A 52,536-nucleotide genomic window follows, 5' to 3' on the forward strand; every position below is an offset into this window, starting at 1 on the left:
ATGAAGCCCGGCTTCAGCACATAGCCGACCCCCGCCTCCCCCTCGATCGTCGCGCCTTGCGCCTGCAGGCTGGCGATGTCGCGATAAAGGGTGCGCAGGCTGACGCCCATCTCATCCGCCAACACCTGCCCGCTCACCGGCCGACGATGCCGCCGCAGGACGTTCAGCAGATCGAGAAGGCGTTCGGACCGGGACACCGCACGATCCTAGCAGACCTCCTGCCAGAAAGCGGCAGCAGGCTGAGGCTTACGCCGCTTCCTTCGGCATCACGTCCCCGACCGTGGGCCGGTTCTCGGCGCGGGTCAGCAGGATGTCCCGGGGTTTGACGATCTCGTTGCAGCAGCCGCAGGCGATGCGCGGCGTCAGGGTCGAGCCGCAGGTCTTGTGGATCATGTCGATGCCGCTGTCGGCGTCGCCATAGACGTGCTTGGCGCCCCAGCCGTGCAGGGTCACCAGCACCCCGTACAAATCCTTGCCCTTGGCGGTCAGGACATATTCGTTGCGCGGCGGTCGTTCGGAATAAAGCTGGGGCTCCAGCACGCCGTGCTGAACCAGGCTCTTCAGGCGCGCGGCCAGGACGTTGCGCGCCACGCCCAGATTGTCCTGCCACTGTTCGAACCGGCTGACGCCGTTGAAGGCGTCGCGGATGACCAACAGGGTCCAAGGGTCGCCTATCACTTCAAGCGTGGCGGCGATGGAGCAGCTTTGGCGGCTGTAGTCGGCGGTGCGTCCCATGCGGCGAAAGTGACCCCGCGTCAGGCGTTTGGCAAGGGTTGCAAATCCGAACGGTCCAGGTCAGTCTTGTTTGGCAACGGACGTGCGACCCCTTTGGTTCGCCGCCTTGTTCCTTTGACTTCGGCGGGAGATCTCCATCAGGTCTTCCGCCGCCTCTTCGCCTGACGCAGGATTGCGGAATGACGCTGCCGATCTCCCTCGACGACGCCCTGGCCTTTCAGACCCTTGACGACGGTGGCCTGTCCGCCCCGGTGCCAGGCCATTTCTCCAATGGCCCCTGGGGCATGGCGCCGGAAAAGGGCTTTCCGTTCGGCGGCCTGCTGGCGGCCCTGTGCGCCCAGTCGATGCGCCAGGGTCTGGCCCTGACCGCGCCGTTGCGCACCCTGTCGGTGCAATACCTGTCGGCGGCCAAGTTCGGCGAGCAGGTCGCTTTTCGCCCACGCCTGCTGCGCGGCGGCCGCAACGTCGTCTATGCGGCGGTCGAGGCCGAACAGGACGGCCGCCTGACCCACCACGCCACGGGCACCTATGGGCTGGACGGCGCCACGCCGCCGGTCACGCCCCTGCACCTGCCGCCGCCGCTGCTGGACAGCCTGAACCCCAAAGCCACCATCCACGGCCCGATGGCCCCGCATTTCTCGCAGCACGTCGAATATCGGTTCGACGGCGGCCCCAACATCCTGGGCGGCAACGAGGGCCGGCCCGCGGTCGAGCGCACCTGGATGCGGATGGCGGACGGCCGGCCGCTGGACGAGGTCGGGCTGTGCTACCTGCTGGACGCCCTCTATCCGCCGGCCTGGACCCTGTCGAAGACGCCGGCGGCGATGACGACCGTGGACCTGCGCATCGATATCCTGACCGATCCGACGCCGCAGACGGCACCCGACGGCTGGGCCTTCTTCGAGTTCAGAATGCTGGACCTGGGCTTGGGCTGGACGGTGGACGAGGCCGCCGCATGGGGCGCCGACGGAACCCCGCTGGCCCTGTCGCGCCAGCGCCGAAAACTGCTGCCGCAACGCACGGCCTGAAGTCAGCCCTCATTCATGATTATCAGCGACTATTCCAAATCTCTGGAGTCGTCCTCATGCGTCGTCGAAATCGCCTCGTTTCCGCATCTCAAATCGCCGTCGTTCTGGGGATCTGCCTGATGCTCCAGGGCTGCCTGGTCGGCGCCGTTGTCGGAGGCACTGCGGCGGTCGTGGGCGGCACGGCAAAAGCCACCGGAGCTGTCGTGGGCGCCGGCTTCGACGCCGTCACCACCTCGGACGAGGAAACCAGACTGCGCCGTGAGCGCGAACAGCGCGACTACGACCGCCAGCAACGCCGCTGCGAAGAGCGCCAACGCCAGGGCAAGCGCTGCTGATTAGAGGCTCAGCACGCACCGCTCGTTGATGGTCGGCCGCGCCACCTGAACCCGGCACAGGCCGGGCCACTCGGGTTTCAACGTCTTGACGAACCACAGGCACAGGTTCTCCAGGCTGGGCAATTCCAGCCCTTCGTGTTCGTTCAGCATGCCGTGGTCCAGCGTCTCCGCCGCCGCCTTCAGCGCCCGGTCCAGCGCGCCCAGGTCGGCGACCCACCCGTGCTCCGCGTCCAGCACCTCGGACCGCACCGTCGCCTCGACCGTGAAGGAATGGCCGTGGACGCGACGATAGATGCTGCCTTCGGGCTCGTTGGGGAAATGGTGAGCGGCGTCGAAGGTCGCCTGTTTGGTGATCTCGAAGACGGGCATTAGCGGACGCCGATATATTTGTGGGTCTGGACGCTCAGGCGCCACTGGGGATGGGTCAGGCAGTATTCGATGGCGGCGGCGGTGTTCGCCGCTTGGTCGGGGCCGTCCATCGGCTGGAGCCAGAACCGTTCGAAGTCCAGATGTTCGAACCGGTCAGGCAGGGCCTTGGCCTGGGGATAGACCAGCTTCAGCTCCTGGCCCGTGATCTGGACGACATCCGCATCGGCCTTGGGGCTGATGCAGACCCAGTCGATGCCGCCGGGCGCCGCCAGGGTGCCGTTGCTTTCTATGGCGATCTCGAAACCGCGCGCATGCAGGGCCTCGACCAGCGGTGCATCCAGTTGCAGCAAGGGCTCGCCGCCGGTGCAGACCACCAGTTTCGGATCGCCTTCGCGCCCCCGCCACATAGAGGCGACATGGTCAGCCATCAGGTCCGGTGTCCTGAATTTGCCGCCCCCGCCGCCGTCGGTCCCGACGAAGTCCGTGTCGCAGAAGCTGCAGACGGCCGTCGCGCGATCCTGTTCGCGCCCGCTCCACAGATTGCAGCCGGCGAAACGCAGGAAGACCGCAGGCCGTCCCGCCTGTCCGCCCTCGCCCTGCACCGTCAGAAAGACTTCCTTGGCCGAATAGGTCATCGGCTCGCGACCCATTCCGCATGGCCCGCCGCCCGCAACTCGCACGCCGGGCAATCGCCGCAGCCATAGCCCCAAGCATGCCGATGCGTCCGGTCGCCCCGATAACAGGTATGGCTATCCTCGATAATCAGCTCGACCAGTTTGGCCCCGCCCAGCGTATCGGCCAGCTCCCAGGTCTGGGCCTTGGTCAGCCACATCAGCGGCGTGTCGATCACCACCGGCTTGTCCAGCCCCAGCGACAACGCCCGCGCCATCGCCTCGATCGTCTCGTGGCGGCAATCCGGGTAGCCCGAGAAATCCGTCTCGCACATGCCGCCGACCAGCACCTCAAGCCCACGCCGGTCCGCCAGAGCCGCCGCCGCGACCAGAAAGATCAGGTTGCGCCCAGGCACGAAGGTCGTGGGCAGGCCACGCGCATCCATCTCGATCATGCGGTCAGCGGTCAGGGCGCTCTCGGCGATCCGACCATATCCGGTCAGGTCCACCACATGGTCGTCGCCCAGCCGGTCGGCGTACTGCGGCAAGGCTGCGCCCATGCCGTCGCGCACAGCCTGGCGCGCCTCCATCTCGACCAGATGGCGCTGGCCATAGTCGAAGCCGACCGTCTCCACCCGCTCGAACCGCTCCAGAGCCCAGGCGAGGCAGGTCGCGCTGTCCTGCCCGCCGGAGAACAGGACCAAGGCGGATGTTGGGGTCTTTTCCAGGATGACGCTCATGACGAATCTGCGGTCGGCCGTTCGGCCGCGCGCATGCACAAAGGGATGAGGACCCAGATGGGTCAGGCGGGCCTCATACACCAGACCCGGATGCGGCGCAAAATCACCGTTTGCATCGATTTGCATCAAGCTGCGCCAGCTTAACCAATCCGCAAGCGATTTTGGGCTTTAGTCCCAACGAGTAGGAGTTCCGGGCAGTATGCCGACCATCGAGACCCTTTCCGAGCGTCCCAAGCCGGTGGCTCCGACGACGCTCGGGTGCGAGGTGCTGGCGCGTTTCGAACGCGAGCCGGACACGCTCGTCATCCCCGTGGTCGATGGCAATCGCCCGGTCGGGCTGGTTGAACGCACCGCCTTCCTCCAGAAGATCGCCGCCCGTTTCGGCCACGCCCTCTACGATCTGCGCCCCATCACCTTCGCCATGGACCCCGAGCCGGCTGTGGTCGAGGCCGGCGTCCGCATCGACGCCTTCTGCGACATCATGCTGAAAGGCGGCCCGGCCGCCCTGCTGCGCGGCTTCATCGTCACGCACAACGGCGCCTATCTTGGCGTCGGCACGGCCGCGACCCTGCTTCAAGCGGTCAATACGCGCCAGCGCGAACAGAACGAAGAGCTGGCCGAACAGGCCGCGATCCTCAGCGATACCCGCGCCCAGGCCATCGCGGCCGCCCGCGCCAAGAGCCAGTTCCTGGCCATCATGAGCCACGAGTTGCGCACGCCGATGAACGGCGTACTGGCGGTCGCAGAACTGCTGCGTCGTCAGCCGCTGAACGCGGCGGCCCAGGCGCATGTCCAGACGATAATGGACTCGTCCGAAACCCTGTTGCGCATTCTTCAGGACGCCGTCGATCTGTCCAAGGCCGAAGCGGGCGAACTGGAACTCAACAGCACGCCAACCGCCCTTCGCGCCGTGATGGACGACATCCAGTCGATGTGGGAGCCGCGCGCCTCTCAGGACGGCGTCACGCTATTGGTCGGTTACGAAGGCGACACCGAGCTGGCCGCCGTCATCGACGGCACGCGCCTGAAACAGGTGTTCAACAACCTGGTCGGCAATGCCCTCAAGTTCGCCCGCAACGGCGTCGTCGAAGCGGGCCTGAAAGCCTGGGTGGAAGGCGAGAGCATCCACATGGAGGCCCGCATCCGCGACGACGGGCCCGGCATCGACACCGACCGCGTCGACTCGATCTTCGAACCCTTTGTCCACGGCTCCGGCCCTGACGGCGCAGGCCTGGGCCTGTCGATCTGCCGCCAGGTGATCGACCGCATGGGCGGCCGGATCTGGGCCGAGAACAACAAGGGCCGCGGCGCCACCTTCGCCTTCGATCTGATTGCACCGCGTGCGGCCGTGGAGGTCGAGGTCCAGTCGAATGTGTCCGACCTGTCCGGGCTGGACCTGAAGTCGGCGCCGCACATCCTGATCGTCGACGACAACGCCACCAACCGCGTCGTGGCCCAGGCCCTGTGCGAGATGTTCGGTTGCAGCTCCGAACTGGCCGAGGACGGCCTTGAGGCGCTTCAGGCCGTTCAGGAAAGCCGCTACGACCTTGTCCTGATGGATATCAAGATGCCGCGCATGGACGGCGTTCAGGCGACGCAGGCGATCCGCGCCCTGCCCGGCGCCGTCGGTCGTGTACCCATCGTGGCCCTGACCGCCAACGCCGACCCGGAAGACGCCAAACACTATCTCTCCATCGGCATGGCCGCCGTGGTCGAAAAACCGATCAAGCCCGAGCGTCTGCGAATGGCGATGAACGCCGCCCTGTCAGCGGCACAGGAAGAGGCCGGCGACGCCGACCGGCTCTCTGAAGACGAAGGCGACCGGTCAGCCGCCTGATCCTCAGTCCGGGCGGACGTCCAGCGCCTCCTCATCCTCTTCGTCATAACCGACCAGACGCAGAGCCCGCGCCTTCTGGCCATTGATCTCGGCCCACCGAAGCAGGCCCTCCTCCCGGCCGTGGGTGATCCAGACTTCCTCTGGCTTCAGCTCGGTGAAGGTCGCCGTCAGCTCGTTCCAGTCGGCATGATCCGAGACGACAAGCGGCAGTTCCACCCCCCTCTGACGCGCCCGCGCCTTCACCCCCATCCAGCCCGAGGCGAAGGCTGTGACCGGATCGGCGAAACGACGCGCCCAGCGATCCTGAATGGCGGACGGCGGGGCGATGGCGACCTCTCCGCCCAACGCATTCTTGGGCAGGTCGCGCGTCGGCGCCAACGGCCCCAGATCGACGCCCTCGCGCTGATACAGGGCGTTCAGCCGCTCCATCGCGCCGTGGACATAGATGGTGCGGTCCCAGCCTGCCTCGCGCAACAGCCGGATGATCCGCTGCGCCTTGCCCAGCGCATAGGCCCCGACCAGATGCGCCCGCTCGGGAAACTGGCCCAGCGATCGCACCAGCCGTCCGACCTCCTCCTCGGCTGGAGGATGACTGAAGACGGGCAGGCCGAATGTCGCCTCGGAGATGAAGACGTGACACGGCACGGGTTCGAACGGCGCACAGGTCGGGTCGCGGCGACGCTTGTAGTCGCCCGAGACCACCATGGTCAGTCCCTTCCACCGCACCTCAACCTGGGCAGACCCCAGGACGTGACCCGCCGGGACCAGCCGCAGATCGACGCCGTTGATCGCAGTCGCCTCGCTATAGTCCACAGATTGCGGCTTCTCGGTGAAGTCGGCGCCGTAACGTTCAGCCATGATCGCCAACGTCTGGCGCGTCGCCAGCACAGCGCCATGCCCTGCGCGGGCATGATCGGCATGGCCATGCGTGATGACGGCGCGATCCACCGGCCTCACTGGATCGACGTAGAAATCTCCCGGCGGGCAATAGAGGCCGGCAGGCGTCGGGTGTAGCAGGTCTTCGGGGCGGATCATGTTGCGGTAACGCTCTCGACGCCGTCAGGTCGCCGCCTCATACAAGATGATCGGAAAATCGGCTCAAAAGGTCCAGTCCGCACGATGCAAGAGAGCTTCCTGACCACCATCCTGCCGCAACTGGCCGCGGGCGCCGCCCACACCGGCGCGCTGGGTTTCGCCTTCGATGGATTGCATGACGGCGAGCCGCGCATCCGCGTGCCGTGGCGCGAGGATCTGGTGGGCGATCCCGACAGCGGCGTCTTCGCCGGCGGCCTCGTCACCACCCTGCTCGACCACATCGGCGGCCTGGCGGTCTGGACGGCGCTCGACACCTTCCAGCCCATCGCTACCTTGGACTTGCGGGTCGATTACATGCGCGCCGCGCGGCCGCGTCAGGATCTGCTGGCCCAGGGGCTCTGCTACCGCCTGACGCCGACTATCGCCTTCGTGCGCGCCTGGGCATTCGAGGACGATCCGTCCGATCCCGTCGCGGCGGCGCAGTCCGCCTATATCCTCAACCAGACCCGCGAGCGTTCGACGCGAGCCGCCGTATGACCGACATCCTGGACCGCATGCCCTATGCCCGCTTCCTGGGCCTTCAGACCTTGGTCAGCGGCGACGAGATCACGGTGATCATGCCGTTTGCCGACAGGCTGATCGGCAATCCCATGCTGCCAGCCCTGCACGGCGGATCGACCGCCGCCCTGCTGGAAATGACCGCCATGGCCCAGGTGGCGATCCTCTTCCCCAGCCCTCGCCTGCCCCGCCCGATCAATGTGACGGTCGCCTATCTGCGCACCGGCCGGCCCATCAACGCCTACGCCCGCGCCCGCATCAGCCGCGCCGGCCGCCGCGTCGCCCATGTTCAGGCCGAGGCCTGGCAGGAAGAACGTGCACAGCCAATCGCGTCCCTGACGGCCCACTTCCTGCTGGACAACCAGAGCTAGGCACAGGCGGGGCCAGCGCCGATTCGGCCAAGATCCCCACAGATGCTGAACTTCACCGTCATCCTTATGGCGGCGCTTCAACGCGCGATTGCCGCACTTATGAAGATACCTCTACCAAGCATGGTTAAGACGTGATAACCATAAGCCTCTCGTAACCTTATCTGAGGGGCTTTCATGGACCGCACTGAAGTCGTCACCAGCGTTGCTGGCGATCTGCATGCTACCGAACTCGCGATCGACGCCGCGATCACCCAGGCGACGACGCTGGTTCAATCCTTCATCGGCGCCCGCGCCGCGCTTTCGCTGTCGCCCGTCAGCGGCACGGTCGCCCAGGCCAAGGCCATGGAAACGATTGCCGCCCTGTCGGCCGCGCGCGAGTCCATCGTCGCCTGTCACGCCGAACTGCAAAAAGACCACCGTCGCCTCGGCTACGGCACCTACGCCGCTGGCCCGCTCGCCAAGCCCAACGATTGGCTTGATCCTAAGGCGGCGCTCACTCCGACGCATCTCCACCGCGTCGCATGAATTCTTGGTAAGCTTGGCTTATCGAGATTTCAGTCTGAGTTGAATTCGGTCATGATCGCCCCTGCGCAGTGATGCGCGGGGGCGATTTGTCATGTTCAACATCATTTACGCGATCGTTGGCGCCGTCTTTATGGTCGGCATGGCTTTGTTTGCGTTCCTGAAGGGGAACAAAGCCGAGAAATTCGGGGCTGGCGCCTATTTGTTCGCCTGGTTCGCATCGCTCGTTTTGCAGGAAAATGACGGCTTTCAAGGTGTCCCTGTTGGGTTGCTGCTCATAGACACGGGCGTTCTGGTCGCATTCTGCGCCATAGCTTGGCGCTACCGACAATCTTGGCCCGTGTGGGCTGCCGGACTTCAGTTGATCACGGTGATGTCTCAGTTCATGAGATTGACAGGTCAGAACGTATTGGTGGCGTCATTGTATACGGTCACTAACCTGACCAGTTACCTCATCATCATCTCCATCATCGTAGGCACATTCTACGCTTGGCAAGAGCGACGAGCCGCGTCGGCCAACCTAGGTAGAAATTCCTAATCACGCATCGTATCCTGAGGGCGAATCGGTCGCCGGGACGCCATGCCGCTATCGCACGCCAAACTGTGGAAGGCCGTCGACACATTAGCGCGACGCGAGGGCCTGACGCCGTCGGGCTTAGCCCGCCGCGCCGGTCTGGACGCCACCAGCTTCAACCCCTCCAAACGCTTTGGTCCAGGCGATCCGCCGCGTCCGCGCTGGCCATCGACCGAGAGCATGACCTTGGTGCTTCAGGCAACTGGGGTGTCGCTGTCCGACTTCGCAGTCCTGGCCGATGATGCACCGGATAGACCCACCACCGTGCCGCTTCTCGGATTGGCCAAGGCGGGACAGGACGGGTTTTTCGACGATGCCGGCCTGCCGATAGGCGAAGGCTGGGATCAAACCGACCTGCCCCGCGCCAAGGACACTCTGTTCAGTCTGAAGATCACCGGCGATTCCATGTCGCCGCTCTATCGCGAGGGCGACCGGGTCATCGTCGATCAGGAGGCGACGCGCGTGCGGCGCGGCGACCGGGTCGTGGCCCGGCTGACGACCGGCGAGACCGTCGCCAAGGAGGTGACCAGCCTGACCAGCCGCACGGTCACCCTGTCCTCTATCAATCCAGAATATCCGCCCCGCCTCGTGCCGCGTCGCGAAATCGAATGGATGGCCCGCGTTCTGTGGGTCAGCCAGTAAGCGCCAGCAGAAAGCCCCGCCCGGCGAACCGGACAGGGCTTTCGATGGTCTTGGGTAAAGACTTAGTTGGCCGAGACGTAGTGGGCGTTCACCCAACCGCCACCGGCGATCTGGACCCATTCACCTTGCGAACCGATGGCGGTGAAGGGCTGGCCTGCCGACAGGGTGCCGGCCTGGCGATAGTTGGTGCCGGGGCCGCTGCGGATACGCAGGTTGGACGAGGCGCGATATTGCGAGCCGTTCGACGTGGTCGCGGCACGCGTCCGCTGCTGGTTGCAGCCGATGTACGACCCGGCCGCGGCGCCAGCGCCTGCGCCGACGATGGTGCCGGCGGTGCGCTCGTTACGCGCCAGGTTGGAACCCACCACGCCGCCGACGACGGCGCCGATCAGGGCGCCCGCGCGCTGGCGACCACCGGGGGCGTCGCAGTTGGTCACGCCATTGGCTTGAGCCTGGGCGGCCATCGGTGCGGCCGTCACCATGGCGGCCAGAGCAGCAGCCGTGGCCAGACCGGTCTTGAAAATCTTGTTCGACATAACTCTTCTCCTGTCAGCGCGTTTGCCGATGAGGGGAGAATGCCTGGACGAACCTGAAGGCTCCCGGAGCTTCGCCGTTATTTTCGGTTCATGTTTGCGGCGGCTACCGCGCTTCGCGCTACTTGAGGCGCGAAGCGCGAGATGTCGTGTCTAGGCAGCAAGCTCCCCGCTCGCACCCGCCTCGGTCAGTGCGATGGTCTGCGGCAGGCCATAAATCGCCGCGAACGAGCCAAAACGCGGGCCTTGGCTGGCGCCCAGCAGCACCTCGTACAACGCTCCAAACCAGGCCCGCAGCGGCTCGAACTCATGCGCCTTACCCACGGCATAGACTTCGCCCTGGATCAGCTCGCCGTCGGTCGTGTCCGCAGGCAAAGCCTTCAACCGCTCCGCCAGGTCCAGCAGCGCCGCCTTCTCCTTGTCGTCCGGCAGGCGGTACGACTTCGAGGGCTTCACGAAGTCCTCGTAATAGTTCAGCGCCGACCCCATCAGCCGATCCAGCAGCGGCTCGTTCTGCGGCGTCGCCTCGGGCAGATATTTGGCGAAATAGGCCCACAGCTGATCCTTGGTCGAGGCGTTGGCCACGCCGACCAGGTTCAGCAGCAGGGCGAAGGACACCGGCGACGTGTGGGTCGGCGGATCGCCCGCATGGATCGACCAGACGGCGTTGTCGATCCGCTTGGCAGGCTCCTGGGTCTTGTAGCTTTCGATGAAGGCCAGATAGTCGTCGATCGCGCGGGGAATTACATTGAAGTGCAGGCTCTTGGCCGACTTCGGCGACTGGAACATGTACCATGACAGCGACTCCGGCGTGCCGTAGCGCAGCCACTCGTCCATCGTCAGGCCATTGCCCTTGGACTTGGAGATCTTCTTGCCCTCGATGTCGAGGAAGAGTTCGTAGTTGAAGCCTTCCGGCGGCGTGCCGCCCAGGGCGCGGCACAGCTTGGAGCTTTCGCGCACGCTCTCGATCAGGTCCTTGCCCGACATCTCGTAATCGACGTCCAGCGCGACCCAGCGCATGGCCCAGTCGGGCTTCCATTGCAGCTTCACATGGCCGCCGGTGACAGGAACTTCGGTGCGGTTGCCCGGCTCGCCGGCCGGATCCTCGAAGGTGATGGTTCCCTTCTCGACGTCGCGCGCCAGGGTCGGGACCTGCAGCACATGGCCGGTGATCGGGCTGACCGGCAGGAAGGGCGAATAGGTGGCGCGCCGCTCCTCGCCCAGGGTCGGCAGCATAATGGCCATGACCGCGTCGAACCGTTCCAGCAGCGTCAGCAGCGTCGCGTCGAACCGGCCGGACTTGTAGGTCTCGGTCGAGCTCATGAACTCGTAGTCGAAGCCGAACGAATCCAGGAAAGCCTGCAGCCGCGCATTGTTGTGCGCCCCGAAACTGTCGTGCGTGCCGAAGGGGTCGCGCACACGCGTCAGGGACAGGTGCAGGTCTTCGCGCAGCATTTCCGGGTTCGGGATGCCCTCGGGCACCTTGCGCAGCCCATCCATGTCGTCGCTGAAGGCGATCAGGCGCGTCGGCCAATGATCGCCGGTCAGGGCGCGGAAGGCGTTGCGCACCATGGTCGTGCGCGCCACCTCCCCGAAGGTGCCCATGTGCGGCAGGCCCGACGGGCCATAACCGGTCTCAAGGACCACCGGCTTTTGCAGCGCCGGGAAGGTCGCCAACGCCTCGTCCGCCTTGCCCGCGTCGATCAACAGTTTCGCCGCGTCCCGCTCGGCGTCGGTCAGGCGCTTCTTCAGCACATGGGCCAGCAGATTGCGGGCTTGTTCGAACGGCCAGGACTTGGCCTCGCGGGCGAGGGTTTCGAGGTTCTGCAACATGTCGGCGGTTTGCAGTCTGCATACCGCCCGGTCAACCGCTTAGCCGCCGCGATCAGCCCTTGGCGGCCCCAGTGGCAGCAATGACGATGACTTCCACCAGATATTCCGGCGATGCCAGTCGGCTCTCACCGGTGGCGCGGGCGGGCGGATTGGCGGTGTCCACCCAGCCGTCCCAGACGCTGTTCATCGCGTCGAAATCGCCGATGTCGGCCAGCCAGATCTGGGCCATCAGGATCTTCGACTTGTCGCTGCCCGCCTCGGCCAGCAACGCCTCGACCTCGGCCAAGGCCGTTTTCGTCTGGGCGATGACGTCGTCGCCGGGCTCTCCGACCTGACCGGCCAGATAGATGGTGTCGCCGTAGATGACGGCTTCGCTCATGCGGGCGCCGGGCTGGATGCGGGTGATCATGACGGGTTCCTCTGAACGTGCAGTCGCACCTATCGCCGCCCGCCTCTCGCCTGTCGAGCGCTTAGCGGCGGCTGAACCGCGCAACGGTCAAGCCGACGACCAGCGCGCCCGCACCGACGATCAGGGCGTCCTCGATCAGACCGCTGCGCGTCTGGCCGATGCGAGCCATGGCCTTCTTGCGACCGGCCAGGGTCAGATAGGCCAGCGGCACGGCGGTCGCGACGGCGACTCCGGCGCCCAGTTTCTCCTTGCCGCGCGGCGCCAGGGCCGATCCCGCGATCCCGGCGCTCATCACCCGCGCTAACAGCCCCAGGAAGACCGTGCGGTCGGGCGCCGACTTCATCTTGTCGCCCAGCAGTTCGCCGATACCCATGGCCAGGGAGCCGAACTTGAACAGCGGCTGGTTCAACAGGAAGACCCGCCCCGGCGTCGGCTTGTGCGCCAACTCGGCCGCGGCGATCGCCGCCATCGGGGTCATGGAACGGGCGCTGGCGACAGCGCCGATGAGAGCGGAGGGCAAGAGTTCGGTGATCTTCATGCCGTCTGAACACCGCAAGACGACGAGGGTTCAGCCGCGCGCCGCCAGAACGTTTCGGATCGCCAGGCTGGAGTGGATGCGCGACACCCCCGGCAGACGCGACAACACGTCCTTGTGGATCACCTCATAGGCGGCGATATCGGGCGCCACGGCCCGCACGATATAGTCGGCCTCGCCCGCCATCAGATAGCAGTCGCGGATTTCAGGGTGGTTGCGCACCGCCGCCTCGAACCGGCGCATATGGTCGTCGGTCTGTTTCTCCAGCGTGATCTCGACATAGGCCACCACCCCGTCGTCGGCGTCATTGGCCAGGACGGCGGCATAGCCCCGGATTACGCCGCGCTCCTCAAGCCGTCGCACCCGACGTAGGCAGGCCGACGGCGAAAGGCCGACCGCAGAGGCGAGGTCCGCGTTGCTGACGCGGCCATCAGCGCGAAGCCGTTGAAGAATGCGCTGGTCGATTGGATCAAGCAGGGTCACAAGTTTCCGCCTTTCGACCGCAGATTATTGCGCCTCACATCTATCAGCCGCAGATCATTGCGCAAACAGGCAGGATCATCGAACGATGCGAGGGTAACTTCGCCGACAATCAACACGGTTCGGAAGCGTCACATGCAGGTTCTGGTTCTGGGTTCCGGCGTCATCGGCGTCACCACCGCCTGGTATCTCAATCAGGCGGGGCATGAGGTGACGGTGGTGGATCGCCAGAGCGGCCCTGCGCTGGAAACCAGCTTCGCCAACGCAGCCCAGATTTCCCCCGGTTATTCCGCGCCCTGGGCCGCTCCATCGATCCCGGTCAAGGCGATGAAGTGGCTGCTGATGCGCCACGCCCCGCTGATCGTGCGTCCGCGTCTGGACATGGCCATGGTGCGCTGGACGCTGGCCATGCTGCGCAACTGCACCCACGACCGCTATGCGCTGAACAAGAGCCGGATGGTGCGCTTGGCCGAATACAGCCGCGACCAGCTGGACCTGCTGCGCCGCGACACCGGCATCGCCTATGAAGGCCGCCAGCAGGGCACGCTGCAGTTGTTCCGCACCGAAAAACAGCTGGCCGACGTGCACAAGGACGTGGACGTGCTGAAGGCCGCCGGCGTCCCTTGCGAGGTGCTGGATCGCGCCGGCTGCATCGCCGCCGAACCGGGTCTGGCCGCCTCCGATGTCGACTTCGTCGGGGGTCTGCGCCTGCCGCACGACGAAACGGGCGACTGTTTCCTGTTCACCAACGCCCTGGCGAAGCTGGCGGCGGAGCGGGGCGTGGTCTTCCATCACGAGACCGAAATCCACGCCATCACGACCACGGACGGCCGCGCGACCGGCGCCCTGACCAGCAAGGGGGCGATGTCCGCCGATCTGGTCGTCCTGGCGCTGGGCTCCTATTCGCCGATGATGGCCAAGCCCCTGGGCCTCGACCTGCCGGTCTATCCGGTGAAGGGCTATTCGATCACGGCCCGGATCCTGGACGCCGACCGCGCGCCGGTCTCCACAGTAATGGACGAAAGCTACAAGGTGGCGATCACTCGCCTGGGCGACCGCATCCGCGTCGGCGGTATGGCCGAGCTGTCAGGCTACAACAACACCCTGCCCGCCCTGCGCCGTGAGACACTGGCCCATTCTGTCGGCAGCCTGTTCCCCGGCGGCGGCGATCTGGCGGGCGCCAGCTACTGGTCCGGCCTGCGTCCCATGACGCCGGACGGCACGCCGGTCATCGGCGCGACGAAGATCCCCGGCCTCTATCTGAACACCGGCCATGGCACCCTGGGCTGGACCATGTCGTGCGGCTCGGCCCGCGTGCTGGCCGACATGATCGACGGCCGGTCGCCCGAGATCGACGCCCACGACCTGTCCCTGAACCGCTACGGCGCCTGGGCGGGGGCGTTCGCGCCCGGCTACAACTGACATCAGACGCTGACCGGCGATTTTTACCGTCTGAAGTGTCTAATTCGTCTGAACTCCCGATGTCAGCAACCTGAGACACGAGCGAGAATTTACCGTCTAAAGTGTCTGAATCGTCTGAACTCACGCTGTCAAAGATCGGCACCCATCCTAACACGCGGATAGGGCGCGTTAGGGTAAAAGCCGTTCGGGCGGCAAATCCCTTTGGCAATCAAGAACCCGTGCGACCGAAATGCGCTGGCAGCGCGTCCCGGCGTGGCGTGGGTCGCCCGACAGCCTTATAGAGCGCGCGATGAAGACCGCCGATTTCGATTTCGACCTGCCTGACGACCGGATTGCGCTGCGTCCGGCCGATCCGCGAGACTCTGCGCGACTGCTGGTCGTGAAGGGCGGCGCGCTGGACGACCGAGTCATCCGCGACCTGCCCGACTTCCTGAGACCCGGCGACGCCCTGGTGTTCAACGACACACGTGTCATCCCCGCCCGTCTGTCAGGCGTGCGCCAGCGCATAGGCGCCGAGGGTGAAACCCTGACGGTGGAGGTGGAGGCCACGCTGCATCACCGCGACGCTCCTGATGTCTGGTCCGCCTTCATGAAGCCGGGCAAGCGCATCAAACCGGGCGACCGGATAAGGTTCGGCCTCGCCTCAGATGCCGCCTGCGACCTGGGCCGTCTGGACGCCACCGTCACGGCGAAGGGCGACGACGGTCTGATCACCCTGACGTTCGACCTGTCCGGCCCGGCGCTGGACGACGCCATCCGCGACGTGGGGGTCATGCCCCTGCCGCCCTATATCGCCGCCAAAAGGCCCGAGGACGACCGCGACCGTTCGGACTATCAGACGGTCTTCGCCGAACATGACGGGTCGGTCGCCGCCCCGACCGCCGGGCTGCATTTCACCCCTGCCCTGCTCGACGCGATACGGGCGAAAGGCGTCTCGACCCACGCCGTGACCCTGCACGTCGGGGCCGGCACCTTCCTGCCGGTCAAGGCCGACGACCTGGCCGATCACAAGATGCACAGCGAGTGGGGCGAGGTGTCAGCCGAGACCGCCGTCGCCCTGAACGGCGTCCACGCGAACGGCGGCCGCATCGTCTGCGTCGGCACCACCAGCTTGCGTCTGCTGGAAAGCGCCACGGCCGAGGACGGCGAAATCAAGCCCTTCCACGGCGACACGGCCATCTTCATCACGCCGGGCTATCGGTTCCGGGCGGTCGATGTGCTGATGACCAACTTCCACCTGCCGAAATCGACGCTGTTCATGCTGGTCAGCGCCTTTGCCGGCAGCGCGACGATGAAGGCGGCCTACGCCCACGCCATCGCCGACGGCTATCGCTTCTATTCCTACGGCGACGGATCGCTGCTTTTCCGCAACTGATCGCGGGTCAGGGCCACAGTCGGCCCGACCGCCAGGCCTCACCGTCGCGCTCGAACCGCAGCCGGTCATGCAGGCGAAACGGCCGGTCGCGCCAGAACTCGACCGATTGCGGCGCCACCCGCCAGCCGGTCCAATGCTCGGGACGGGGCACGTCCTGGCCGTCGAACCGCGCCGTTTCGCGACCCACGGCCTCTTCCAGCACCGTGCGATCCGAAAGGGGCCGAGACTGGTCCGAGGCCCAGGCGCCGATGCGGCTTTCGCGGGCCCGGCTGGCGAAATAGGCGTCGGCTTCGGTTGCCGACACCGGCTCGACCGCGCCGCGCACCCGCACCTGACGACGCAGCGACTTCCAGTGGAAGGTCAGGGCGGCGGCGGCGCAGCCGGCCAGCTCCACGCCCTTTGCGCTCTCGCTGTTGGAATAGAAGGTGAAGCCGCGCGCATCGACGTCCTTCAGCAGGACGATCCGCGCATCCGGCAGGCCGTCCGCATCGACGGTGGACAGGGTCATGGCGTTGGGATCGTTCGGCTCGTGCGCCCGCGCGTCAGCCAGCCATTCGACGAAAAGTCCGATGGGTTCGGCGCGCGTGAAGATCGTCTCGTCGCCATTGGCGGCCAGGGCGGCGGCGTAGTCGCGGGCGTATTCCTCACGCGACGGGCTGGGGGGGATCACGGATGCGGTCATATCAGTGATCTAATCCCTGGGAGCCGTTCTGGAAATGATCGAGGTCAAAACGGCCGTTTGCGCAGCACGGTTAACCGCCCATTGACCCTGATGAGCGAACGGTGACGGGATGAGCGCGCATGGTCACCCCTCCGATGTTTCCGGCGTCCGCGAGGCCCTTTCGACGCTGGGTCTCAGCGGCGATGTCGACGCCGCCGCGCTGAAGACCGCCTTCCGCGCGGCGGTCAAGGCGGCGCGTCCCGATCAAACCGGAGGCGACGCCGAGCGGTTCCGCCGCGTGATCGCCGCCTATCGCCTGATCCAGGCGCATCAGCCCGCCCGGCCGGCCCTGTCCCCGCCCAAGCAGCGTCCCGCGCCTGCCCCCGTGCTGGTGCTCACCCCCATGCAGGCCATCGCCGGCGCGCGCGTCGAATTGCGGCTGGGCGCGCGAGTGGTGCGGGTCACAGCGCCGGCTGGCCTGCGGAGCGGCGATCATCTGCGATTGCGGCGCGGCGCGGCGGATGGCGGCGACCTCTATCTGTCGGTTCTGATCCGGCCCGAGGACGGGATGTCGGTCGTCGGCGACGACATCTTCATGACCTGGCCCACGGAACAGCGCCTGATGGCCGACGGCGGGCGGGTCGAGATCGAGACCCACGCGGGTACGCGTTCGGCCTGGATCACGGCCGACATGGCCGCGCCGGTGCGAGTTCGCCTGAAAGGCCTGGGCCTGCCGGCGCGCGGATCGCGCGAGGCCGGGCATCTGTTCGTGACGTTGACGCCGTCGTCGGACGTGCCCTCGGCGGCGGAAGACCTGTTGCTGCGGTTCACGCGGGTCTGGACGCAGGAGCGTCTGGCGGCATAAGTCACCGCATGTCGCACAATACCTTCGGCCATCTGTTTCGCGTGACCACCTGGGGCGAGAGCCACGGGCCGGCCATCGGCTGTGTCGTGGACGGATGCCCGCCGATGATCCATCTGACCGAGGCGGACATCCAGCCGTGGCTGGATCAGCGAAAGCCCGGCGGCAGCCGCTTCGTCACGCAACGCAAGGAAAGCGACACGGCGCGCATTCTGTCGGGCGTCTTCGACGACGGCGACGGCCCTGTCACCACCGGCACGCCGATCTCGATCATGATCGAAAACGAGGACCAGCGGTCCAAGGACTATGGCGAGATCGCCCGCGCCTATCGGCCGGGCCACGCCGACTACGCCTATCAGGCCAAATACGGGGTGCGCGATCACCGGGGCGGCGGCCGATCTTCGGCGCGCGAAACCGCCAGTCGCGTGGCGGCCGGCGCCGTGGCGCGCAAGGTGCTGGATGAAGGCGTTAGTATCCGCGCGGGCGTGGTCCAGATCGGCCCGCACCGGATCGCACCGGATCAGGTCGATTTCGACGCCGTATCCGGCAATCCGCTGTTCGCCGCCTCGGCCAAGGTCGTGCCTGCCTGGGAAGCCTATCTGGACGGCGTTCGCAAGGCCGGGTCGTCGGTCGGCGCCGTGGTCGCGCTGGAGATCACGGGCGTTCCGGCCGGATGGGGCGCGCCGATCTATGGCAAGCTGGATTCCGAACTGGCGGCGGCCCTGATGTCGATCAATGCGGCAAAGGGCGTCGAGATCGGCGCGGGCTTCGACGCCGCCGAACTGACGGGTGAAGAGAACGCCGACGAGATGCGGCTGGACCTGAACAAGCAGCCCGTCTTCCTGTCGAACAAGGCGGGCGGCGTGTTGGGCGGGATTTCGACGGGCCAGCCGTTGACGGCGCGTGTGGCGTTCAAGCCCACATCCTCGATCCTGACCCTTCGCCAGACTGTTACGCGCGACGGCGAGGAAACGGACCTGCGCACCAAGGGCCGCCATGACCCCTGCGTCGCCCTGCGCGCCGTGCCGGTCGTGGAAGCCATGGCCGCCTGCGTCCTGGCCGACGCCTTGCTGAGGCACCGCGCCCAGGTCGGCTGACGGCTTATCGCCTCGGTCTGCGCGCCGAAATGATGGATTGAAGGCTTTGCGGGTGACCGGTTTGCGGTCTGGGCGGCGGTTCGACCGGCCGCTCTTCCTGACGCATCAAGGCCATCAGGCCCGACAATCCCGTCGTCATCACGATCATCGCCGACTCCTGCAACTGCGAACCGTTTGCAGGTTTGCGCATGTTGGGTCGACGTGCAAGAGGGATCGGTCGGTGGCGTCGAACTGAGGAGATCAACCGTGCGTGAAGACGGAAAGCTGGACTACCTCGAAATGCCCGCCGCAGACCTGCCTGCGACCAAGGAATTCTACAGTCAGGCGTTCGGCTGGACCTTCGTGGATTACGGCCCGACCTATGCGGCCTTCGACCAGGGGCTGGACGGCGGGTTCGACGCCGATCAGGCCGAACGGACCCAGACGCCCCTGCCCGTTCTGTACGCCCATGACCTGGAAACCATGCTGGCCAAGGTCGAGGCGGCCGGCGGTCGTATCCTGAAGCCGATCTACGCCTTCCCCGGCGGTCGCCGGTTCCACTTCGCCGATCCGGCAGGCACCGAAATGGCGGTCTGGTCCGAGGGCTGACGCCTCAGCGGGCGTCGATGGACTGGCCGATCCGTTCGGCCAGGTCCCGGTCGGCGCCGGTGACGCTGGTGATCCAGACGTGGATTTCCTTGGGGGCGGTCGCACGCTGGAACAGGTGCTCCATGGCCAGGCGTCGCCCGCCCTCCGTCACCACCACCGAGGCGCGGCCGCCGGCGCGCACCATCTCGCCGTCATAGATCGGAAACTGCGATGACGGCCCGGCGTAAATCATCAGCAGCGTCTGATCGCCGCGCTGAACCCGGTAGATGCTGGCGTCGGCGCCCGCGCGCGCAGGTGTGATGGTCAGACCCGTAGCCAGCTCGATCCTGAATGGCAGGGCGGCGATGGCTGCGGTGTCGAGCGCGGCAGGCGCAGGCGTTGCGGGGGGCGGGGTCGCTGTGACGGGTGCGGGCGTCGTGGCTTGCGGTGCAGCGGTGGTCGGCGCCGGGCGCGGGGTCCCGGTTGAAGCAGAGGGCGGTTGCGACGCGGCGGGCGCCGTCGTCGTTCGACCAGGCACCTGTGTCGAACGTGGAGCCGAGGATGTCGTCGGCGCCGGACGAGGCGTCGCAGCCGGGCTTTGACCGATGGGAGGCAGGGCTTGCGTATTGGATGAGCTTGGCGTCTGGGCCGGGCGTTGCGCCGGGGATGTCGTCGGCGCCGGGCGAGGCGCCGCCGCCGGGCTCTGACCGATTGGCGGCAGGGTCTGCGTTGTCGTGCGGGCCGGGGCTTGCGTCGGCGTAGAACTCGCGCTGGGCGAGGCTGGCGCCGTCGCGGGTGACGGGGGAGCGCTGTTCAGATCGCGGGTCAGGTCCGACGTGGCGCGCTGAGGCGGCGTGGTCGCCTGTCCTGAAATCAGAAGGGCGGCGGCAAGGGCGATCATGGGCATGGCCCGACAATCGCGCGGCCAGGGCCCGACCGCAAGCGCGACCTCACGCCTTGGGCAACAGAGCCCAGAAGGTAGCGCCTTCGCCCGGCGCCGAGATCACGCCGATTGACCCGCCCTGCAACTCCACCAACCGCTTGGCCAGCGCCAGACCCACGCCATGACCCTCAACCGTCGAGCGCTCAAGCCCCAGGCGGTTGAAGGGTTCGAATAGTTGCGCCTGCTTCTGGACGGACAGACCAGGGCCGAAGTCGCTGACCTCGATCCGCACACAGTCGTCCTCGCGCAGCGCACGAAGAATGACGCGCCCCCCGGAACTGCCGTATTTCAAGGCGTTGATCGTCAGATTGGTCAACACCTGCGCCAGACGCTGAGAATCGGCGATGGCGATCAGGCCGTCGCCTTCGCACACCACTTCGATGGCGACCTTGTCGGCGTCCGGTCGCAAGAGGCAGGTGCGACGCACATCCTCCAGCAAGCCCGGAATGTCGGTCGGACGCAGTTCCACCCTGACGGCCCCGGATTCGGCGCGGGCCACATCCAGCAGATCATGGGCCAGGGTTTCGACCTGACGGGCGGTCGTCACCAGCATTTCGGACATTTCAGTTTGCTGAGCCGTGATCGGCCCCAGATGCCCTTGCCGCCACAGGTCGCCGATGCCGATGATGCCGGCGACCGGGCTCTTGATCTCGTGGGCGACGTTGGCGAGCAGGCGGGACTTGGCCTCGGACGCCTTTTCCGCGCGCTCACGGCCCAGACGTGCACGTTCGGCCAGCAAATCGCGTTCTTCCAAGAGAGACGCCACCAGCAAAATGGGCATATAGCCGATCAAAACCAGCATCTGCGCCATCAGCACCTGTTCGGGCGGCGACCCTTGAGTGTAGGGGCCGTGGCCTATCATCGCGCCGCCGACCAACAAAAAGCTGACGACAACGAGCGTGAAGGCTATGCCCGCCACGCCCAACCGCACGGCAATGGCCAGCAGCAAGGGCAGCAGCACGAACCCCATGGGAATGCTGCCCGCGAAAGCGACATAGTAGAAGACGGGAACCAACCCCAACAGGATGGCGGCCTCGACCATCTTCGCCGGTCGAAACAGTTTCGCAAGCGTGGTGCGCGTCAGCGACAGCCCCATGGAGCCGAGCACGGCGATGCCAAGCGCATGGCCGAACCACCAGGTCTGGAACCCTTGCCAGACATCCGCCTGTCCCATCTGATTCAGGATGACCAAACTAGCCAAGGCCGCCGGTATCGGCGCCAGGACGGCGGCGAAGAACAGGAAGCTGACGGCGCCGTTCAGGCTGGACAGATTCAGTGTCGGCGAGAACCGCCGCGCCAGCAGGACCGCAGCCACGATCTCGATCATGTTGACGATGGTGAAGGCCAGCGCCAGCAACGGATTGTTGCCGGCGATGATCTCGCCGATCAGGATGCTGACAGTCAGGACGCCCGCAAACGTCATGTCGCTGTTGCGGCCGCGGCTGGTCCGCAACCATACGGCGACCGCGACGCCGCTGGCGCCCCATAGACCTGCGACCAGTCCTGCCGAGCGACCATAGGCGATGGCCAAGGCGACGAGGATTGCGACCGCCACGCCGGTCAGCACAGGCACAAGAGGCTGGAAGGGGTGGACGCCGTCGTTCAGGTCAACCGGCTTCTGGCCCACCTCCGGCGGTGTCGTCGAAGACGAGATCGGCGGGTCGTCGCTGTTGAGCGCGCGGCTCAGGATCATGGAACCGTCCCGACCAAATAGAGGCGGGCTAAAAGACCACAGGGTTCCTAATATCCCCTAAAGTCAGAATCTCAACCTTTGATTGAACAACCTGACCGCCTCGGCTGCGCCTTCATTGTAACCCCACACGCCGTTGCTGACAGCGACGAAGTCCGCGCCTGCACGCGCCAGGTCGGCGGCATTATCGACGGTGACGCCGCCGATGGCGACGCAAGGGGTCTCGACCGTGTCCTGCCAGACCGTAAGGATTTCCAGCCCCGGACGATGGACCGTCTCTTTCGTATCGGTGGGATAGAAGGCGCCGAAGGCGACATAGTCGGCCCCGCCCTCGGCCGCGTCCCAGGCCAGGTCTCGGTCGTCGTGGCAGGTGACCCCGATCATGGCGTCCGGCCCCAGGATGCGCCGCGCCTCGGTGAGCGAGCCGTCCTCCTGACCGATGTGAACGCCGTCGCACCCTGTTTCGCGCGCCAGGTCCGGCCGGTCGTTCAGCAGGACGGCTACATCATGGCGGCGAGCGATAGGAGCCAGCACCTCGACCGCCACGCGGATCGTGGCGTCGTCCGCAGGCTTAAGCCGGATCTGCAAGGCCGCGACATCGCCGGCCGACAGGGCCTGATCCAGGGTCTCGGCGAAGGCGTTCAGGTCCGCGATCGCGGGCGGCGTGATCAGATACAGCCGGCAAGGTGGTCGGGCGGGGACGGTGGGTGTTCTGGCCATGCCCGTCCTTGCCTCCCCCCGCGACGATCCGTCAATGTTCGAGCCATGCGAACGACTTGCAATCGCCCTAACTCGTGCTATAGCGAACCATTCTCAGTCGATGGAACGTGTAGCGCCTCGTGTACGTCTGCAACTGTAACGGTCTTCGCCAACGTGATGTCGCCCAGGCCATCGAGGCGGGGGCCCGCCGTCCGCGCGACATCTTTGCGCGCAACCAGTGCCAGGCCCAGTGCGCCAAATGCGTCTGCGAGATGCGCCAGATGATCCAGGACAGCCGCGAAGCGTTCGCACTCGCAGCCGAATAGTCCTCAGCCGCGTCGCGGCCGAAAATCACTCGCACTATCAATGTAGTGATAAAAACTCGCAAATAAACAACGCGCGTTTTACTGTGGTATTGCCTCGCTCGACAGACGGCGAACGCGCCGTGGCGAGACCAAGGACCATGGCCATGAAGGGCGACCCCGCAATCCTGCGCACGCTGAACGCAGTGCTCACCAACGAACTGACGGCCGTGAACCAGTATTTCCTGCATGCGCGCATGTTCGAAAGCTGGGGCCTGTCGCACCTCGGAAACGTGATCTACGAAGAATCGATCGGCGAGATGAAACACGCCGACATGCTGATCAAGCGGATCCTCTTCCTCGACGGCCTGCCCAACCTGCAGGATCTGCACAAGCTGAAGGTCGGCGAGGATCCGATCGAATGCCTGGGCGCCGATCTGCAGCTGGAGCTGGACAGCCGCGCCACGACCGCCGCCGCCGTGACTCAATGCGAGGAAACCCGCGACTATGTCAGCCGCGATCTGCTGATGAAGATCCTGGCGGATACCGAGGAGCACATCGACTTCCTGGAAAACCAGCACAAGCTGATCGAACTGATGGGCGCCCAGAACTATCTGCAATCGGCCATGAAAGAGATCGTCACCGACAGCGCCGCGACCGGCAACTAAGCTCAGACTTCTGACGGAACTCTGGTCCGCTCCGGTCATTAGCCTTTCAGGGCCAAGCTGGAGCGGACCATGACCGATATCGACGACGCCATCGACGACGTGCGCGACGCCGCCAAGGACCTGCTGAACAGCGAGGGCCGCAGCGCAGGCCATGTCGTCGCCGGCATCGCCCTGACCGTGGGCTTCGCTTTATTGGCGCACGGGATCGCCTCGGGGGCCATGAAGCCCAGGCACAATCTGAAACAGGTCCGCAACAAGGATCTGCCGATCACCGAAAAGCCCAAGGGCGCGTTCAGCCTGATCCTGCCCGCCGTATTTTCGGCCACCACCCTGTCGGCAGTACGAGTGTGGAACGCCCCGCCGCAGCGCGAGCGCACCACCGCCATGGGCCTGTGGGTCGCGGCGCAGACCGTGAACGCGGTCTGGCTGGGCCTGCGCCCGTCGTCGATGGCGCGTCAGGTGATCGCCGCCATGTCGTCCGCCGGTCTGGCCGCAGCCTTCGCGCACGAGGCACGCAAGCTGAACGAGGGCGCCGGCAAGATGGCGTCGCCTACAGGTTCCGGCGTGCGGTTCGGCAACTTCCTGCATCGCAAGGCGGACGAAGCGTCGCGCGAACGCACGCTGCATTAGGCCGCCTTGCCCTTTCTTGGGGCTTACTCTAGGGATCGCGCCCTATTCGCCTCGCCCCGAACGGCGCGAGAGCGCAACCCTATTCCCGATGTGACCCCATGAAGATCAACGGCAACACCATCAAGCCAGGCATGGTTCTGCAAGTGAACAACGGCCTGTGGGTCGTCACGAAAGCAAGCCACGTCAAGCCCGGCAAGGGCGGCGCCTTCGCCAACGTCGAGGCCAAGAACCTTGAAACCGGCAACAAGCTGAACGAACGCTTCCGGTCGGAAGACAAGGTCGAACGCGTGACGCTGGAGCAGAAGGACTTCTCCTATCTGTTCGACAATGGCGACAGCCTGGTCTTCATGGACGACGGCACCTACGAGCAGATCGAACTGCAGAAGACCTGGGTCGGCGACGACCGCATCCCCTATCTGCAAGAAGGCATGAAGGTCGTCATCGAGATGCACGAAGAGCGTCCGATCGGCCTGTCGCTGCCGGATCAGGTCGTGCTGGAAGTCGCCGAGACCGAACCGACGGTCAAGGGCCAGACGGCCTCGTCGTCCTACAAGCCGGCGCTGGCGTCGAACGGCGTCCGCATCATGATTCCGCCCTATATGTCGGCTGGCGAGCGCATCGTCGTCGATACCGAGACCGGCGAATACGTCCGCCGCGCGGACTGATACCGACTGCCGGCCTCATTCGGGGCCGTTCCCTTTCTTGAACTTCTCCGCATGTCCGGGCCAACCAGCGCCTTTTCAGGATATGCGGACCAGGAGATCCGCCGATGGCCCTCGCTTCCGCCCTGCTCCAAGTCATGCTCGACGCGGTGCGCAAGACCGCCCGCCCCATGCTGCGCGACTTCGGCGAGGTCTCTCAGCTTCAGGTGTCGCGCAAGGGTCCCGGCGACTTCGTCACGGCCGCCGACCTGAAGGCCGAGGACACCCTCTACGAACTGCTGATGAAGGCCCGCCCCGGCTATGGCTTCCTGGGCGAGGAGCGCGGCATGATGGAGGGGACCGACAAGTCCCACACCTGGATCGTCGATCCGATCGACGGCACCACCAACTTCATGCACGCCATGCCCCACTTCGCCATCACGGTGGGCCTGGAGCGTCGTGCGCCGGACGGTTCGTCCGAGATCGTAGCCGGGGTGACCTACAACCCCGTCCTGAACGAGCTGTTCTGGGCCGAAAAGGGCAAGGGCTGCTATCTGAACGATCACCGCATCCGCGTCGCCGGTCGTCGCGATCTGTCAGAAAGCCTGATCGCCACCGGCCTGCCCTTCATCGGCAAGTCGGGCCACGCCCAGGCCATCAAGGACATCCACGCCGTGGGCCAGCGCGTCGCCGGCATGCGCCGTCTGGGCTCGGCCGCCCTGGACTTCGCCTGGGTCGCGGCCGGTCGCTATGACGCCTTCTATGAGCGCAACCTGAAGCCCTGGGACGTGGCGGCAGGCATCCTGTTCGTCACCGAGGCCGGCGGCAAGGTCACGACCATCGAGAACGACGGCGATCCCAAGACGGGCGTATCGGTGCTGGCGAGCAACAGCGAACTGCATCCGCAGCTGCGCAAGGTGCTGCAGGGCTGATCAGCCTCTGTCTCCTCCCTGCTTTGCGGGGAGGTGGCGCGGCGCGTCTTTGCGCCGTGACGGAGAGGTTCTTCACCGCATCACAGGCGCCCGTGGGGCTTCAAGAGCCCCTCCACCGCGTCGCGGTCCCCCTCCCCACAAGTGGGGAGGACAGTCACGTTCGTGTCGCCCGCCAGCCCTATTAAAAGGGCATGATCCGCGCCATCGTCACCGCCCTCGCCCTCCTTGTCGGAACCCCCGCCCTGGCCCAGCCCCTGATCATCGCCCACCGCGGCGCGTCCGGCGAACGGCCGGAGCACACGCACGCGGCCTATGAGCTGGCAGTCGAACAGGGGGCGGACGTGATCGAGCCGGATCTGGTGCTGACCAGGGACGGCGTCTTCGTGGATCGGCACGAGAACGAGATCGGCGGCACGACCGACGTCGGCGACCGGCCCGAGTTTGCAGACCGCAAGACGACCAAGACCATCGACGGGACCGAGACCACCGGCTGGTTCACCGAAGACTTCACCCTGGCCGAACTGAAGACCCTACGGACCAAGGAACGGCTGCCCGCTTTCCGACCGGGCAGCGCGACCTTCGACGGACAGGAGCCGATCCTGACCTTCGACGAGGTGGTCGCCATCGCCCGCGCGGCCTCGGCCCGCACAGGACGCACCATCGCCGTAGCGCCGGAACTGAAGCACCCGACCTATTTCGCCGGGATCGGCCTGCCGATGGAGGACGCCTTCGTCGCCGAGCTGGAGCGACTGGGCCTGACGGGCGCGGACGCACCCGTAATCATCCAGTGTTTCGAGGTCGGGCCGCTGGAGCGGCTGGCGACGCGCATCGACGCGCCCCTGGCCCAGTTGGTCGCCGGAGCGGGCGGACCAGCTGACCGACCGGACATGACCTATGCCCAGATGATCACGCCCGAGGGGCTGAAAGCGATGGCCGCCTATGCCGCCTGGGTCGCCCCGGAGATGACCCTGGTCCTGCCGCGCGACGCGGAGGGCCGCACGAGCGCGCCCAGCGCCCTGGTCGGCGACGCCCACGCGGCGGGACTGAAGGTCGTGATCTGGACCCTGCGGGCCGAGAACGCCTTCTTGCCGGCCGAGCGGCGACGCGGGGAAGGCTTCGCGGAGCATGGCGACATGGCGGGCTATGCCGCCGCCTTCGCCGAGGCGGGGGTGGACGCGATCTTCAGCGACTTCCCGGCGCTGGCACGCGCAGGCCTTTAGCCCAAGCGGCAGGCCTAGCCTGCCCGGAACTGCAGTTCGGCCAGACGCGCATAGAGGCCGCCCTTGGCCACCAGTTGGTCGTGCGTGCCCTCCTCCACCACGCGGCCGTCGTCCATGACGACGATGCGGTCGGCGCGGAGCACGGTGGCCAGGCGGTGGGCGATGACGATGGTGGTGCGTTCCTCCATGGCCTGGTCGAGAGCAACCTGGACTAGGCGTTCGCTTTCGGCGTCCAGGGCGCTGGTGGCCTCGTCCAGCAGCAGGATGGGGGCGTCGCGGACCAGGGCGCGGGCGATGGCTAGACGCTGGCGTTGGCCGCCGGACAGGCTCTTGCCGCGCTCGCCCAAAGGGGTGTCGAAGCCTTGAGGCAGGGCGTCGATGAAGCCCAGGGCCTGGGCCTTGTCGGCGACGATCCGGGCTTCTTCCAGGGTGGTCGCTTCGCGACCGAAACGGATGTTCTCCAAGGCCGAACCCGAGAATAGCGGCGTTTCCTGCGACACCCAGGCGAAGCGATCGCGCACGGCGACGGGATCGGCCTGGCGCACATCGACGCCGTCGACCGAGACCATGCCGCTCTGCGGATCATAGAAACGCAGCAACAGGCGGAAGACGGTGGACTTGCCCGCGCCGGAGGGACCGACCAGCGCGACGGTCTCGCCCGGCCGCACGGTCAGGCTGAAACCCTTCAAGGCCGGAAGGTCGGGACGACCCGGATAGGAGAAGCCGACGGCCGACATCGACACCTCGCCGCGCGGCGGCGAAGGCAGGACCGTGGCGTGGGCCGGGGGCGCGATGCCGGCGACTGCCCGCATCAGCTCCTCGATCCGCTCCATGGCGCCGGCGGCCTTTTGCACGTCACCCCAGCTTTCGCCCAAGGCGCCCACGGCCCCGGCGGCGAAGACCGACAGCAGGACGAACTGAAGCAGGGCGCCCGGCGACATGACGCCGGCGACCACGTCCTGGGCTCCCAGCCACAGCACCAGAGTCACCCCGCCGAACATGACGACGATGATCAGGGCGGTCATCCAGGCCCGCGCCTGCATTCGGGTGAGCGAGGCGGAGAAGGCGTCCTCGACCGCCGCGCCGAAGCGGGCGATGGCGCTCTGTTCGCGCCCGAAGGCCTGGACCGTCTCGATGGCGTCCACGCTCTCGCCGGCGAAGCCGACGGCGTTGGCGAACCGATCCTGGGAAGTCACGGTCAGCTTCCTGACCTTGCGACCGAAGATGAAGATCGGCCCCAGGAGGAAGGGCACGATCAGCAGGACGAAGCCTGTCAGCTTGGGGCTGACGAAGAACAGCAGGGCCACGCCGCCGATCAGGGTCAGGAAGTTGCGCAGCGCATAGGAGATCGAGGTCGTCATCAGCGTCTCGACCAGGGCGATGTCCGTGGTCAGGCGCGACAGCACCTCACCCGTGCGCATGTGGGCATAAAAGGAGGGGTCCAGCGTCAGGATGCGGCCGAACAGGCCCTTTCTCACATCGGCGATAACGCGCTCGCCCGTGCGGGTGACGAAATAGTAGCGGGCGGCCGTCGCCAGGCCCAGGAACAGGGCGTTGGCGCCCAGCAGCAGGAACCAGATGTTCAGATTGGCGCCGCCGGCCTCGAACCCATGGTCGATGGCCCCACGCGCCAGGGCGGTCAGACCCAAGGAGGCGGCGGTGGACAGCAGCAGCCAGAAGACCGCCATCAGGGCATGCCCCTTGTGCCGCATCGCAAAGGGAATCAGCCGCGCCAGCGGACGGATGTCGCGGCGCTTGGCGCGCTTGGCGCCCGCCTCGGACATCTGATCGGCCAGCAGGGCGCCGGCGCTGGGCCGGCCGTCGAGCGACGCCACGCCGGGGGCAGGGCCCGAAGCGCGGTTGGCGGAGTGGGCGGATGCGGCGGTGTGATCGGTCATTTCGCCCGCCTCTTGCCCCGGAACGCCCCCCGGTGTAAACGCCGCCCCTCATTCCCGCCGGTTTTCTGGCGGGTTTCTCATTTCACGCGCACCGACGGTCGGCATCGTCATCGCGCAGAGACCGGACGACGACCATGAAAGCGGATACGCACCCCGACTATCACTTCATCACCGTGGTGATGACCGATGGCAGCTCCTACCAGACCCGTTCGACCTACGGTAAGGAAGGCGACACGCTGAACTTGGACATCGATCCGTCGACCCACCCGGCCTGGACCGGCGGCAACGCCCACCTGCTGGACCGCGGCGGTCGCGTCTCGCGCTTCAACAACAAGTTCGCTGGCTTCATCAAGAAGTAAGCGCGTCTTGGCTGCGACATGTCGCAGCAAACGGGTCACGAAGAGCGTCGGTCGCAAGGCCGGCGCTTTTTGTTTGGCCGGAACACCGATAATGTGGCGGCGTTCGGGTACCAGGGGCGTTGGCCACGCTGGCCGAAGCGATCGAAGAAGCGGACTGGATATGAATAGACGGCAACTGGGTCTGGGCGTCGCCACGGCGGCCATGGCCCTCGGCTCCACGGCGCGCGCGCAGCAGGTCTTCGTGCAGCGCGGACCGGAGGCGACCGCCTTTTACAACAGCTTCAACGACCAGATTTCGCGCCTGCCCGCGACGCAGCAGGCGGACGTGCGCGCCTTCTATGAGATGAACGGCTGGCGGCCGGTCTGGAACGCCGAACGAATGCGCGCCCTGAACGCCGCCGCCGCTCGCGCCGATCGCCACGGCCTGGCGGGAACCGACTATTTCGACTTCGTGGGATTGGCGGCCGATCCGGCCAGCGCCGACCTGCGCACCACCACCGCCGCCCTCGCCTATGCGCGTGTCCTGGCCGAGGGCAAGGTGCGGCCCGAGACGGTCGAAGACCTGTGGGAGATGCAGAAGAACCGCGTCGACCTGCCGCGCGGCCTCAGCGACGCGCTGAGCCGCAATGTGCTGGCCAACTGGTACGACGGTCTGGCGCCCACCGACATCGGCTATCAGAACCTGTCGGCCGGCTATGTACGCTATCGCCGCCTGGCGGCGCAGGGTGGCTGGCCCGCCTTCGCGCCGGGCGGCACCATCGAGCCGGGCAATAGTGACCGCCGCATCCCCGCCCTGATCGACCGGCTGACGGCCGAGGGCGATCTGTCGGCCGCCGACGGCGCGCGACTGAAGGCGCAGGGCCTGACCTACAACGCCGAACTGCAGCGCGCGGTGCAGGGCTTCCAGAACCGCCACGGCCTGGGCGCCGACGGCCGCGTCGGCACCGGGACCCAACGTTCGCTGGGTGCATCGGCCGAGGACCGCGCCCGCCAGATCGCCCTGAACCTGGAACGCCGCCGCTGGCTGAAGCGCGATGTCGCGCCCGAGCGGATCGAGGTCAACACCGCCGCCGCCATCATGGTTTATTGGAAGGACGGCAAGCCGGTTCACTCCAACCGGGTCGTGGTCGGCTCGGCCGAGAACCAGACGCCCAGCCTGGAGAAGCCGTTCGCCTCGGTCGTGGCCAATCCGCCCTGGTATGTGCCGGCCGGCATCGCGCGTCGCGAAATCCTGCCCAAGGGTCCGGGCTATCTGGCCGCCAACGACATGTATGTGAAGGACGGCACGGTCATCCAGCGCGCCGGCCCGCGTTCGGCCTTGGGCTATGTGAAGTTCGAACTGCGTGACAGCTACGCCATCTTCCTGCACGACACGCCGTCGAAGGCCGCCTTCAACCTGTCCACGCGTCAGCGCAGCCACGGCTGTGTGCGGGTGCAGAATGCGGTGGAGTTCGCGCGCCTGCTGCTGTCGCCCGACCCGACCAAGCTGAGCCAGTTCGACACGGCCCAGGACACGCGCGAGACGACGCGCGTCACCACCGGGCGCGAGATTTCGGTGCGGCTGCTGTACTGGACCGCCTTCGTGGACGGTCAGGGACGCGTGGCCTTCCGCGAAGATGTCTATGGCCGCGACGACAAGCTGGCCCAGGCGCTGGGCATCGGGGTCAACCTGCCCAAGCCGGTCGATGACGGCCGCGCCGACGCCAACGACGTCGGGCCGTAGAGGCGTTAGCCCCGGAAGGCGGCTTCCAGCAGGACCATCTGGCTGAGGACGGCGTTTTCGGGCGCCGTCTCCTGGGCGTCCGCATACATGCGGCGATCCAGATAGAGGGTGCGGTCGAACAGCTTTTCCGACCGCACCAGATATTCGATCAGGGCGATGGGCAGTTCGGCGTGGCTGGGCTCTGCCTCGATGCGGCGCTCGTTCAGGCGATAGCGCGGCTCGCAGGCCGTTTCCGGCGTCATGTCGTCCTCGCGCACGGCCCGCTGGACCAGCAGCCAAGAGGCGATCTGCATCAGGCGCGTCGTCAGCTTCATGCTTTCGGCCGCATAGGCCAGGGCGGCGGCGCGCGACAGCATCTTGGAATCGCGACGGCCCTCGCCGTCCAGATAGGCGGCGGTCTCCTCGACCAGTTCCATGCCTTCGCGGAAGGTGCGGTCGAACAGCTCCGAACGGGCGAAATCGCGCACGGTGCGGCTGCGGTCAGCGAAGGACGGAGCGGAGGTCATTTGAGCTTTGATCATTAGGGAAATGCGATTCCGTCCTGCAATCGGCCCCTGACGGAACCGTTCGCACGAAAGATGCAACGCTCATGCCATGCCAGCGTGCCATTCGCGATCAGGAACCGAAGTTGAAAAGGGCGTCTGCGGCGTTTTTCTTGGAGCGTTTGGCCTCGATTGCGCGGCGGGCGCGTCCGATCTCGTCGTCCAGGGCCGCGATCCGCTCTTCCAGATCTTCGATGGAATAGACGTCCAGATCCTCGCGCGACAGAGCGCGCAGGGGTTCGCCGCGTTGCGGGCGGGGTTCAATATCTTCGAACATCGTCGTCGCCTTTCCGCGCTGTCATGGCCAAGGCGGCCCAGGACCCTTATCTGAACGCCCGGATACGGACGAATGCAAGGGAAGTGCGATGCGCGTGATCGAGATCGAAGGCGGTTCTGGCCCGGCCGAGGCGCTGAAGATCGCCGAACGCCCCGATCCCGTCGCCGGGCCGGGGCAGGTGCTGATCCGGGTGCGGGCGGCGGGCGTCAACCGGCCCGACCTGTTGCAGCGAAACGGCGGATACCCCCCTCCCCCCGGCGCGTCGGACGTGCTGGGCCTTGAGGTCGCGGGCGAAATCGCGGGCGTCGGCGAAGGCGTGACGCGCTGGCAGGTCGGGGATCGGGTCTGCGCACTTCTGGGCGGCGGCGGCTACGCCGAGCAGGCGGTGGTGGATGCGCGGCACGTCTTGCCGATCCCCAAGGGTCTCGACTTCGTCCAGGCGGCCGTGCTGCCGGAGACCGTCTTCACCGTCTTCGCCAATGTATTCGAGGGCGGGGCATTGAAAGCCAGCGAGACCCTGCTGATCCACGGCGCGACCAGCGGCATCGGCGTGACGGCGATCCAGATGGCCAAGGCGGCCGGCGCGAAGGTGATCGCCACCTCGCGCGGGGCGGATAAGGCCAGGGCGGCGAAGACACTTGGAGCGGATATCAGCCTGGACGCCTCGGCCGACGATCTGGAAGCGCAGATCAAGGCGGCAGGCGGGGCCGACGTGGTTCTGGACATGGTGGGGCGAGATTACGCCGCCCTGAACCTGAACAGCCTGAACACCGGCGGGCGGTGGGTGGTCATCGCCTCTCTAACTGGAGCCAAGGTCGAGATGGACTTGCAGCGGATCATGCTGAAGCGATTGACGCTGACGGGATCGACGCTGCGCAGCCGTCCCACTGACGAAAAGGCCAGGCTGGCCGCCGCTGTCGAGGCGACGGCCTGGCCCTGGGTCGCGTCCGGCGCGGTCAGACCGCCGGTTCAGGCGGTCTTTTCGTTGGAACAAGCTGCCGATGCGCACGCCGAGCTGGAGGCCGGCGGGCACATCGGCAAGATCGTCCTGACCGTCTGAGGCCTAGTATCGCCCGCCCCCGCGCACGGGGCGCATGGACGAGATGCTGTCGTTGAAGCCGCCGCTCAGATTGCGGACATCGCCTTCGACGACGCGGCAACGGCCCCGGAACTCGGCGTCGGTGCAGACTTCCCAACGGCCCTGGACGCGGAGCGAGCTGATCCGGTCGTTGAATGGGGTGCGACCGAGGTTGCGGTCCTCGCTGGTGAACTCGCGCGAAGCGCCGCGGAAGTTGGAGTTTTCATATACGGTGATGGACGAACGGCCCCAGCCGCCGCCGTTTCCGCCGCCCCAACCCGGACCACCGTTGCCGGGGCCGGGACGACCGGGCTGGGCACCCTCGTAATCGCCACGGAAGCGACCGCAGACCAGCAGGCCGTTTTCGTTGTTGATCTCCTCATTGCCGCAGCGCGCCAGCTCGATCGAGGTGCCGCGCATCTGGCCGCGCGTGTCGCGGCAGTCGGCGTAAAGCCGACCCCGGTTCACATAGGCTTCGGTGCAACTCTGAGCGTAGCCGCCTCTCGGTGCGACGCGTTGCTGTTGCGGCTCGACCGGGGACGACATGGCGGCCGCAAGGGCCGCAGCGAATAACAGGGACATAGTGGTTCTCCTCTCCACAGGCTGTAAGTCTTCACTACCGCGAAGGTTGCGCCGTAGCGGATGAACCGTTGCTGTATAGGATTGTCGGTCGGCGTTTTCTTTTCAGGCGAATAGGCCTATATCGAAACCCTACGCGCCCGGTCGAAAGGCCGGGCGCCGTCGTATCCAACGCCAGCCGAAGCTCCATTCGGCGGCTTAACAACACCGGGACGAACGCCCCATGAGCGACATTCTGATGCCGAAGGCCACTGCGGTCTGGCTGGTCGACAACACCTCCCTCAGTTTCGAGCAGATCGCCGATTTCTGCGGACTGCACCCGCTGGAAGTCCGCGGCATCGCCGACGGCGACGTGGCGCGCGACATCCGCGGCGTCGATCCCGTCACGGGCGGCCAGCTGACGCGCGAAGAGCTGGACAAGGCCCAGGGCGACGAGAACTACCGGATGAAGGCCATCGTCAGCCGTCACGCCGAACTGATGAAGTCGGCCAAGCCGGCCCCGAAATACACGCCGGTCTCGCGTCGTCAGGACCGCCCGGACGCCATCGCCTGGTTTGTGCGTAATCACCCGGAAGTGACCGACGCCCAGATCGCCAAGATGCTGGGGACGACCAAGTCCACCATCGAGAGCGTGCGCAACCGTACCCACTGGAACAGCGCCAACATCAAGCCTGTCGATCCCGTGACACTGGGCCTGGTCGGCCAGCTGGCCTTGGACGAAATCGTCAAGAAGGCCGCCGACAAGAAGACCAAGGACGACCTCAAGAAGGGCGGCGGCACCATCCAGCCCGTCGAACAGGTCGAGGCCGAGCCTGAGTTCGTGCCGGAAGCCCGCCAGCGTCCGACCGCAGAACCGACCGCAGCCTCGGTGTTCGGCACCAAGGACTAAAACACATCGTCTCCTCCCCACAACGTGGGGAGGGGGACCGCGTAGCGGTGGAGGGGCTCTTCAAGTCCCACAGGCGCCTGCGATGCGGTGAAGAACCCCTCCGTCACGGCGCGAAGACGCGCCGCGCCACCTCCCCATTTCATGGGGAGGAGACAGCACGAAAAACGGCCCCGGAGAGCGATCTCCGGGGCCGTCGTCGTTTTCAGGCAGGTCGGTCGCTAGTGCGCCCGCGCCTCCAGACTGGTGATTTCTTCCTTTAGCCGAAGCTTCTTCTGCTTCAGCGCCCTGACCTGCAACGGATCCGTGGACGGGCGGGTAAGTTCCTTCTGGATGGTCTCATCCAGACTGCGATGACGATTACCCAGTTCGCGAATACGAGCCTCGATGGTCATGGCTTGCGCCTCCTCAGGTTAGGGACCAGTAGAGTGAGCGCCCGGTTTGGCAGGCTGTGGAATCACTTTCCAGTGACAGCCGGTCTCGCCGGACCCCACGGAGGCTGACCCCCAAAATGGTCGATGATGTGAACGGAGCCATACGGAACCCGCCCGCCCGGATGGTGGTCGGAATTTCAGGGGCTTCCGGAGCGATCTACGGCGTGCGCATGCTGGACGCGCTGAACGACCTGGGCGTCGAGAGCCATCTGGTGGTGACCAAGGCCGCCCTGCTCACATTGTCGCAGGAGACGGATCTGTCGCCCGACGACCTGACGTCCAAGGCGTCCGTCGTTCACAAACTGGCCGACGTGGGCGCGACCATCGCCTCCGGCTCGTTCCGCACCCTGGGCATGATCGTGGCGCCCTGCTCGGTCAAGACGATGAGCGAGATCGCCACGGGCGTGACCTCCAGCCTGCTGACGCGGGCGGCGGACGTGACGCTGAAGGAACGGCGGCCGCTGGTTCTGATGGTGCGCGAGACGCCGTTCCACCTGGGCCACCTGCGCACCATGACGGCCCTGACGGAGATGGGCGCGATCATCGCCCCGCCCCTGCCCGCCCTTTACGCCAAGCCCGCGTCGATCCTGGAGATGGTGGATCAGTCAGTCGGGCGAACGCTGGATTTGTTCGGCCTGGACTGGGGCGCGGTGCGGCGTTGGGAGGGGCTGAAATAATGCGGCTGTGGGATTGGGCCGTCGCCGCCTATAGCGCGCCGGGCGTGGGCGAGGCCTGTCTGGGGCTGCAGGACAGTCATGAGCAGAACGTGCCGGTATTGTTGTGGTCCGGCTGGGTCGCGGCGACCGGCCGCAAGCCGGATGCGGAGACCATCGAGGCCGCCTGCGACACCGCCCGCGCCTGGGACAGCGTCGTCGTCGCGCCCCTGCGTTCGGTTCGCCGCACGCTGAAAGCCCCCATCCCCGACATCGACGACGGCCCACGCGAGGCGGTTCGAAACCGCATCAAGGCGTTGGAGCTTGAGGCGGAAAGACACCTGCTGGAGGCGCTAGAGGCGCTGGCGCCCGAACCCGCCGGCCCGGCTCGACCGGCCATTGACGCCCTGGTCGCCACGGCGAGGGTCTGGGCTTCCGTCACGCCACGACCGGCGCTGATCCGCCTTGCCGACGCCCTTCCGGCCTGACGACGGCTTGGCTATAAGCGTCGGGGGATGACACGATGAACGACGACCTTCCAGACATCAGCGAAGAGGAAGCGGCGCTACACGCCCGCGTCAAACTGCTGCGCCAGGAACACGCCGATCTGGACGCGTCCATCGACGCCCTGAGCCTGGCCGCTGTTCCGGACCAACTGATGCTGGCCCGGCTGAAGCGCAAGAAGCTGGCGCTGAAGGACGAGATCGTGAAGATCGAAGACGAGATCTTGCCCGACATCATCGCCTGATCGGGCCTGATCCAGGACGGCAAGGCGCGGGTTCCGGCGTGCGACCATCCGCCGCCCCGCCACAGCCCCAAAGTCGCCCCAGCCGATAGGCATAAGCCGGTCTTCCACGGAACGCCGTGCGCCGTCGGGCGCCGCGTGCCTTCATTCCAGAGCGTAAAGACGCTGGAGACGCCGCCGAATGCGACGCCTGCTTACCAACGCGCCACTAGCGCGGTGCAAGACCCTTTTGATCCACTCCGGCCAGACGGCCGCCTTCGCTGCGATCGCCGTGTTCGCCGCCGCCGCCGCGCCCAATGCCGCCCGTGAGGCCGCCACGCCCCCGCTCGCACAGATCGCCATTCCCGTCGCCCCGCCGGTCAAGGCAGAGGTCGAGAAGGCCGGTCCGATCACACGCCAGATCGCCTTTTCCGCCCCCGTGCGCGGCTATGCGATCAACTCCCCCTTCGGCCTGCGCAAACTGGCCATCGAAGCCCGGGCTCGCGCCCACAAGGGCGTCGATATCGCCGCTCCAAAAGGCACGACCGTCTTCACCGCCGCCGAAGGCGAAGTCGTCCGCACAGGTTACGACCCCGAGGGCTATGGCAACTTCATCGAGGTGCGCCACCCCAATGGCATGAGCACGCTTTATGGCCACCTCAGCCGCATCGACGTGGCGAACGGCGACGCCGTGACGATGGGCCAGCGCATCGGCCTAGTCGGCTCCACCGGCTATTCCACCGGCCCCCACCTGCATTTCGAAGTCCGCCGCGACGGCGCCCAGGTCAACCCGACCAAGGTCGTCGATCGCCATTTCGAAGTGACGGTGAAGGCGAAGACCTAAGGCTGCCCGCGACATTGCGACACGGGACGAAATCGGCCTAACGTCTCTCCGTTTTTCGGAGGGATTGGGATTGAACAGATTTGTCGCCGCAATCGTCGCGGGCATATTGGCGGCCACGCCGGTCGCCGCCGCCGCTCAGGATTACGGCCGCTACAGCGACGCCGCCGCCCAGACCGAGCTGTCGCGCATCGCGGACGTGAAGATGGCGGTCATGGTGCCGATGCGCGACGGCGTGGGCCTGGCGACCAACGTCTACCGCCCCAAGGACGCCGAAGGACCTCTGCCCACCGTCTTCGTCAGAACACCGTACAACGAACTGGCCTACAGCGCCCGCACCACCCGTTCGGCCCTGAGCTGGGTCAGCCAAGGCTACGCCTTCGTGATCCAGAACGAGCGGGGACGCTACTTCTCGGGCGGCGACTATCAGATCCTCGGCTACCCCCAGACCGACGGCTATGACGCCCTGACCTGGATCGCCGAACAGCCCTGGTCGAACGGCAAGGTCGGCACCTTGGGCTGTTCGTCGTCGGCGGAATGGCAGCTGGCCCTGGCGGCGCAGAACCACCCCGCCCACGCCGCCATGGTACCCCAGGCCTCGGGCGCGGGCATCGGTAAGGTCGGTCGGTTCCAAGAACAGGGCAACTGGTACACCGGCGGCGTGCCGCGCAACCTGTTCTTCGTCTGGCTTTACGGCGTGGACAATCCGCAGCGCGCGCAGATTCCGATGGATGTCGACCAGGAAACCCGCGCGCGCATCGTCCGCTACAACGACCTGGACGCCAAGAAGCCCGAGGTGAACTGGCCCAGCCAGATCCGCCACCTGCCCGTCGACGAGATGCTGAAAGACCTGGGCGAGCCGGCCGGCACGTTCGAGGAACTGATCGCCCGCACGCCCGCCGATCAGGCCTGGCGCGAAGGCGGCCTGTATCATGACGACATGGGCTGGGGCGTGCCGTCGCTTTGGTTCAACAGCTGGTACGACGTCTCCATCGGCCCGAACATGGAGCTGTTCAACCACGCCCGTTCGACGACCGGCGACCGCGAGGCGGCCGAGAACCAGTATGTCGTGATCGGTCCGAACAACCACTGCGCCTATGGCGGGCTGGGGCCGAACTACAAGTCGGGCGACCGGCCGCTGGGCGACGCCAGCCTGAACAGCGACGCCATGGTCCACGCCTGGTTCGACCGCTGGCTGAAGGGCGAACGCCACGCCTTCCCCGAAAGCACGCCGCACGTCCGCTATTTCAACATGGGCCAGAACGAATGGCGGACCGCCGCCCAGTGGCCGCCGGCAGGGGTCAAGACCGTGCGGATGTATCTGCGCTCGGGCGGAGCGGCCAACAGCCTGAACGGCGACGGCCTGCTGAGCCTGGAAGCGCCGCCGGCGGGCGAACAGACGGACCGCTATCGCTATGACCCGATGAATCCGGTCCAGACCATCGGCGGCGGCGACTGCTGCAACGGCGGTCTGGTCACGGCCGGCGCCTTCGACCAGCGGTCGATCGAGGCGCGCAACGATGTGCTGGTCTATACGTCGGAACCGCTGAGCGAACCGATGCAGGTCACCGGCTTCATCGACACGGTGCTGAAGGTGTCGTCCTCGGCGTCGGACACGGACTTCGCGGTCAAGCTGGTGGACGTGGCGCCGGACGGCACGGCTTATATCTTGGGCGACACCATCATGCGCGCAAGGTATCGCGACGGCTACGACCGCCCCACACCGCTGACGCCCGGCCAGGTGGCGACGGTCCAGCCCACGCCGATGACGATCAGCAACACCTTCGAACCGGGGCATCGCATCCGGGTCGAGGTCACCAGCTCCAACTTCCCCAAATTCGTCCGCAACCTGAACACCGGCGGGCCGAACGAGACGGAAAGCCAGGGCGTCGTGGCCGACAACGGCATCCACCACGCCGGCGAAGACGCCTCCTACATCGACCTGCCGGTGCTGAAGTAGGCGGCGCGACGCCGAAGCCGCTGGCGTCCCCTGCCGTCCCCTTCTAGGCTGACGGCAGGGACAAGGGGGGCGACATGGCGGCGTTGACGCTGGACGGCTTAAGTAAGCGATACGGCGATTTCGACGCCGTGCGGGATTTGAGTTTTCAGGTCGAGAAGGGTTCGATCTGCGGCTTTTTGGGGCCGAACGGGGCGGGCAAGACATCGACCCTGCGGATGATCCTGGGCCTGCAGCCGGCAACGTCGGGACGGATCGAGATCCTGGGCGCAGACGACGGGCGCAAGGTGCGCGACCGGATCGGTTTCCTGCCCGAGGAGCGCGGCCTCTACAAGAAGATGACCCCCGTCGAGGCCATCAGCTTCTTCGGCGCCCTGAAGGGTCTGCCCGTCGCCGAGGGCAAGAAGCGCGCGAAGGCCATGCTGGAGCAGCAGGGCCTGGGCGAGGCGCAAAAGAAGAAGATGAAGGAGCTGTCCAAAGGGATGGCGCAGAAGGTGCAGCTGATCGCCTCGGTCGTGCATCAGCCCGAGTTCGTGATCCTGGACGAGCCCTTCTCGGGCCTGGACCCGATGAACCAGCAGGGACTGGAGGCCATGATCCGCGACTTGGCCGCCAACGGCGCCACGGTCCTGTTCTCGACCCATGTGATGCAGCACGCCGAGCGGCTGTGCGACAAGGTCGTGCTGCTGGCGCGCGGTCGCAAGGCGTTCGAAGGCACGGTCGATCAGGCCAAGGCCACCTCGCCGCGCTTCCTCGATCTGGACGGCGCCATCAGCGCGGATGCCGCCGCAGCCCTGCCCGGCGTGGCGGGCGTCGAGACGGTGTCCGACGAAGACGGCGTGCGCCGGCTGAAGATCGCCCTGTCGCCCGGCGCGGGCGGCCAGGAGACGTTGAAGACGGCCTTCCTGAACGGGCTGGACGTGCGCGGCTTTGCGCTGAAGGAGCCGACGTTGCACGACGCCTTCATCGGCCTGACCGGCGACCATCCCGATCAACCCGTCGTTCCCGCAGAGGCCGTCCGATGAACCGCACCCTGCTGATCGCACGACGCGAATACGTCGCCTATGCCAAGACCGTCGGTTTCTGGCTGTCGCTGCTGGCGTTCCCGCTGTTCGCCGTGCTGGGCGGGGGCATTCCCCTGCTGATCCGTTCGGCCGAGCCGATCAAGGCGGTGGCGGTGATCGAGGAAGGGCCGGCCGCGACGGGCCTGGCCGCCGCCGTCCGCGCCTCGCTGCAATCCGATCTGGATCGCCAGAACGAACGCCTGCGCGAGGCCGCCGAAAAGGGTCAGGCCGGCGCCGGGCGCGCCGTGGCCTCCATCAGCGGCCCCAAGATCCGTCTGGTCGCCGCCCCGCCCGCTATCGCCGATGCGACCGGCCCGGCGCGCGACGCCGCCATCAAGGCCGCGCTGGACAAGGCGGCGCCTGCGGACCGCCGCCTGGACGCCGTGGTCTTCCTGAACCGTGTCGATGGCAAGCCCGCAGCCCAGGTCTGGACCGCCCGCGCCACCGACAACGACGTGTCCGGCTTCGTCCGCACCGCTTTGCGAGATGCAAGACGCACCGAACTGCTGACCGCCGCCGGCGTCGCCCCGGCCGTGGCTCAGGAGGTTCAGACCTTCCGGCCCGAGGTGAAGGCCTTTTCGCCCAACGCCGCCAGCGGGGGCGAGGTGTCGATGCGTGACCGGATTCCGTCCTTCATCGGCCTGGGCGCCGGTTTCCTGCTGTGGTCGCTTGTGATCACGGGCGCGTCCATCCTGCTGAACAGTGTGATGGAGGAGAAGTCGAACAAGATCCTGGAGGTGCTGTTGTCCTCGGCCTCGGCGACCGAGATCCTGACAGGCAAGGTGTTGGGCGTGGCGCTGCTGACCCTGACGGTCATGGGGGTGTGGGGTGGAATCGGGACGTTCAGCCTGCTGTCGGCCTCGCCCGAGACGGCGGCGACGATAGGCGAAGTGCTGCTGCACGGCGGCCTGATCTTCTACTTCATCGCCTATATGGTCGGCGGATACCTGATGTATGCGGTGCTGTTCGCGGCCATCGGGGCCTTCTGCGAGACGCCGCGCGACGCCCAGACATTGATGGGGCCGATCATGATGATCCTGGTCGTGCCGATCCTGGTCATGCAGATGGCTCTGACCAGCCCGGACGCGCCGGTGGTCAAGGTGCTGTCATGGATCCCCTTCTTCACCCCCTTCCTGATGAGCGCCCGCGCGCCCAGCGATCCGCCGCTGGTGGAGGTGATTCTGACGCTGGTGGGCATGTTCGCCACCGCCGCCGTGATGGTCTGGATCGCGGGACGGGCCTTCCGCGCAGGGGCGCTGTCGGACGTGAAGCTGAGCTGGAAGAGCTTCGGACGGGCGATCGCCGGACGGACGTAGGGGCGGATCCGTCTCCTCCCTGTCGCGTAGCGATGGGGAGGTGGCGCGGCGCGTCTTCGCGCCGTGACGGAGGGGCGCTTCACAGCATCCCCGGTGTCCGGGGGACGTCGAGAGCCCCTCCACCACGCTACGCGCGGTCCCCCTCCCCGCTTCGCAGGGAGGAGACGCAAAGAAAAAGGCCGCTTCCCGAAGGAGGCGGCCTCAAATCTTTTGGCTTACGCCAAGATATTACCGGCTGCCGCCACCGGCGCCAGCGCCGGGAACGCGCGGCTTCGGCGCGGGCAGCAGGCCCTCGCGCTGCATGCGCTTGCGGGCCAGCTTGCGAGCGCGACGGATAGCCTCGGCCTTTTGACGGGCGCGCTTTTCCGACGGCTTTTCATAATGCACGTGGCGCTTCATTTCACGGAAGCTGCCTTCGCGTTGCATCTTCTTCTTTAGGGCTTTGAGCGCTTGATCGACGTTATTATCGCGAACGAAAATCTGTACCAGGTTGAACTCTCCTTTGGCCGCCCGCCGCGTCCTGTGAGGGAGACGGGCGAACAAAATAAAATCGTCTTCCGAAAGTCGGGCCCTCGGATGAAGGCGCGCTATTACACCAGCCGCCTGAACCTGTCCAGATCGTCGCGACCATTCTTCAAGGCTCGAAACGCCGAAACGACAGGCGTATGATCAACGCATGACCAACACGATAGACTGGGCCGACCGGACCGAACAGACCATGCTGGACGCCGCGATCGCCCGCGCGCCCGCCTTGGGCTGGAACGCACGGTTGGTGCGCGAGGCGTGCGAGGCGTGTGGCCTGTCGCGCGGCGACGAGGAACTGCTGCTGCCCAACGGCGCGCGCGATCTCGCCGCCCTGCTGTCGCGCCGTCATGATGCACGCGCGCTGGCGGCTTTGGGCCAGATCGACGCCAAGTCCTTGAAGATTCGCGAACGAATCGCCCGCGCCGTTTCCGAGCGGATGGAGGCGGGAGCCGCCGACCTTGAGGCCACGCGCCGCTGCGCCGCCTTCCTTTCCTTGCCGACCAACGCCAACCTGGGGCTGAAACTGGCCTGGGAGAGCGCGGACCACCTGTGGCGCTGGGCCGGGGACGAGGCGACCGACTGGAATCACTATTCGAAGCGGACGATCCTGTCGGGCATTCTGATCCCCGCCCTGACCATGCGCTGGTTCGACGGCCGCGAGGCGGCGGACGCCTTCGTCGCGCGGCGAATCGAGAATGTCATGGCGTTCGAGAAGTGGAAGGCCGGCAAGGACTTCGACGCGCCGTTCAGGAAGGTCAGCGATGCGCTGAGTCGGATGCGATATGGGGCGAAAGCCTAGACCTTAGCTGACCGAAGCTCGGTGCGATTGTCGCGAAGCGCCTGATCGCGACCGGATTGCTGTCCAAGCTGGTAGACCCCGACGCCTAGGATCAGAACCGCGACGCCAAGTGTGGCGCCTGCCACGACGCGTGAGCGGTCGCTGTTTTTTGAATCCGTCCGGTCTGCGCGCACGCCGTAGGCAGCCGCCGACGAACTGATCAGGGCCAATGCCATCGCTATTAAGAACAGGACCATTGAGGTGTTCATGTTCAGAGGCTCTTGGTGATTGGGGATCGATTGTCGCGCTCGGCAGCATCTCGTCCCAGGCGCCCACCAAGGTCCACTCCGGCGATAATCAAAGCCATGGCGGCCGCGACCAAGGACACGCCGAGAGCGCCGAAACGCGACGATCGGCGAGGACTCAATGCACTGATCACCCCACCAGCCGAGGTCGAGACCAACAGAAGCGCGAGCGAAAGAGCGAGTGACACCGACATGGTTCAACCATGACGCAAGTTGCGTTCAGCGCAACTCAAATATCAGACGCCCTCAGCACCCGGTTCACATGCGCCATCTTGCGGCCCGGCCGCGCCTCGGCCTTGCCGTAGAGGTGCAGGCGTTCGTCGGACTTGCCGGACAGCTTGCGCCAGTCCTCGATTTCGTCGCCCAGCAGATTGGTCATTTCGATGCGGGCATGGGCGACGGTCGGCCCCAGCGGCCATCCGGCGACGGCGCGGATATGCTGTTCGAACTGGTCGCAGACGCAGCCGTCCTGGGTCCAATGGCCGGTGTTGTGGACGCGCGGAGCGATCTCGTTGACCAGCAGGACATCGTCTCCGAGGTCGAACAGTTCGACGCCCACAACGCCGACATAGTCGAGACCGTCCAGAATCGCCTCGGCGATGGCGCGGGCGCGAACCTGGGTCTTTTCGTCCACGGCGGCGGGGGCCAGGGTGGTGCGCAGGACGCCGCCCTCGTGCCGGTTCTCGCCGAGCGGATAGACCGCCATATGCCCGTCCCAGTCGCGAGCGGCGATGACCGACAGTTCGCGCACGAAGGTCGCCTTGGCCTCCAGGATGGCCGGGCGGCCGCCCAGGCTTTCCAGGGCGGCGGGCGCGTCCTCGATGGCGTGGATCCAGATCTGGCCCTTGCCGTCATAGCCTTCACGGCGGGTCTTCAAGAGAGCCGGAACGCCCAGGGTCGTCAGGCCGACGACCAGATCGTCCAGCGTATCGACCGCGACGAAATCAACGGTCGGGGCGCCGACGGCGTTGAGGAAAGTCTTTTCGTCCACCCGGTCCTGCGACACGCGCAGCGCGGTCGGACCCGGAGCGACCAGGGCGCCGGCCTCGGCTAGACGTTCGATGGACCCAGCCGGGACGTTTTCGAACTCGAAGGTGACCACGTCGGCGGCGCGGCCCAGCGCGGTCAGGGCGTCGGGATCGTCATAGGCGGCGACGATCTGGTGCGCCGAGACGCGGCCCGCTGGGCTGTTAGCCTCGGGGTCCAGAATGACGACGTCGAAGCCCAGGCGCGACGCGGCCTGGCTCAGCATCCGGCCCAGCTGGCCTCCGCCGATGATGCCGAGGGTTGAACCGGGGGGAAGCGGCAGATCTGGCACTCAGTCCTCGACGGTTTCGGCGATGGAATCGGTCTGGGCGGACCGGAAGGCGGCCAGGCGTTGCGCCAGCCCTTCGTCCGACAGCGCCAGAATCTGGGCGGCCAGGATGCCGGCGTTGGCGGCGCCCGCCTCGCCGATGGCCAGGGTCGCTACGGGCACGCCGGCCGGCATCTGGACGATGGACAACAGGCTGTCCATCCCCTTCAGGGCCTTGGACTGGACCGGCACGCCCAGCACCGGCAGTTCGGTCATGGAGGCGGCCATGCCCGGCAGGTGGGCGGCGCCGCCTGCTCCGGCGATGATGACCTTGAAGCCCGCAGCCTTGGCCCCGGTCGAGAACTCGACCAGGCGCTGGGGCGTGCGGTGTGCGCTGACCACCTTGGCCTGCCAGGCGATGCCCAGTTGGTCCAGGCGGTCGGCGGCCAGCTTCATGGTCGGCCAGTCGGACCGGCTGCCCATGATGATCGCCACCGGCGGTGCGGAAGTCGCCATGTCTGTAAGGCCCCTCGCGGAAAGGCGCCCGTTACAGCACGCGGGTGACGCCCGCAACCGCAACCCGGCGGTTTCCGGCGTGTCGGGCCTTATTGTCGGCCTTCAATGTCGGCGGATCACGCTCTACCATCGTTCGACCGCGCGATGCAGACTGAGTCGCGCCTTCGGAGCCATCCCTGCGCCGTGACCGACGTGGCCGAACACAACCTGACCGCCGAGATCGAGCGCCTGCGCGTCGAGCTGGAAGCATGGAAGACGCGCGCCGCCGCCGCCGAGGCCGCTGCCGACCACGATGTGCTGACGCCCGCCCTGAACCGGCGCGGTTTCGTCACGGCGCTTCAGCGGACCATGGCCTATTGCCAGCGGCACGGGGTGTCGGCGGTGCTGCTGTATCTGGACATGGACGGGTTCAAGAGCGTCAACGACCGGCTGGGACATGCCGCCGGCGATGCAGCCCTGGTGGCGGTGGCGGAGCTGTTCCTGGCCAATCTGCGCGAGTCGGACGCCGTCGGCCGGCTGGGCGGCGACGAGTTCGCGCTGCTGATGCTGCATGCGGGCTACGAAGAGGGCCGGGCCAAGGCGCGCCAACTGTCCGAAGCCCTGAAGACCGAAGGCTTCATCTGGGACGGACAGAAGACCGAACTGGGCGGCTCGTTCGGCGTGCGCGCCTGGGACGGCCATACCGACGCCGAGGTCTGGCTGACCGAGGCCGACGCCGCCATGTGGGTGCGCAAAAAGGGGCGCTGAGGCCCCTTCCCGCGCCTTTTGTCTACAACGGCAAGGTCAGCTGAATGCCGCCCAGGTGGCTGTCGGCGTGGTTGCCGAAGCGGCCGCGATAGGCCACCGTCACCTTGACCGGCCCGACCGAACCCTCGACGCCCGCCGACGCCAGGAACTGACCGCCGAACGGATCGTCGATCTCGCGCGACAGCACCTGAGCGGGGTTGTTGTAGATGCCCACGCGGACCGGGTCGGAACTGTCGTCGAGGGCGTCACGATAGCCGCCCTCGGCGAACACACCGAACCGGCCCATCTCGGCCTCGGCGCGCAGGGCGACCTCGCCGGTCAGGGCCTTCACCGTGCGGTCGCCATACTGATACTGGGCCGCGACGCCCTGCTCGTAATAGCCGTCCACGTCACTAGAGACGTAAGCCAGCGCCGCACGAGGCGACAGGGCGATGCCGCCCATGTCGAACCACATGCCGCCCTGCAGACGCGCACCGGTGCTGAGCGCCCGTGTTTCGGCGGTATGGACGATGGGGGCCAGGCTGGTGGTGCGTTCGATGTCGTCGATATTGTCGCGCGCCACACCGACGGCGGCGTTGACGAAGATATCGCCCGAGCGCCAGCCGCCATAGACGTCCAGCCCGAAGCTCTCGACGTTGAAGTTCAGGGCCTGGCTTTCGACGTCGGTCTTGCGCGCCGTGCCGGCCAGGCCGAAGCGCCAGTTGGCGGAAGGTCCGGCCTCAAGCGCGATCCGACCGCCCCAGCCGTCGCTGGACGAACTGGTCACCGAGCCGCGTGCGTCGGTGTCGACGCTGTCGATCAGGGCCGCCGTGGTGACAGAGACGCCGGCCTCCCAAGGCTGACGACCCGACAAGGCCTCGCTGGCGGCGTCCAGCGCATCCTCGCGGTGGCGATAGGTGGTCTCGCCCTGGAGGGTCGATTGGGCGCCGATGTCGCCATAGTAGAGGTAGTCGGTCGCCAGTTGAGCGATGATCCGATGCCCCGCCGCCGTCGGATGGACGCCGTCGAAGTAGAAATAGCTGTCGGGGTTCGAACAGACCGTCACCCCGTTGAAGCAGGGCTGGGTGATGTTGGTGATACCGAACTGGCCCGGATTGGCGGCCAGGGTGTCGCCCACCTTGAACAGGTCCATCATGATGATGTTGCTGCCCGGCCGTGCGGCGGCCGTGGTCGTCAGCCCCGTCTGCAGGGCGGTGTTGAAGGTGGTGACGGCATAGTCGGCCAGCGGCGCGGCGGTCGTGCCCCGGAACTGAGGCGTCAGGCTGAGCTTGGGCAGGTTGGTGACCAAGATGGTCCCCGCGCCCGCGCCCGCCACGGTGTTGACCAGGCTGTTGACGTTGGCGGCCGCTGTCGTCGCGACCGGGGTGATGGCGGCGACCGGGCTGGCGGAGGCGCCGGCGGCGGGCAGGCCCTGGAAGATGTCGTTCGCACCGCCCAGGACGCTGACAAGATCGGTCGAGCTGAACCGACCACCCGACGCGGTGTAGCGCGACAGCTGGTTCAACATGCCGAACGGCACACCGGCCGAGGCGTCGGTGCGCGAGCCGCCGAAGGCGTAGTTGATGCTGCCCGTCACCGAGCCGTTGAAGTTAGCGGCGTTGAAGCCCAGCAGCTCTACGAACGTCGGTCCGTTCGAGAACCGGCGAGCATAGGGCGGCGACGGCGGCTGGGTCCCACCCGAGATCAGGAACAGGTTGCCGTTGTCGCTGAGGCTGTCGCCGAACACGACGAGGCGGTTGTAAGTCTGGGCTGAGGCCGAACCCGCAAAGGCGCAGGCCGCGAGCGCAAGAGCGGCGACGGCGCCGCCGGTGAGATAGCGTGACATATAAATCCTCCCGCAGCCGTCATGGTTCGCGGCCGTTGGAGCAGAGGATGCGCCAGTTGGCGCAGAGCGCAAGATGCCGCAACGTCAGCCTTCGGAGGAAAATCGAACGCTTACTGCAAAGTGCGGAACTTCAGCGTGCCCGGCACCGTCTTGAGTTCGCGCAACGCCTCTGGGTCGTAGTCGCGGTCCACGTCGGTGATGACATAGCCGGTGCGTTCGTCCGTCTTAAGGTGCTGGCCCAGGATGTTGAGGCCCGCCGACGCCAGAGCGCGGTTCAGCTCGGCCAGGACGCCCGGCTGGTTCCGGTGAATGTGCAGGATGCGGTGCGTGCCGGATACCTCGGCCAACTGCACGTTCGGCAGGTTCACGCTGAAGGTGGTGTCGCCGCGATTCAGATAGCCCAGCAGCCGCTCGGCCGCGAACTCGGCGATGGCTTCCTGGGCCTCCTCGGTCGAGCCGCCGATGTGGGGCGTCAGGATCATGTTGGGCAGGCCCTGCAGCGGGCTTTCGAACGGATCGGCGTTGGTGCGTGGCTCCTCAGGGAAGACATCGACGGCGGCCCCCGCGACCCGGCCCGAGCCCATGGCCTGGGACAGGGCGCCGACATCGACCACATGGCCGCGCGACAGGTTCAGGAACAGCGCGCCTTCCTTCATCCGGGCGAACTGGGCCGCGCCGAAGATGTTGGCGTTGTCCTTGCGGCCATCGACATGCAGGGTGACCACGTCGCTTTCGCCCAGCAGGGCGTCCAGCGAACGCATCCGTCGGGCATTGCCCAAGGCCAGACGTTCCGACAGGTCGTAGAACAGCACCCGCATGCCCAGGTTCTCGGCAAGCACCGACAGCTGGCTGCCGATGGCGCCGTAGCCGACGATGCCCAGGGTCTTGCCGCGCAACTCCTTGGAGCCGGTCGCCGACTTGTTCCACTTGCCGACATGCATGGCGGCCGACTTGTCAGCCACGTCGCGCATCAGGACGATCATCAGGCCGATGGCCAGTTCGACGACCGAGCGCGTGTTCGAATAGGGCGCGTTGAACACCGCAACCCCATGATCGGACGCCGCGTCCAGATCGATCTGGTTGGTGCCGATGCAGAAGGCGGCGATGGCCATCAGACGGTCGGCTTCTTCCAGCACGCGACGGCTGACCGTGGTCTTGGAGCGGAGGCCCAGCACATGGACGCCCTTGATGGCGGCGATCAGGTCGTCTTCGTCCAGAGCGCCCTTGACCGTCTCGACCGAATAGCCCGCCTCCTCCAGCCGTTCGACGGCGGCGGGGTGGATGTTCTCCAGCAGCAGCATCTTCATGCGGCTGCGCGGGAAGGACCAGCGGCCGACCAGACCCTCGGCGTGCAACACCTCGTCCAGGGACGCAGCCTCGGCGTCGGCGACCTGGACCACCGGCGCGCGACGCACGACCTCGGTGAAGGCGTAGAAGGCGTCGGCGGCGCCGGCGATCTTGACCTCGGCGTCGTTCCAACCGTCGCCGATCATGACCACCCGACCAGACAGGTTCAGGGCGTGGATGGCGGCCAGCTTGCCGTTGGCGTGCGACAGGGGATTGGCGTCGTCCACGCCGATCACGCGATCGTCGGCGTCATAGACCAGATCGTTGCAAAGGATGCGGTCGGGCGAGACGCCCAGTTCCTCGGCGACCGGCGCGATCACCTCGCGGAAGCCGCCGGAGATGATGATGACCTTGCCCTTGTTCTGCTGGAAGAAGTTCAGGTTGCGGCGGACAGACGCCGTGAGATGATCCGAGGCCGTCAGCGCCAGCGCCGTGACATGGGCGCGCGTTAGCGGCAGAAGGGCAAGACGGCGGCGCAAAGCCTCGCCGAACTCGAGCTCTCCGGCCATGGCCTGATCGGTCAGGGCCGCGATCTGCGCGCGCGTATCGGCTGCACCCGGCGCATCCACCAAGGCGATGTCGGCCAGGGCTTCAAGGGTCTCGAAATCGACCAGGGTCGAATCGAAGTCGAAGATCAGGGTGGGGCGCGCGCTCATGGGCGGCGTCTTAGCGGCCTTCGCAGGCGCCGCAAAGCCAAGCGTGCTGTTGATTGACGTCAGCTGCGCTAAAACCTTGCCGCCCGTCGCGATTTTCACACGGCGGGCGGCAAGAAAATATCAGAAGCGCACGATGCGGCGCACGCGACTGTCAGGACGACGGCTTTCGAGCACGGCTGCGCCGACAGCGGCCGCGATGGTCGCGACGGCCAAAAGAGCCCCGCCCTCACGCGCGTGATCGCGGGCATAGGCGCCGGCGTCGTCGGCGTAACGGCGCGCGGTCTTGCCGTGCTTCTTCAGCGCCTTCCTGGAGTCCTTGCGGGCCGAGCGGAACCATTCGTCGGCCCGGTCGCGCGCATCGTACGCTGCGTCGGCGGCGCGATGGCGTGCATCGCGCGACAGTTCACCGGCGCGCTCGCCCGCATCCTCGGCCCGGTGGCGGAAAGCGTCGACGGCGTCATGAAAGCGGTCACGCAGTTCCGACGTATCCACCCAGCCGCGCGGATCGATACGGGTCTTGATGCGCTGATAGCGGGTCGGCCCGCTGCGTTGCGTCAGATAGACGACCGCGACTGCACCCAGCACGATGGCGGCAAGGCTGCCGGCGGTGATGCCGGGATGTTTGCGAATCTCTTCGATCGGATCGATATCGCGGATCATCGGCAGAACCTCTTCAGTGATTGGCGTGGTGATGGGCAGAGCGACGGCTCCGCTTGAGCCAAAAGAGCGAACCGCGCTGGAAACGGTTCCGTCGTATCGGTCACGCTGAAGAAATCGCTGCGCAGGCCACGTCCCTGCGTTGGAACAGATCGACCCCTTATCATCGGGTCTTCGGGCGCCTAAATAGCCGCGATCCCGAAATGACGTCGCCAAAGGACCTCGCCGTGACCGATCACGCGCCTCACACCTCCGTTTCCGACGATCTGGCCGCCGCCTTCCAGATCGAGGGCTGGCCCGTGCGTGGTCGCCTGGTCCGCCTGGGCGCGGCCATCGACAAGATCCTGGCCGCCCACGCCTATCCCGAGCCGGTCGCCGCCCTGCTGGGCGAGGCCTGCGCACTGGCGGCGTTGATTGGCTCCAGCCTGAAGTTCGAAGGCCGCCTGCTGGTGCAGGCCCAGGGCGATGGGCCGGTGCGCTACGTCGTCGCCGACTATGGCACCGACGGGTCCTTGCGCGGCTATTGCCGCTATGACGAGGCCGAGGTCGCCGAAGCGTCGGGCGGGTTCGCGCGTCCCGGCGCCCGGTCGTTGCTGGGTCAGGGCGTCTTCATCATGACGCTGGATCGCGGCCCCGACTTCGAACGCACCCAGGGCATCACGCCGATCGAAGGCGAAAGTCTCTCACTGGCGGCCGAACACTATTTCCAGCAGTCCGAACAGGTGCCGACCAAGGTGCATCTGGCCGTCGGTCAGGTGCAGACCGAGACGGGCTCGCAATGGCGGGCCGGCGGGGCGATGATCCAGATCATCGCCGGCGACGACGCACGCGGCTCGACGGAAGAAGTCTGGGACCGCACCCGCGCCCTGTTCGGCACCCTTGGCGACGACGAACTGGTCGACCCGACCATCTCGCCCGAGACTCTGCTGTTCCGCCTGTTCCACGAGGACGGCGTTCGGCTGGAGGGCGCGCGCGAACTGACGGCCGTTTGTCGTTGTTCTCGCGGCCGCATCGCCTCGGTCCTGGCCTCGTTCGACCCGGCCGAGCGCGCCGAAATGCTGGAAGACGACGGCAAGATCCGCGTCACCTGCGAATACTGCGCCACGGTCTATGCGCTGGACCCCGACGAAGTGGTCGCCGAGCAGATTTGAATTGGAAAGGGCGGCTCCGAGAGCCGCCCTTTTTGTCTCAGCCTTCCAGATCCAGCGAATAGCCCGCCGAGCGAACGGTGCGGATCGGGTTGGCGCTTTCGTCGGCGATGGCCAGGGCCTTGCGCAGGCGGCCGACGTGGACGTCGACGGTGCGGGCCTCGACATAGACGTCGGAGCCCCAGACGGCGTCCAGCAGCTGTTCGCGGCTGAACACGCGGCCGGGGTGCTGCATGAAGTGGTCCAGCAGGCGGAACTCGGTCGGGCCGAGGTGCACTTCTTGGCCCGAGCGTTTCACGCGGTGCGAAACGCGGTCGATGATGATGTCGCCGTGGTTCAGGCGGTCGTCGGCCAGACCCGGACGGATACGACGCAGGACAGCGCGGATGCGCGCGATCAGCTCGACCATCGAGAAGGGCTTGGTCAGATAGTCGTCGGCGCCGGTGTCCAGGCCCCGCACCCGGTCGCTCTCCTCGCCGCGCGCCGTCAGCATGATGATCGGCAGGTTGCGGGTCTCGGCCTTGCCGCGGATGCGGCGGCAGACCTCGATGCCGGACAGTTTAGGCAGCATCCAATCCAGCAATACCAAGTCGGGCAGACGCTCGTCGATCTGGAGCATGCCCTCCTCGCCGTCGGCGGCGACGGCGACATCGTAGCCTTCCTTTTCGAGGTTGTACTGAAGAAGGGTCGCCAGCGCGTCCTCGTCTTCCATCACAAGGATATAGGGCTGCACGTCGTGTCTCCGGTCTCGGGTCAGTGCGTCGGAAGGTGGGGCGTTGAAAGGTTCGGCGTCGGATCGGAGTCCTCGGCCGTGGGCTGGGCCCGCGGGCGTTCGCCCACGATATCTTCGCCCGTGATCTCGTAGTGGACGGTCTCGGCGATATTGGTCGCGTGGTCGCCGATCCGTTCCAGGTTCTTGGCCATGAACAGAAGATGGGTGCAGGCGCCGATCGTGCGCGGGTCGCCCATCATGTAAGTCAGCAGTTCGCGGAACAGGGCGTTGTAATGCTCGTCCACCTCGTCGTCGGTCTGCCAGACGGCGACGGCGCGATCCAGTTCGGAGGCGGTGTAGGCGTCCAGCACGTCGCGCAGGCGGGTGGAGACCAGCCGTCCCATCCGCTCGATCGAGCGGGTCAGGGGCTGCATCGGCTCGCCCTCGGCCAGGATCAGGGCGCGCTTGGCGATGTTCTTGGCCAGATCCCCCGTGCGCTCCAGATCGGTGGCGATCTTCATGGCGCCCAGGGTGCGACGCAGGTCGCTGGCGACCGGCTGGCGCAGGGCGATCAGGCGAATGGCCTTCTTCTCGATGTCGCGATGCAGAGCGTCGAGCTTCAGGTCGCGTTCCACGACAGCGCGCGCCAAGGCGATATCGCGCCGGGCGACGGAATCGATGGCGTCCGCGACCTGGGCCTCGGCGAGACCGCCCATGCGGGCGACCTCGGCCGTGATCTGGTTCAGTTCGTCGCCGTATGCCTTGACCGTGTGCTGGTTCATCGGATTAGCCGAAGCGTCCCGTGATATAGTCGAGCGTGCGCCGTTCGCGCGGATTCT

At 66.5% G+C, this 52,536-nt stretch carries 63 protein-coding genes (2 of these 63 only partly in view); 33 read left to right on the forward strand and 30 right to left on the reverse strand.

Annotated features, from left to right (window positions below):
- Nucleotides 1-197, reverse strand: partial view of a YafY family protein gene (locus CHRYSEO8AT_RS01345; protein ID WP_159845164.1) — the 5' end (the start) only. 505 nt of this gene lie to the left of the window's left edge; 197 of the gene's 702 nt are visible here — the first part of the coding sequence; the start codon lies at nt 195-197; its stop codon lies beyond the left edge, outside the window.
- A gap of 49 nt (nt 198-246) precedes the next feature.
- Nucleotides 247-735, reverse strand: a complete 489-nt coding sequence (locus CHRYSEO8AT_RS01350) for a helix-turn-helix domain-containing protein (protein WP_135195212.1) — start codon at nt 733-735, stop codon at nt 247-249.
- Nucleotides 736-914: 179 nt separating this feature from the next.
- Between CHRYSEO8AT_RS01350 and CHRYSEO8AT_RS01355 the strand changes: the two genes are divergently transcribed.
- The gene (locus CHRYSEO8AT_RS01355; protein WP_159845168.1) at nt 915-1,763 is read left to right on the forward strand and encodes a thioesterase family protein; all 849 of its coding nucleotides are present in this window, start codon (nt 915-917) and stop codon (nt 1,761-1,763) included.
- A gap of 56 nt (nt 1,764-1,819) precedes the next feature.
- On the forward strand, nt 1,820-2,098 hold the full coding sequence (locus CHRYSEO8AT_RS01360; protein WP_159845171.1) for a hypothetical protein: 279 nt from the start codon (nt 1,820-1,822) through the stop codon (nt 2,096-2,098).
- Here CHRYSEO8AT_RS01360 and CHRYSEO8AT_RS01365 read toward each other — a convergent pair whose 3' ends face one another.
- Genes CHRYSEO8AT_RS01365 through queC form a run of 3 tightly spaced genes read right to left on the reverse strand, consistent with a single transcriptional unit; the run spans nt 2,099 to nt 3,818 of the window.
- Nucleotides 2,099-2,467, reverse strand: coding sequence for a 6-carboxytetrahydropterin synthase (locus CHRYSEO8AT_RS01365; protein ID WP_159845174.1), 369 nt, complete (start codon nt 2,465-2,467; stop codon nt 2,099-2,101). It lies immediately after the preceding gene.
- Entirely contained in the window at nt 2,467-3,102 is a 636-nt protein-coding gene (gene queE / locus CHRYSEO8AT_RS01370) for a 7-carboxy-7-deazaguanine synthase (RefSeq protein WP_159845177.1), read from the reverse strand. The genes CHRYSEO8AT_RS01365 and queE overlap by 1 nt, the downstream gene beginning before the upstream one ends.
- Entirely contained in the window at nt 3,099-3,818 is a 720-nt protein-coding gene (gene queC, locus CHRYSEO8AT_RS01375; RefSeq protein ID WP_159851566.1) for a 7-cyano-7-deazaguanine synthase QueC, read from the reverse strand. The genes queE and queC overlap by 4 nt, the downstream gene beginning before the upstream one ends.
- A gap of 199 nt (nt 3,819-4,017) precedes the next feature.
- On the opposite strand from queC, the gene CHRYSEO8AT_RS01380 reads away from it, so the two are divergent.
- On the forward strand, nt 4,018-5,655 hold the full coding sequence (locus CHRYSEO8AT_RS01380) for a response regulator (RefSeq protein WP_159845179.1): 1,638 nt from the start codon (nt 4,018-4,020) through the stop codon (nt 5,653-5,655).
- Between the two features lie 3 nt (nt 5,656-5,658).
- On the opposite strand, the gene CHRYSEO8AT_RS01385 is transcribed toward CHRYSEO8AT_RS01380, so the two are convergent.
- A complete protein-coding gene (locus CHRYSEO8AT_RS01385) occupies nt 5,659-6,690 on the reverse strand; it encodes a ligase-associated DNA damage response exonuclease (RefSeq protein ID WP_159845182.1) in 1,032 nt (343 codons plus the stop codon).
- 84 nt (nt 6,691-6,774) lie between these two features.
- Between CHRYSEO8AT_RS01385 and CHRYSEO8AT_RS01390 the strand changes: the two genes are divergently transcribed.
- From CHRYSEO8AT_RS01390 to CHRYSEO8AT_RS01410, 5 genes are all read left to right on the forward strand, one after another.
- Nucleotides 6,775-7,227, forward strand: coding sequence for a PaaI family thioesterase (locus tag CHRYSEO8AT_RS01390; RefSeq protein ID WP_159845185.1), 453 nt, complete (start codon nt 6,775-6,777; stop codon nt 7,225-7,227).
- A complete protein-coding gene (locus tag CHRYSEO8AT_RS01395) occupies nt 7,224-7,619 on the forward strand; it encodes a PaaI family thioesterase (protein WP_159845188.1) in 396 nt (131 codons plus the stop codon). The genes CHRYSEO8AT_RS01390 and CHRYSEO8AT_RS01395 overlap by 4 nt, the downstream gene beginning before the upstream one ends.
- 174 nt (nt 7,620-7,793) lie before the next feature.
- Nucleotides 7,794-8,144: a hypothetical protein gene (locus CHRYSEO8AT_RS01400; protein ID WP_159845191.1), complete on the forward strand. Its 351-nt coding sequence runs from the start codon at nt 7,794-7,796 to the stop codon at nt 8,142-8,144.
- A gap of 91 nt (nt 8,145-8,235) precedes the next feature.
- A complete protein-coding gene (locus CHRYSEO8AT_RS01405) occupies nt 8,236-8,679 on the forward strand; it encodes a hypothetical protein (protein WP_159845194.1) in 444 nt (147 codons plus the stop codon).
- Between the two features lie 42 nt (nt 8,680-8,721).
- Nucleotides 8,722-9,357: a helix-turn-helix transcriptional regulator gene (locus CHRYSEO8AT_RS01410; protein ID WP_159845196.1), complete on the forward strand. Its 636-nt coding sequence runs from the start codon at nt 8,722-8,724 to the stop codon at nt 9,355-9,357.
- Between the two features lie 62 nt (nt 9,358-9,419).
- Here CHRYSEO8AT_RS01410 and CHRYSEO8AT_RS01415 read toward each other — a convergent pair whose 3' ends face one another.
- The 5 genes from CHRYSEO8AT_RS01415 to CHRYSEO8AT_RS01435 form a co-directional block, all read right to left on the reverse strand.
- On the reverse strand, nt 9,420-9,893 hold the full coding sequence (locus CHRYSEO8AT_RS01415; protein ID WP_159845199.1) for an SH3 domain-containing protein: 474 nt from the start codon (nt 9,891-9,893) through the stop codon (nt 9,420-9,422).
- A gap of 150 nt (nt 9,894-10,043) precedes the next feature.
- Entirely contained in the window at nt 10,044-11,723 is a 1,680-nt protein-coding gene (locus CHRYSEO8AT_RS01420; protein WP_159845202.1) for a lysine--tRNA ligase, read from the reverse strand.
- 52 nt (nt 11,724-11,775) lie between these two features.
- The gene (locus tag CHRYSEO8AT_RS01425) at nt 11,776-12,132 is read right to left on the reverse strand and encodes a RidA family protein (protein WP_159845204.1); all 357 of its coding nucleotides are present in this window, start codon (nt 12,130-12,132) and stop codon (nt 11,776-11,778) included.
- A gap of 61 nt (nt 12,133-12,193) precedes the next feature.
- Nucleotides 12,194-12,670, reverse strand: coding sequence for a hypothetical protein (locus CHRYSEO8AT_RS01430; RefSeq protein WP_159845207.1), 477 nt, complete (start codon nt 12,668-12,670; stop codon nt 12,194-12,196).
- A gap of 30 nt (nt 12,671-12,700) precedes the next feature.
- Nucleotides 12,701-13,150: an Lrp/AsnC family transcriptional regulator gene (locus tag CHRYSEO8AT_RS01435; protein ID WP_159845211.1), complete on the reverse strand. Its 450-nt coding sequence runs from the start codon at nt 13,148-13,150 to the stop codon at nt 12,701-12,703.
- 132 nt (nt 13,151-13,282) lie between these two features.
- Here CHRYSEO8AT_RS01435 and CHRYSEO8AT_RS01440 point away from each other — a divergent pair, with 132 nt between their 5' ends.
- Together CHRYSEO8AT_RS01440 and queA are read left to right on the forward strand one after the other, a co-directional pair.
- Nucleotides 13,283-14,569: a D-amino acid dehydrogenase gene (locus CHRYSEO8AT_RS01440; RefSeq protein ID WP_159845214.1), complete on the forward strand. Its 1,287-nt coding sequence runs from the start codon at nt 13,283-13,285 to the stop codon at nt 14,567-14,569.
- Nucleotides 14,570-14,858: 289 nt separating this feature from the next.
- Nucleotides 14,859-15,944 carry a tRNA preQ1(34) S-adenosylmethionine ribosyltransferase-isomerase QueA gene (gene queA, locus CHRYSEO8AT_RS01445; RefSeq protein ID WP_159845217.1) on the forward strand — a complete coding sequence of 362 codons (1,086 nt, stop codon included), beginning with the start codon at nt 14,859-14,861 and terminating at the stop codon, nt 15,942-15,944.
- Nucleotides 15,945-15,951: 7 nt separating this feature from the next.
- Here the strand turns inward: queA and pdxH are convergent, their stop codons facing one another.
- Nucleotides 15,952-16,626 carry a pyridoxamine 5'-phosphate oxidase gene (gene pdxH / locus CHRYSEO8AT_RS01450; protein ID WP_159845220.1) on the reverse strand — a complete coding sequence of 225 codons (675 nt, stop codon included), beginning with the start codon at nt 16,624-16,626 and terminating at the stop codon, nt 15,952-15,954.
- A gap of 109 nt (nt 16,627-16,735) precedes the next feature.
- Here pdxH and CHRYSEO8AT_RS01455 point away from each other — a divergent pair, with 109 nt between their 5' ends.
- The 3 genes from CHRYSEO8AT_RS01455 (at nt 16,736) to CHRYSEO8AT_RS01465 (ending at nt 19,152) form a co-directional block, all read left to right on the forward strand.
- Nucleotides 16,736-17,470, forward strand: a complete 735-nt coding sequence (locus CHRYSEO8AT_RS01455; protein WP_159845223.1) for a DnaJ C-terminal domain-containing protein — start codon at nt 16,736-16,738, stop codon at nt 17,468-17,470.
- 8 nt (nt 17,471-17,478) lie between these two features.
- On the forward strand, nt 17,479-18,564 hold the full coding sequence (gene aroC / locus CHRYSEO8AT_RS01460; protein WP_159845226.1) for a chorismate synthase: 1,086 nt from the start codon (nt 17,479-17,481) through the stop codon (nt 18,562-18,564).
- A 246-nt stretch (nt 18,565-18,810) separates the two neighbouring features.
- Nucleotides 18,811-19,152, forward strand: a complete 342-nt coding sequence (locus CHRYSEO8AT_RS01465) for a VOC family protein (RefSeq protein ID WP_159845229.1) — start codon at nt 18,811-18,813, stop codon at nt 19,150-19,152.
- A gap of 4 nt (nt 19,153-19,156) precedes the next feature.
- Here CHRYSEO8AT_RS01465 and CHRYSEO8AT_RS01470 read toward each other — a convergent pair whose 3' ends face one another.
- From CHRYSEO8AT_RS01470 to thiE, 3 genes are all read right to left on the reverse strand, one after another.
- Nucleotides 19,157-20,038 (reverse strand): hypothetical protein, encoded by an 882-nt coding sequence (locus CHRYSEO8AT_RS01470; RefSeq protein WP_236547379.1) that lies wholly within the window; start codon nt 20,036-20,038, stop codon nt 19,157-19,159.
- Between the two features lie 43 nt (nt 20,039-20,081).
- Nucleotides 20,082-21,767, reverse strand: a complete 1,686-nt coding sequence (locus tag CHRYSEO8AT_RS01475; RefSeq protein ID WP_159845235.1) for a sensor histidine kinase — start codon at nt 21,765-21,767, stop codon at nt 20,082-20,084.
- Between the two features lie 63 nt (nt 21,768-21,830).
- Nucleotides 21,831-22,484 (reverse strand): thiamine phosphate synthase, encoded by a 654-nt coding sequence (gene thiE / locus CHRYSEO8AT_RS01480; RefSeq protein WP_159845237.1) that lies wholly within the window; start codon nt 22,482-22,484, stop codon nt 21,831-21,833.
- A 119-nt stretch (nt 22,485-22,603) separates the two neighbouring features.
- Between thiE and CHRYSEO8AT_RS01485 the strand changes: the two genes are divergently transcribed.
- The 6 genes from CHRYSEO8AT_RS01485 to CHRYSEO8AT_RS01510 all read left to right on the forward strand — a co-directional run bounded on the left by CHRYSEO8AT_RS01485 (nt 22,604) and on the right by CHRYSEO8AT_RS01510 (nt 26,856).
- A complete protein-coding gene (locus CHRYSEO8AT_RS01485; RefSeq protein ID WP_159845240.1) occupies nt 22,604-22,789 on the forward strand; it encodes a bacterioferritin-associated ferredoxin in 186 nt (61 codons plus the stop codon).
- Nucleotides 22,790-22,932: 143 nt separating this feature from the next.
- Complete coding sequence (gene bfr / locus CHRYSEO8AT_RS01490; RefSeq protein ID WP_135195181.1) at nt 22,933-23,433, forward strand: bacterioferritin; 501 nt, start codon at nt 22,933-22,935, stop codon at nt 23,431-23,433.
- Nucleotides 23,434-23,502: 69 nt separating this feature from the next.
- Nucleotides 23,503-24,063 (forward strand): tryptophan-rich sensory protein, encoded by a 561-nt coding sequence (locus CHRYSEO8AT_RS01495; protein WP_159845243.1) that lies wholly within the window; start codon nt 23,503-23,505, stop codon nt 24,061-24,063.
- Between the two features lie 98 nt (nt 24,064-24,161).
- Nucleotides 24,162-24,728, forward strand: a complete 567-nt coding sequence (gene efp / locus CHRYSEO8AT_RS01500) for an elongation factor P (protein ID WP_159845246.1) — start codon at nt 24,162-24,164, stop codon at nt 24,726-24,728.
- 104 nt (nt 24,729-24,832) lie between these two features.
- On the forward strand, nt 24,833-25,636 hold the full coding sequence (locus CHRYSEO8AT_RS01505) for an inositol monophosphatase family protein (protein ID WP_159845249.1): 804 nt from the start codon (nt 24,833-24,835) through the stop codon (nt 25,634-25,636).
- 191 nt (nt 25,637-25,827) lie between these two features.
- Nucleotides 25,828-26,856, forward strand: coding sequence for a glycerophosphodiester phosphodiesterase family protein (locus CHRYSEO8AT_RS01510; protein ID WP_159845251.1), 1,029 nt, complete (start codon nt 25,828-25,830; stop codon nt 26,854-26,856).
- A 14-nt stretch (nt 26,857-26,870) separates the two neighbouring features.
- On the opposite strand, the gene CHRYSEO8AT_RS01515 is transcribed toward CHRYSEO8AT_RS01510, so the two are convergent.
- Nucleotides 26,871-28,754, reverse strand: a complete 1,884-nt coding sequence (locus CHRYSEO8AT_RS01515) for an ABC transporter transmembrane domain-containing protein (protein ID WP_159845254.1) — start codon at nt 28,752-28,754, stop codon at nt 26,871-26,873.
- 134 nt (nt 28,755-28,888) lie between these two features.
- Between CHRYSEO8AT_RS01515 and rpmE the strand changes: the two genes are divergently transcribed.
- Nucleotides 28,889-29,113: a 50S ribosomal protein L31 gene (gene rpmE, locus CHRYSEO8AT_RS01520; RefSeq protein WP_159845257.1), complete on the forward strand. Its 225-nt coding sequence runs from the start codon at nt 28,889-28,891 to the stop codon at nt 29,111-29,113.
- A 160-nt stretch (nt 29,114-29,273) separates the two neighbouring features.
- Nucleotides 29,274-30,836, forward strand: a complete 1,563-nt coding sequence (locus tag CHRYSEO8AT_RS01525) for a murein L,D-transpeptidase (protein ID WP_159845259.1) — start codon at nt 29,274-29,276, stop codon at nt 30,834-30,836.
- Between the two features lie 5 nt (nt 30,837-30,841).
- On the opposite strand, the gene CHRYSEO8AT_RS01530 is transcribed toward CHRYSEO8AT_RS01525, so the two are convergent.
- Together CHRYSEO8AT_RS01530 and CHRYSEO8AT_RS01535 are read right to left on the reverse strand one after the other, a co-directional pair.
- Nucleotides 30,842-31,342, reverse strand: a complete 501-nt coding sequence (locus CHRYSEO8AT_RS01530; RefSeq protein ID WP_159845262.1) for a DUF1465 family protein — start codon at nt 31,340-31,342, stop codon at nt 30,842-30,844.
- A 109-nt stretch (nt 31,343-31,451) separates the two neighbouring features.
- Nucleotides 31,452-31,655, reverse strand: a complete 204-nt coding sequence (locus CHRYSEO8AT_RS01535) for a DUF1192 domain-containing protein (RefSeq protein ID WP_159845265.1) — start codon at nt 31,653-31,655, stop codon at nt 31,452-31,454.
- An 88-nt stretch (nt 31,656-31,743) separates the two neighbouring features.
- Here CHRYSEO8AT_RS01535 and CHRYSEO8AT_RS01540 point away from each other — a divergent pair, with 88 nt between their 5' ends.
- Nucleotides 31,744-32,715 (forward strand): NAD(P)H-quinone oxidoreductase, encoded by a 972-nt coding sequence (locus CHRYSEO8AT_RS01540; protein WP_159845268.1) that lies wholly within the window; start codon nt 31,744-31,746, stop codon nt 32,713-32,715.
- A 3-nt stretch (nt 32,716-32,718) separates the two neighbouring features.
- On the opposite strand, the gene CHRYSEO8AT_RS01545 is transcribed toward CHRYSEO8AT_RS01540, so the two are convergent.
- Nucleotides 32,719-33,315 carry a beta/gamma crystallin-related protein gene (locus CHRYSEO8AT_RS01545; RefSeq protein WP_159845270.1) on the reverse strand — a complete coding sequence of 199 codons (597 nt, stop codon included), beginning with the start codon at nt 33,313-33,315 and terminating at the stop codon, nt 32,719-32,721.
- A 220-nt stretch (nt 33,316-33,535) separates the two neighbouring features.
- Here CHRYSEO8AT_RS01545 and CHRYSEO8AT_RS01550 point away from each other — a divergent pair, with 220 nt between their 5' ends.
- Nucleotides 33,536-34,201, forward strand: a complete 666-nt coding sequence (locus CHRYSEO8AT_RS01550; protein WP_135195170.1) for a DUF1013 domain-containing protein — start codon at nt 33,536-33,538, stop codon at nt 34,199-34,201.
- A gap of 218 nt (nt 34,202-34,419) precedes the next feature.
- On the opposite strand, the gene CHRYSEO8AT_RS01555 is transcribed toward CHRYSEO8AT_RS01550, so the two are convergent.
- Complete coding sequence (locus CHRYSEO8AT_RS01555) at nt 34,420-34,593, reverse strand: YdcH family protein (RefSeq protein ID WP_159845273.1); 174 nt, start codon at nt 34,591-34,593, stop codon at nt 34,420-34,422.
- Nucleotides 34,594-34,709: 116 nt separating this feature from the next.
- On the opposite strand from CHRYSEO8AT_RS01555, the gene CHRYSEO8AT_RS01560 reads away from it, so the two are divergent.
- The 7 genes from CHRYSEO8AT_RS01560 (at nt 34,710) to CHRYSEO8AT_RS01590 (ending at nt 41,187) form a co-directional block, all read left to right on the forward strand.
- The gene (locus CHRYSEO8AT_RS01560) at nt 34,710-35,309 is read left to right on the forward strand and encodes a UbiX family flavin prenyltransferase (protein ID WP_159845276.1); all 600 of its coding nucleotides are present in this window, start codon (nt 34,710-34,712) and stop codon (nt 35,307-35,309) included.
- Nucleotides 35,309-35,773 carry a TIGR02444 family protein gene (locus CHRYSEO8AT_RS01565; protein WP_159845279.1) on the forward strand — a complete coding sequence of 155 codons (465 nt, stop codon included), beginning with the start codon at nt 35,309-35,311 and terminating at the stop codon, nt 35,771-35,773. The genes CHRYSEO8AT_RS01560 and CHRYSEO8AT_RS01565 overlap by 1 nt, the downstream gene beginning before the upstream one ends.
- A gap of 35 nt (nt 35,774-35,808) precedes the next feature.
- Nucleotides 35,809-36,033 carry a YdcH family protein gene (locus CHRYSEO8AT_RS01570; RefSeq protein WP_159845282.1) on the forward strand — a complete coding sequence of 75 codons (225 nt, stop codon included), beginning with the start codon at nt 35,809-35,811 and terminating at the stop codon, nt 36,031-36,033.
- A gap of 178 nt (nt 36,034-36,211) precedes the next feature.
- Nucleotides 36,212-36,853: a M23 family metallopeptidase gene (locus CHRYSEO8AT_RS01575; protein ID WP_159845285.1), complete on the forward strand. Its 642-nt coding sequence runs from the start codon at nt 36,212-36,214 to the stop codon at nt 36,851-36,853.
- A gap of 70 nt (nt 36,854-36,923) precedes the next feature.
- Nucleotides 36,924-38,810: a CocE/NonD family hydrolase gene (locus tag CHRYSEO8AT_RS01580; protein WP_159845288.1), complete on the forward strand. Its 1,887-nt coding sequence runs from the start codon at nt 36,924-36,926 to the stop codon at nt 38,808-38,810.
- Nucleotides 38,811-38,884: 74 nt separating this feature from the next.
- Nucleotides 38,885-39,832, forward strand: a complete 948-nt coding sequence (locus tag CHRYSEO8AT_RS01585) for an ABC transporter ATP-binding protein (protein WP_159845291.1) — start codon at nt 38,885-38,887, stop codon at nt 39,830-39,832.
- Nucleotides 39,829-41,187 carry an ABC transporter permease gene (locus CHRYSEO8AT_RS01590; RefSeq protein WP_159845294.1) on the forward strand — a complete coding sequence of 453 codons (1,359 nt, stop codon included), beginning with the start codon at nt 39,829-39,831 and terminating at the stop codon, nt 41,185-41,187. Before CHRYSEO8AT_RS01585 ends, CHRYSEO8AT_RS01590 begins: the two co-directional genes overlap by 4 nt.
- A 228-nt stretch (nt 41,188-41,415) precedes the next feature.
- On the opposite strand, the gene rpsU is transcribed toward CHRYSEO8AT_RS01590, so the two are convergent.
- Entirely contained in the window at nt 41,416-41,676 is a 261-nt protein-coding gene (gene rpsU, locus CHRYSEO8AT_RS01595) for a 30S ribosomal protein S21 (RefSeq protein ID WP_135195633.1), read from the reverse strand.
- Between the two features lie 187 nt (nt 41,677-41,863).
- Here rpsU and CHRYSEO8AT_RS01600 point away from each other — a divergent pair, with 187 nt between their 5' ends.
- Nucleotides 41,864-42,511, forward strand: a complete 648-nt coding sequence (locus CHRYSEO8AT_RS01600) for a COQ9 family protein (RefSeq protein ID WP_159845297.1) — start codon at nt 41,864-41,866, stop codon at nt 42,509-42,511.
- Here the strand turns inward: CHRYSEO8AT_RS01600 and CHRYSEO8AT_RS01605 are convergent.
- The 3 genes from CHRYSEO8AT_RS01605 to purE form a co-directional block, all read right to left on the reverse strand.
- Nucleotides 42,508-42,759: a hypothetical protein gene (locus tag CHRYSEO8AT_RS01605; RefSeq protein ID WP_159845300.1), complete on the reverse strand. Its 252-nt coding sequence runs from the start codon at nt 42,757-42,759 to the stop codon at nt 42,508-42,510. The two genes, CHRYSEO8AT_RS01600 and CHRYSEO8AT_RS01605, sit on opposite strands and share 4 nt — an antisense overlap.
- Before the next feature lie 265 nt (nt 42,760-43,024).
- On the reverse strand, nt 43,025-44,113 hold the full coding sequence (locus CHRYSEO8AT_RS01610; protein WP_159845303.1) for a 5-(carboxyamino)imidazole ribonucleotide synthase: 1,089 nt from the start codon (nt 44,111-44,113) through the stop codon (nt 43,025-43,027).
- Nucleotides 44,114-44,605, reverse strand: a complete 492-nt coding sequence (gene purE / locus CHRYSEO8AT_RS01615; RefSeq protein ID WP_159845305.1) for a 5-(carboxyamino)imidazole ribonucleotide mutase — start codon at nt 44,603-44,605, stop codon at nt 44,114-44,116.
- A 183-nt stretch (nt 44,606-44,788) separates the two neighbouring features.
- Here purE and CHRYSEO8AT_RS01620 point away from each other — a divergent pair, with 183 nt between their 5' ends.
- Complete coding sequence (locus CHRYSEO8AT_RS01620) at nt 44,789-45,352, forward strand: GGDEF domain-containing protein (protein ID WP_201304324.1); 564 nt, start codon at nt 44,789-44,791, stop codon at nt 45,350-45,352.
- A 22-nt stretch (nt 45,353-45,374) separates the two neighbouring features.
- Here the strand turns inward: CHRYSEO8AT_RS01620 and CHRYSEO8AT_RS01625 are convergent, their stop codons facing one another.
- The 3 genes from CHRYSEO8AT_RS01625 to CHRYSEO8AT_RS01635 form a co-directional block, all read right to left on the reverse strand.
- Entirely contained in the window at nt 45,375-47,177 is a 1,803-nt protein-coding gene (locus CHRYSEO8AT_RS01625) for an autotransporter domain-containing protein (protein ID WP_159845311.1), read from the reverse strand.
- Nucleotides 47,178-47,287: 110 nt separating this feature from the next.
- Nucleotides 47,288-49,180, reverse strand: coding sequence for a phosphoglycerate dehydrogenase (gene serA / locus CHRYSEO8AT_RS16220; protein ID WP_159845314.1), 1,893 nt, complete (start codon nt 49,178-49,180; stop codon nt 47,288-47,290).
- Between the two features lie 120 nt (nt 49,181-49,300).
- Nucleotides 49,301-49,840 carry a hypothetical protein gene (locus tag CHRYSEO8AT_RS01635; RefSeq protein ID WP_159845317.1) on the reverse strand — a complete coding sequence of 180 codons (540 nt, stop codon included), beginning with the start codon at nt 49,838-49,840 and terminating at the stop codon, nt 49,301-49,303.
- Nucleotides 49,841-50,064: 224 nt separating this feature from the next.
- On the opposite strand from CHRYSEO8AT_RS01635, the gene CHRYSEO8AT_RS01640 reads away from it, so the two are divergent.
- Nucleotides 50,065-50,988: an Hsp33 family molecular chaperone gene (locus CHRYSEO8AT_RS01640; RefSeq protein WP_236547380.1), complete on the forward strand. Its 924-nt coding sequence runs from the start codon at nt 50,065-50,067 to the stop codon at nt 50,986-50,988.
- 37 nt (nt 50,989-51,025) lie between these two features.
- Here CHRYSEO8AT_RS01640 and phoB read toward each other — a convergent pair whose 3' ends face one another.
- The 3 genes in view from phoB to pstB are tightly spaced (at most 20 nt apart) and all read right to left on the reverse strand, a layout consistent with a single transcriptional unit that may run on beyond the window.
- Nucleotides 51,026-51,718, reverse strand: a complete 693-nt coding sequence (gene phoB / locus CHRYSEO8AT_RS01645) for a phosphate regulon transcriptional regulator PhoB (protein ID WP_135195153.1) — start codon at nt 51,716-51,718, stop codon at nt 51,026-51,028.
- A 20-nt stretch (nt 51,719-51,738) separates the two neighbouring features.
- A complete protein-coding gene (gene phoU / locus CHRYSEO8AT_RS01650) occupies nt 51,739-52,479 on the reverse strand; it encodes a phosphate signaling complex protein PhoU (RefSeq protein WP_159845323.1) in 741 nt (246 codons plus the stop codon).
- A 4-nt stretch (nt 52,480-52,483) separates the two neighbouring features.
- A protein-coding gene (pstB, locus tag CHRYSEO8AT_RS01655) for a phosphate ABC transporter ATP-binding protein PstB (RefSeq protein WP_159845325.1) crosses the window boundary here: on the reverse strand, nt 52,484-52,536 show its 3' end. It continues 898 nt past the right edge of the window; only the last 53 of its 951 coding nucleotides appear in the window; the start codon falls outside the window, past its right edge; its stop codon occupies nt 52,484-52,486.

This window comes from Brevundimonas sp. G8, assembly GCF_902506205.1.
Lineage (GTDB): Bacteria > Pseudomonadota > Alphaproteobacteria > Caulobacterales > Caulobacteraceae > Brevundimonas.

Excerpts from the sequence above, each read along its gene's own strand:
- CHRYSEO8AT_RS01350 (WP_135195212.1), bottom strand. The coding sequence starts at position 735 with ATGGGACGCACCGCCGACTACAGCCGCCAAAGCTGCTCCATCGCCGCC.
- CHRYSEO8AT_RS01355 (WP_159845168.1), top strand. The coding sequence starts at position 915 with ATGACGCTGCCGATCTCCCTCGACGACGCCCTGGCCTTTCAGACCCTT.
- CHRYSEO8AT_RS01360 (WP_159845171.1), top strand. The coding sequence starts at position 1,820 with ATGCGTCGTCGAAATCGCCTCGTTTCCGCATCTCAAATCGCCGTCGTT.
- CHRYSEO8AT_RS01365 (WP_159845174.1), bottom strand. The coding sequence starts at position 2,467 with ATGCCCGTCTTCGAGATCACCAAACAGGCGACCTTCGACGCCGCTCAC.
- queE (WP_159845177.1), bottom strand. The coding sequence starts at position 3,102 with ATGACCTATTCGGCCAAGGAAGTCTTTCTGACGGTGCAGGGCGAGGGC.
- queC (WP_159851566.1), bottom strand. The coding sequence starts at position 3,818 with ATGAGCGTCATCCTGGAAAAGACCCCAACATCCGCCTTGGTCCTGTTC.
- CHRYSEO8AT_RS01380 (WP_159845179.1), top strand. The coding sequence starts at position 4,018 with ATGCCGACCATCGAGACCCTTTCCGAGCGTCCCAAGCCGGTGGCTCCG.
- CHRYSEO8AT_RS01385 (WP_159845182.1), bottom strand. The coding sequence starts at position 6,690 with ATGATCCGCCCCGAAGACCTGCTACACCCGACGCCTGCCGGCCTCTAT.
- CHRYSEO8AT_RS01390 (WP_159845185.1), top strand. The coding sequence starts at position 6,775 with ATGCAAGAGAGCTTCCTGACCACCATCCTGCCGCAACTGGCCGCGGGC.
- CHRYSEO8AT_RS01395 (WP_159845188.1), top strand. The coding sequence starts at position 7,224 with ATGACCGACATCCTGGACCGCATGCCCTATGCCCGCTTCCTGGGCCTT.
- CHRYSEO8AT_RS01400 (WP_159845191.1), top strand. The coding sequence starts at position 7,794 with ATGGACCGCACTGAAGTCGTCACCAGCGTTGCTGGCGATCTGCATGCT.
- CHRYSEO8AT_RS01405 (WP_159845194.1), top strand. The coding sequence starts at position 8,236 with ATGTTCAACATCATTTACGCGATCGTTGGCGCCGTCTTTATGGTCGGC.
- CHRYSEO8AT_RS01410 (WP_159845196.1), top strand. The coding sequence starts at position 8,722 with ATGCCGCTATCGCACGCCAAACTGTGGAAGGCCGTCGACACATTAGCG.
- CHRYSEO8AT_RS01415 (WP_159845199.1), bottom strand. The coding sequence starts at position 9,893 with ATGTCGAACAAGATTTTCAAGACCGGTCTGGCCACGGCTGCTGCTCTG.
- CHRYSEO8AT_RS01420 (WP_159845202.1), bottom strand. The coding sequence starts at position 11,723 with ATGTTGCAGAACCTCGAAACCCTCGCCCGCGAGGCCAAGTCCTGGCCG.
- CHRYSEO8AT_RS01425 (WP_159845204.1), bottom strand. The coding sequence starts at position 12,132 with ATGATCACCCGCATCCAGCCCGGCGCCCGCATGAGCGAAGCCGTCATC.
- CHRYSEO8AT_RS01430 (WP_159845207.1), bottom strand. The coding sequence starts at position 12,670 with ATGAAGATCACCGAACTCTTGCCCTCCGCTCTCATCGGCGCTGTCGCC.
- CHRYSEO8AT_RS01440 (WP_159845214.1), top strand. The coding sequence starts at position 13,283 with ATGCAGGTTCTGGTTCTGGGTTCCGGCGTCATCGGCGTCACCACCGCC.
- queA (WP_159845217.1), top strand. The coding sequence starts at position 14,859 with ATGAAGACCGCCGATTTCGATTTCGACCTGCCTGACGACCGGATTGCG.
- pdxH (WP_159845220.1), bottom strand. The coding sequence starts at position 16,626 with ATGACCGCATCCGTGATCCCCCCCAGCCCGTCGCGTGAGGAATACGCC.
- CHRYSEO8AT_RS01455 (WP_159845223.1), top strand. The coding sequence starts at position 16,736 with ATGAGCGCGCATGGTCACCCCTCCGATGTTTCCGGCGTCCGCGAGGCC.
- aroC (WP_159845226.1), top strand. The coding sequence starts at position 17,479 with ATGTCGCACAATACCTTCGGCCATCTGTTTCGCGTGACCACCTGGGGC.
- CHRYSEO8AT_RS01470 (WP_236547379.1), bottom strand. The coding sequence starts at position 20,038 with ATGCCCATGATCGCCCTTGCCGCCGCCCTTCTGATTTCAGGACAGGCG.
- CHRYSEO8AT_RS01475 (WP_159845235.1), bottom strand. The coding sequence starts at position 21,767 with ATGATCCTGAGCCGCGCGCTCAACAGCGACGACCCGCCGATCTCGTCT.
- thiE (WP_159845237.1), bottom strand. The coding sequence starts at position 22,484 with ATGGCCAGAACACCCACCGTCCCCGCCCGACCACCTTGCCGGCTGTAT.
- bfr (WP_135195181.1), top strand. The coding sequence starts at position 22,933 with ATGAAGGGCGACCCCGCAATCCTGCGCACGCTGAACGCAGTGCTCACC.
- CHRYSEO8AT_RS01495 (WP_159845243.1), top strand. The coding sequence starts at position 23,503 with ATGACCGATATCGACGACGCCATCGACGACGTGCGCGACGCCGCCAAG.
- efp (WP_159845246.1), top strand. The coding sequence starts at position 24,162 with ATGAAGATCAACGGCAACACCATCAAGCCAGGCATGGTTCTGCAAGTG.
- CHRYSEO8AT_RS01505 (WP_159845249.1), top strand. The coding sequence starts at position 24,833 with ATGGCCCTCGCTTCCGCCCTGCTCCAAGTCATGCTCGACGCGGTGCGC.
- CHRYSEO8AT_RS01510 (WP_159845251.1), top strand. The coding sequence starts at position 25,828 with ATGATCCGCGCCATCGTCACCGCCCTCGCCCTCCTTGTCGGAACCCCC.
- CHRYSEO8AT_RS01515 (WP_159845254.1), bottom strand. The coding sequence starts at position 28,754 with ATGACCGATCACACCGCCGCATCCGCCCACTCCGCCAACCGCGCTTCG.
- rpmE (WP_159845257.1), top strand. The coding sequence starts at position 28,889 with ATGAAAGCGGATACGCACCCCGACTATCACTTCATCACCGTGGTGATG.
- CHRYSEO8AT_RS01525 (WP_159845259.1), top strand. The coding sequence starts at position 29,274 with ATGAATAGACGGCAACTGGGTCTGGGCGTCGCCACGGCGGCCATGGCC.
- CHRYSEO8AT_RS01530 (WP_159845262.1), bottom strand. The coding sequence starts at position 31,342 with ATGACCTCCGCTCCGTCCTTCGCTGACCGCAGCCGCACCGTGCGCGAT.
- CHRYSEO8AT_RS01535 (WP_159845265.1), bottom strand. The coding sequence starts at position 31,655 with ATGTTCGAAGATATTGAACCCCGCCCGCAACGCGGCGAACCCCTGCGC.
- CHRYSEO8AT_RS01540 (WP_159845268.1), top strand. The coding sequence starts at position 31,744 with ATGCGCGTGATCGAGATCGAAGGCGGTTCTGGCCCGGCCGAGGCGCTG.
- CHRYSEO8AT_RS01545 (WP_159845270.1), bottom strand. The coding sequence starts at position 33,315 with ATGTCCCTGTTATTCGCTGCGGCCCTTGCGGCCGCCATGTCGTCCCCG.
- CHRYSEO8AT_RS01550 (WP_135195170.1), top strand. The coding sequence starts at position 33,536 with ATGAGCGACATTCTGATGCCGAAGGCCACTGCGGTCTGGCTGGTCGAC.
- CHRYSEO8AT_RS01555 (WP_159845273.1), bottom strand. The coding sequence starts at position 34,593 with ATGACCATCGAGGCTCGTATTCGCGAACTGGGTAATCGTCATCGCAGT.
- CHRYSEO8AT_RS01560 (WP_159845276.1), top strand. The coding sequence starts at position 34,710 with ATGGTCGATGATGTGAACGGAGCCATACGGAACCCGCCCGCCCGGATG.
- CHRYSEO8AT_RS01565 (WP_159845279.1), top strand. The coding sequence starts at position 35,309 with ATGCGGCTGTGGGATTGGGCCGTCGCCGCCTATAGCGCGCCGGGCGTG.
- CHRYSEO8AT_RS01570 (WP_159845282.1), top strand. The coding sequence starts at position 35,809 with ATGAACGACGACCTTCCAGACATCAGCGAAGAGGAAGCGGCGCTACAC.
- CHRYSEO8AT_RS01575 (WP_159845285.1), top strand. The coding sequence starts at position 36,212 with ATGCGACGCCTGCTTACCAACGCGCCACTAGCGCGGTGCAAGACCCTT.
- CHRYSEO8AT_RS01585 (WP_159845291.1), top strand. The coding sequence starts at position 38,885 with ATGGCGGCGTTGACGCTGGACGGCTTAAGTAAGCGATACGGCGATTTC.
- CHRYSEO8AT_RS01590 (WP_159845294.1), top strand. The coding sequence starts at position 39,829 with ATGAACCGCACCCTGCTGATCGCACGACGCGAATACGTCGCCTATGCC.
- CHRYSEO8AT_RS01600 (WP_159845297.1), top strand. The coding sequence starts at position 41,864 with ATGACCAACACGATAGACTGGGCCGACCGGACCGAACAGACCATGCTG.
- CHRYSEO8AT_RS01605 (WP_159845300.1), bottom strand. The coding sequence starts at position 42,759 with ATGAACACCTCAATGGTCCTGTTCTTAATAGCGATGGCATTGGCCCTG.
- purE (WP_159845305.1), bottom strand. The coding sequence starts at position 44,605 with ATGGCGACTTCCGCACCGCCGGTGGCGATCATCATGGGCAGCCGGTCC.
- CHRYSEO8AT_RS01625 (WP_159845311.1), bottom strand. The coding sequence starts at position 47,177 with ATGTCACGCTATCTCACCGGCGGCGCCGTCGCCGCTCTTGCGCTCGCG.
- serA (WP_159845314.1), bottom strand. The coding sequence starts at position 49,180 with ATGAGCGCGCGCCCCACCCTGATCTTCGACTTCGATTCGACCCTGGTC.
- CHRYSEO8AT_RS01635 (WP_159845317.1), bottom strand. The coding sequence starts at position 49,840 with ATGATCCGCGATATCGATCCGATCGAAGAGATTCGCAAACATCCCGGC.
- phoU (WP_159845323.1), bottom strand. The coding sequence starts at position 52,479 with ATGAACCAGCACACGGTCAAGGCATACGGCGACGAACTGAACCAGATC.